At 71.0% G+C, this 55320-nt stretch carries 56 protein-coding genes and 1 riboswitch (1 of these 57 only partly in view); of the genes, 20 read left to right on the forward strand and 36 right to left on the reverse strand.

Features of this window, described 5'->3' with window-relative positions:
- Positions 1–130: 130 nt before the first annotated feature.
- A complete protein-coding gene (locus tag ABT004_RS18860) occupies positions 131–721 on the reverse strand; it encodes a hypothetical protein (protein ID WP_351337997.1) in 591 nt (196 codons plus the stop codon).
- Positions 721–1815 carry a baeRF3 domain-containing protein gene (locus ABT004_RS18865; RefSeq protein WP_351337999.1) on the reverse strand — a complete coding sequence of 365 codons (1095 nt, stop codon included), beginning with the start codon at positions 1813–1815 and terminating at the stop codon, positions 721–723. The genes ABT004_RS18860 and ABT004_RS18865 overlap by 1 nt, the downstream gene beginning before the upstream one ends.
- Before the next feature lie 183 nt (positions 1816–1998).
- Between ABT004_RS18865 and ABT004_RS18870 the strand changes: the two genes are divergently transcribed.
- From ABT004_RS18870 to ABT004_RS18895, 6 genes are all read left to right on the forward strand, one after another.
- Positions 1999–3450, forward strand: a complete 1452-nt coding sequence (locus tag ABT004_RS18870) for a basic amino acid/polyamine antiporter (RefSeq protein WP_351338002.1) — start codon at positions 1999–2001, stop codon at positions 3448–3450.
- 35 nt (positions 3451–3485) lie between these two features.
- Positions 3486–4748, forward strand: a complete 1263-nt coding sequence (locus tag ABT004_RS18875) for an arginine deiminase (RefSeq protein WP_351338005.1) — start codon at positions 3486–3488, stop codon at positions 4746–4748.
- Positions 4749–4778: 30 nt separating this feature from the next.
- Complete coding sequence (locus tag ABT004_RS18880; protein WP_351338007.1) at positions 4779–6965, forward strand: phosphoinositide-specific phospholipase C-related protein; 2187 nt, start codon at positions 4779–4781, stop codon at positions 6963–6965.
- Between the two features lie 53 nt (positions 6966–7018).
- Positions 7019–7208, forward strand: a riboswitch (cobalamin riboswitch).
- A gap of 36 nt (positions 7209–7244) precedes the next feature.
- On the forward strand, positions 7245–8297 hold the full coding sequence (locus ABT004_RS18885; RefSeq protein WP_351338010.1) for an ABC transporter substrate-binding protein: 1053 nt from the start codon (positions 7245–7247) through the stop codon (positions 8295–8297).
- Between the two features lie 59 nt (positions 8298–8356).
- Positions 8357–9370 (forward strand): FecCD family ABC transporter permease, encoded by a 1014-nt coding sequence (locus tag ABT004_RS18890; RefSeq protein WP_351338117.1) that lies wholly within the window; start codon positions 8357–8359, stop codon positions 9368–9370.
- On the forward strand, positions 9367–10152 hold the full coding sequence (locus ABT004_RS18895) for an ABC transporter ATP-binding protein (protein WP_351338013.1): 786 nt from the start codon (positions 9367–9369) through the stop codon (positions 10150–10152). The genes ABT004_RS18890 and ABT004_RS18895 overlap by 4 nt, the downstream gene beginning before the upstream one ends.
- A 1-nt stretch (position 10153) precedes the next feature.
- Here the strand turns inward: ABT004_RS18895 and ABT004_RS18900 are convergent, their stop codons facing one another.
- Complete coding sequence (locus ABT004_RS18900; RefSeq protein WP_351338015.1) at positions 10154–10774, reverse strand: L-threonylcarbamoyladenylate synthase; 621 nt, start codon at positions 10772–10774, stop codon at positions 10154–10156.
- Between the two features lie 158 nt (positions 10775–10932).
- Between ABT004_RS18900 and ABT004_RS18905 the strand changes: the two genes are divergently transcribed.
- Entirely contained in the window at positions 10933–12081 is a 1149-nt protein-coding gene (locus ABT004_RS18905; protein WP_351338018.1) for a hypothetical protein, read from the forward strand.
- An 80-nt stretch (positions 12082–12161) separates the two neighbouring features.
- Here the strand turns inward: ABT004_RS18905 and ABT004_RS18910 are convergent, their stop codons facing one another.
- Positions 12162–12527 (reverse strand): hypothetical protein, encoded by a 366-nt coding sequence (locus tag ABT004_RS18910; protein ID WP_351338021.1) that lies wholly within the window; start codon positions 12525–12527, stop codon positions 12162–12164.
- Between the two features lie 74 nt (positions 12528–12601).
- On the opposite strand from ABT004_RS18910, the gene ABT004_RS18915 reads away from it, so the two are divergent.
- A complete protein-coding gene (locus ABT004_RS18915) occupies positions 12602–12958 on the forward strand; it encodes a DUF779 domain-containing protein (protein ID WP_351338024.1) in 357 nt (118 codons plus the stop codon).
- Here the strand turns inward: ABT004_RS18915 and ABT004_RS18920 are convergent.
- Positions 12955–13386, reverse strand: a complete 432-nt coding sequence (locus tag ABT004_RS18920) for a MarR family winged helix-turn-helix transcriptional regulator (RefSeq protein ID WP_351338027.1) — start codon at positions 13384–13386, stop codon at positions 12955–12957. The genes ABT004_RS18915 and ABT004_RS18920 overlap by 4 nt on opposite strands.
- A gap of 96 nt (positions 13387–13482) precedes the next feature.
- Between ABT004_RS18920 and ABT004_RS18925 the strand changes: the two genes are divergently transcribed.
- Together ABT004_RS18925 and ABT004_RS18930 are read left to right on the forward strand one after the other, a co-directional pair.
- Positions 13483–14304 (forward strand): SDR family NAD(P)-dependent oxidoreductase, encoded by an 822-nt coding sequence (locus ABT004_RS18925; RefSeq protein WP_351338030.1) that lies wholly within the window; start codon positions 13483–13485, stop codon positions 14302–14304.
- Positions 14305–14348: 44 nt separating this feature from the next.
- Complete coding sequence (locus ABT004_RS18930; RefSeq protein ID WP_451187237.1) at positions 14349–15581, forward strand: phosphodiester glycosidase family protein; 1233 nt, start codon at positions 14349–14351, stop codon at positions 15579–15581.
- An 89-nt stretch (positions 15582–15670) separates the two neighbouring features.
- Here ABT004_RS18930 and ABT004_RS18935 read toward each other — a convergent pair whose 3' ends face one another.
- Together ABT004_RS18935 and ABT004_RS18940 are read right to left on the reverse strand one after the other, a co-directional pair.
- Positions 15671–15865 (reverse strand): hypothetical protein, encoded by a 195-nt coding sequence (locus ABT004_RS18935; RefSeq protein ID WP_351338033.1) that lies wholly within the window; start codon positions 15863–15865, stop codon positions 15671–15673.
- Between the two features lie 111 nt (positions 15866–15976).
- A complete protein-coding gene (locus ABT004_RS18940) occupies positions 15977–16858 on the reverse strand; it encodes a phosphatidylinositol-specific phospholipase C/glycerophosphodiester phosphodiesterase family protein (protein WP_351338036.1) in 882 nt (293 codons plus the stop codon).
- 277 nt (positions 16859–17135) lie between these two features.
- Here ABT004_RS18940 and ABT004_RS18945 point away from each other — a divergent pair, with 277 nt between their 5' ends.
- Positions 17136–18059 (forward strand): Vgb family protein, encoded by a 924-nt coding sequence (locus ABT004_RS18945; RefSeq protein WP_351338038.1) that lies wholly within the window; start codon positions 17136–17138, stop codon positions 18057–18059.
- Between the two features lie 16 nt (positions 18060–18075).
- Here the strand turns inward: ABT004_RS18945 and ABT004_RS18950 are convergent, their stop codons facing one another.
- From ABT004_RS18950 to ABT004_RS18990, 9 genes are all read right to left on the reverse strand, one after another.
- Positions 18076–18729 (reverse strand): ABC transporter ATP-binding protein, encoded by a 654-nt coding sequence (locus tag ABT004_RS18950; protein WP_351338039.1) that lies wholly within the window; start codon positions 18727–18729, stop codon positions 18076–18078.
- Positions 18722–19639 carry an ABC transporter ATP-binding protein gene (locus tag ABT004_RS18955; protein WP_351338122.1) on the reverse strand — a complete coding sequence of 306 codons (918 nt, stop codon included), beginning with the start codon at positions 19637–19639 and terminating at the stop codon, positions 18722–18724. The genes ABT004_RS18950 and ABT004_RS18955 overlap by 8 nt, the downstream gene beginning before the upstream one ends.
- A gap of 41 nt (positions 19640–19680) precedes the next feature.
- Entirely contained in the window at positions 19681–20577 is an 897-nt protein-coding gene (locus tag ABT004_RS18960; protein ID WP_351338041.1) for an ABC transporter permease, read from the reverse strand.
- Positions 20570–21562, reverse strand: coding sequence for an ABC transporter permease (locus ABT004_RS18965; RefSeq protein ID WP_351338043.1), 993 nt, complete (start codon positions 21560–21562; stop codon positions 20570–20572). The genes ABT004_RS18960 and ABT004_RS18965 overlap by 8 nt, the downstream gene beginning before the upstream one ends.
- Entirely contained in the window at positions 21559–23142 is a 1584-nt protein-coding gene (locus tag ABT004_RS18970) for an ABC transporter substrate-binding protein (RefSeq protein WP_351338045.1), read from the reverse strand. The genes ABT004_RS18965 and ABT004_RS18970 overlap by 4 nt, the downstream gene beginning before the upstream one ends.
- A 122-nt stretch (positions 23143–23264) precedes the next feature.
- Entirely contained in the window at positions 23265–24374 is a 1110-nt protein-coding gene (locus tag ABT004_RS18975; protein WP_351338048.1) for an acyl-CoA dehydrogenase family protein, read from the reverse strand.
- Positions 24371–25555 (reverse strand): acyl-CoA dehydrogenase family protein, encoded by a 1185-nt coding sequence (locus ABT004_RS18980; RefSeq protein WP_351338050.1) that lies wholly within the window; start codon positions 25553–25555, stop codon positions 24371–24373. Before ABT004_RS18980 ends, ABT004_RS18975 begins: the two co-directional genes overlap by 4 nt.
- Positions 25552–26541, reverse strand: coding sequence for an NADPH:quinone oxidoreductase family protein (locus tag ABT004_RS18985; RefSeq protein ID WP_351338053.1), 990 nt, complete (start codon positions 26539–26541; stop codon positions 25552–25554). Before ABT004_RS18985 ends, ABT004_RS18980 begins: the two co-directional genes overlap by 4 nt.
- A gap of 108 nt (positions 26542–26649) precedes the next feature.
- Positions 26650–27234: a helix-turn-helix domain-containing protein gene (locus tag ABT004_RS18990; protein ID WP_351338124.1), complete on the reverse strand. Its 585-nt coding sequence runs from the start codon at positions 27232–27234 to the stop codon at positions 26650–26652.
- A 152-nt stretch (positions 27235–27386) separates the two neighbouring features.
- Between ABT004_RS18990 and ABT004_RS18995 the strand changes: the two genes are divergently transcribed.
- Positions 27387–28421, forward strand: coding sequence for an NAD(P)/FAD-dependent oxidoreductase (locus tag ABT004_RS18995; protein ID WP_351338055.1), 1035 nt, complete (start codon positions 27387–27389; stop codon positions 28419–28421).
- Positions 28422–28441: 20 nt separating this feature from the next.
- Here the strand turns inward: ABT004_RS18995 and ABT004_RS19000 are convergent, their stop codons facing one another.
- On the reverse strand, positions 28442–28663 hold the full coding sequence (locus ABT004_RS19000; protein WP_351338056.1) for a helix-turn-helix domain-containing protein: 222 nt from the start codon (positions 28661–28663) through the stop codon (positions 28442–28444).
- Complete coding sequence (locus ABT004_RS19005) at positions 28663–29154, reverse strand: DUF2975 domain-containing protein (protein WP_351338059.1); 492 nt, start codon at positions 29152–29154, stop codon at positions 28663–28665. Before ABT004_RS19005 ends, ABT004_RS19000 begins: the two co-directional genes overlap by 1 nt.
- 153 nt (positions 29155–29307) lie before the next feature.
- Between ABT004_RS19005 and ABT004_RS19010 the strand changes: the two genes are divergently transcribed.
- On the forward strand, positions 29308–30219 hold the full coding sequence (locus ABT004_RS19010) for an SDR family oxidoreductase (protein WP_351338062.1): 912 nt from the start codon (positions 29308–29310) through the stop codon (positions 30217–30219).
- Positions 30220–30276: 57 nt separating this feature from the next.
- Here ABT004_RS19010 and ABT004_RS19015 read toward each other — a convergent pair whose 3' ends face one another.
- The 3 genes from ABT004_RS19015 to ABT004_RS19025 all read right to left on the reverse strand — a co-directional run bounded on the left by ABT004_RS19015 (position 30277) and on the right by ABT004_RS19025 (position 32671).
- Complete coding sequence (locus ABT004_RS19015) at positions 30277–30708, reverse strand: PPOX class F420-dependent oxidoreductase (RefSeq protein ID WP_351338065.1); 432 nt, start codon at positions 30706–30708, stop codon at positions 30277–30279.
- A gap of 68 nt (positions 30709–30776) precedes the next feature.
- Positions 30777–31616, reverse strand: coding sequence for an enoyl-CoA hydratase/isomerase family protein (locus ABT004_RS19020; RefSeq protein ID WP_351338068.1), 840 nt, complete (start codon positions 31614–31616; stop codon positions 30777–30779).
- Positions 31617–31684: 68 nt separating this feature from the next.
- Positions 31685–32671, reverse strand: coding sequence for an SDR family NAD(P)-dependent oxidoreductase (locus tag ABT004_RS19025; protein WP_351338071.1), 987 nt, complete (start codon positions 32669–32671; stop codon positions 31685–31687).
- Between the two features lie 64 nt (positions 32672–32735).
- On the opposite strand from ABT004_RS19025, the gene ABT004_RS19030 reads away from it, so the two are divergent.
- From ABT004_RS19030 to ABT004_RS19040, 3 genes are all read left to right on the forward strand, one after another.
- A complete protein-coding gene (locus ABT004_RS19030) occupies positions 32736–33278 on the forward strand; it encodes a TetR/AcrR family transcriptional regulator (RefSeq protein WP_351338072.1) in 543 nt (180 codons plus the stop codon).
- A gap of 71 nt (positions 33279–33349) precedes the next feature.
- Complete coding sequence (locus ABT004_RS19035; protein WP_351338073.1) at positions 33350–33937, forward strand: TetR/AcrR family transcriptional regulator; 588 nt, start codon at positions 33350–33352, stop codon at positions 33935–33937.
- The gene (locus ABT004_RS19040; RefSeq protein ID WP_351338075.1) at positions 33934–35319 is read left to right on the forward strand and encodes an MFS transporter; all 1386 of its coding nucleotides are present in this window, start codon (positions 33934–33936) and stop codon (positions 35317–35319) included. The genes ABT004_RS19035 and ABT004_RS19040 overlap by 4 nt, the downstream gene beginning before the upstream one ends.
- A 44-nt stretch (positions 35320–35363) precedes the next feature.
- Here ABT004_RS19040 and ABT004_RS19045 read toward each other — a convergent pair whose 3' ends face one another.
- Entirely contained in the window at positions 35364–35894 is a 531-nt protein-coding gene (locus ABT004_RS19045) for a MarR family winged helix-turn-helix transcriptional regulator (protein ID WP_351338076.1), read from the reverse strand.
- Positions 35895–35952: 58 nt separating this feature from the next.
- On the opposite strand from ABT004_RS19045, the gene ABT004_RS19050 reads away from it, so the two are divergent.
- Positions 35953–36897, forward strand: coding sequence for an amidohydrolase family protein (locus ABT004_RS19050; RefSeq protein ID WP_351338079.1), 945 nt, complete (start codon positions 35953–35955; stop codon positions 36895–36897).
- Between the two features lie 24 nt (positions 36898–36921).
- Here ABT004_RS19050 and ABT004_RS19055 read toward each other — a convergent pair whose 3' ends face one another.
- The 3 genes from ABT004_RS19055 to ABT004_RS19065 all read right to left on the reverse strand — a co-directional run bounded on the left by ABT004_RS19055 (position 36922) and on the right by ABT004_RS19065 (position 39315).
- A complete protein-coding gene (locus tag ABT004_RS19055) occupies positions 36922–37566 on the reverse strand; it encodes a LysE family translocator (protein WP_351338081.1) in 645 nt (214 codons plus the stop codon).
- Positions 37567–37709: 143 nt separating this feature from the next.
- Positions 37710–38642: a hydroxymethylbilane synthase gene (gene hemC, locus ABT004_RS19060; protein ID WP_351338084.1), complete on the reverse strand. Its 933-nt coding sequence runs from the start codon at positions 38640–38642 to the stop codon at positions 37710–37712.
- Positions 38643–38736: 94 nt separating this feature from the next.
- Positions 38737–39315, reverse strand: a complete 579-nt coding sequence (locus tag ABT004_RS19065) for a TetR/AcrR family transcriptional regulator (protein WP_351338086.1) — start codon at positions 39313–39315, stop codon at positions 38737–38739.
- 192 nt (positions 39316–39507) lie between these two features.
- On the opposite strand from ABT004_RS19065, the gene ABT004_RS19070 reads away from it, so the two are divergent.
- Entirely contained in the window at positions 39508–40059 is a 552-nt protein-coding gene (locus ABT004_RS19070) for a hypothetical protein (protein WP_351338089.1), read from the forward strand.
- Positions 40060–40134: 75 nt separating this feature from the next.
- Here the strand turns inward: ABT004_RS19070 and ABT004_RS19075 are convergent, their stop codons facing one another.
- From ABT004_RS19075 to ABT004_RS19085, 3 genes are all read right to left on the reverse strand, one after another.
- The gene (locus ABT004_RS19075) at positions 40135–41328 is read right to left on the reverse strand and encodes a GDSL-type esterase/lipase family protein (protein ID WP_451187229.1); all 1194 of its coding nucleotides are present in this window, start codon (positions 41326–41328) and stop codon (positions 40135–40137) included.
- Positions 41329–41375: 47 nt separating this feature from the next.
- Positions 41376–42128 (reverse strand): PIG-L deacetylase family protein, encoded by a 753-nt coding sequence (locus ABT004_RS19080; protein WP_351338091.1) that lies wholly within the window; start codon positions 42126–42128, stop codon positions 41376–41378.
- Between the two features lie 85 nt (positions 42129–42213).
- On the reverse strand, positions 42214–43521 hold the full coding sequence (locus ABT004_RS19085; protein ID WP_351338093.1) for an alpha/beta fold hydrolase: 1308 nt from the start codon (positions 43519–43521) through the stop codon (positions 42214–42216).
- Positions 43522–43676: 155 nt separating this feature from the next.
- On the opposite strand from ABT004_RS19085, the gene ABT004_RS19090 reads away from it, so the two are divergent.
- Positions 43677–44153, forward strand: coding sequence for a flavodoxin family protein (locus ABT004_RS19090; protein WP_351338129.1), 477 nt, complete (start codon positions 43677–43679; stop codon positions 44151–44153).
- Here ABT004_RS19090 and ABT004_RS19095 read toward each other — a convergent pair.
- Both ABT004_RS19095 and ABT004_RS19100 read right to left on the reverse strand, forming a co-directional pair.
- Positions 44124–44615 carry a nitroreductase/quinone reductase family protein gene (locus ABT004_RS19095; protein ID WP_351338096.1) on the reverse strand — a complete coding sequence of 164 codons (492 nt, stop codon included), beginning with the start codon at positions 44613–44615 and terminating at the stop codon, positions 44124–44126. The two genes, ABT004_RS19090 and ABT004_RS19095, sit on opposite strands and share 30 nt — an antisense overlap.
- A 218-nt stretch (positions 44616–44833) precedes the next feature.
- The gene (locus ABT004_RS19100) at positions 44834–45862 is read right to left on the reverse strand and encodes a LacI family DNA-binding transcriptional regulator (protein WP_351338099.1); all 1029 of its coding nucleotides are present in this window, start codon (positions 45860–45862) and stop codon (positions 44834–44836) included.
- Between the two features lie 288 nt (positions 45863–46150).
- Between ABT004_RS19100 and ABT004_RS19105 the strand changes: the two genes are divergently transcribed.
- Positions 46151–49270: a family 78 glycoside hydrolase catalytic domain gene (locus ABT004_RS19105; protein ID WP_351338101.1), complete on the forward strand. Its 3120-nt coding sequence runs from the start codon at positions 46151–46153 to the stop codon at positions 49268–49270.
- A 3-nt stretch (positions 49271–49273) separates the two neighbouring features.
- On the opposite strand, the gene ABT004_RS19110 is transcribed toward ABT004_RS19105, so the two are convergent.
- The 6 genes in view from ABT004_RS19110 to ABT004_RS19135 are tightly spaced (at most 43 nt apart) and all read right to left on the reverse strand, a layout consistent with a single transcriptional unit that may run on beyond the window.
- Positions 49274–50299: a LacI family DNA-binding transcriptional regulator gene (locus ABT004_RS19110; protein ID WP_351338104.1), complete on the reverse strand. Its 1026-nt coding sequence runs from the start codon at positions 50297–50299 to the stop codon at positions 49274–49276.
- The gene (locus ABT004_RS19115; RefSeq protein ID WP_351338131.1) at positions 50292–50612 is read right to left on the reverse strand and encodes an L-rhamnose mutarotase; all 321 of its coding nucleotides are present in this window, start codon (positions 50610–50612) and stop codon (positions 50292–50294) included. Before ABT004_RS19115 ends, ABT004_RS19110 begins: the two co-directional genes overlap by 8 nt.
- A gap of 23 nt (positions 50613–50635) precedes the next feature.
- Positions 50636–51715 carry a rhamnose ABC transporter substrate-binding protein gene (rhaS, locus tag ABT004_RS19120; RefSeq protein WP_351338107.1) on the reverse strand — a complete coding sequence of 360 codons (1080 nt, stop codon included), beginning with the start codon at positions 51713–51715 and terminating at the stop codon, positions 50636–50638.
- 31 nt (positions 51716–51746) lie between these two features.
- On the reverse strand, positions 51747–52763 hold the full coding sequence (locus tag ABT004_RS19125; protein WP_351338109.1) for an ABC transporter permease: 1017 nt from the start codon (positions 52761–52763) through the stop codon (positions 51747–51749).
- Positions 52756–53811: an ABC transporter permease gene (locus ABT004_RS19130; protein WP_351338112.1), complete on the reverse strand. Its 1056-nt coding sequence runs from the start codon at positions 53809–53811 to the stop codon at positions 52756–52758. Before ABT004_RS19130 ends, ABT004_RS19125 begins: the two co-directional genes overlap by 8 nt.
- A 43-nt stretch (positions 53812–53854) precedes the next feature.
- Positions 53855–55320: the 3' portion of a sugar ABC transporter ATP-binding protein gene (locus ABT004_RS19135; RefSeq protein WP_351338114.1), read on the reverse strand. 46 nt of this gene lie beyond the right edge of the window; the window shows 1466 of its 1512 coding nt (coding positions 47–1512); its start codon lies off the right edge, out of view; its stop codon occupies positions 53855–53857.

Raw genomic sequence — 55320 nt, forward strand, 5'->3', positions numbered from 1 at the left:
GCACGCTCGCGGCGTTGCCGAAACGCCCGAATAGCTCCGCTATTAGGGCGCTCCGGCGCCATGCGATCGCACGCACCAGACGCCGCGTGGCCCGCCCTTCGGGCGGACGACGGGACTTTCGATACACGCCCTAGTAGCGCTGCGCCTTCGCCACGCTCGCCTTGAGGTGCGGCTCGGGGGGCTTGGTGCTGATTGCCAGTGGCTGCGCCCTGTCCCCCGACTTCAGGTCCTTGGCGCCGACGACCTTGGTCTCGACCACCTTGCCGTCGGAGTCGCTGAAGTCGACCTGCACCGCGTACGAGGCGGTCTTGTCGGTGGTGTTGGTGATGTGGACGACGACGGCGCGCACGCCCTTCGTTTCCGAGAGGCGCTTGCCGGTCAGCTCGACGTCGCGCACCGCGTTGCCCTGCCCGTCGGCCTTGTCCAGCTGCTTGGTGAACTCCTGCCGCTTGCGCTCCACGTCGGCCGAGACGGACGCCTCGAACTGGCTGGCCCGCGCCGAGGCCGACTTGGCGGCCGCGGACGTGGAGGCCTTGATCGACGCCTTCTTCGACGCCAGCGCCGAGGGCGGCGTACCGGAGAACCTCGACGCGTCCGGTGAGCTGGCGGAGGCGCTGGCACTCGCACCCGTGTCCTCGTCGTTTCCCGAGCCGCATGCCGCGAGCGCCAGCACACCCGCGAGGGCGCAGGCGATCGGCGCGACCGTCGTCCGCCCGCGCATCAGAACCTCAACACCGCGGCGACGCGCCCGGCGTCCGCGAGGGTGTCGTCGGGGACGAACACCACCTCCGCGCCGGTCTCCAGGGCGGATTCGACGACCTCGTCGACGATGTCGTGCACGGCGTCGAGATCGTCATCGGCGGCCGGTTCCAGGTGGCCGTCGCCGGCCCGCACGGTGATCCGGTAGTTCTCCTCGACGACGAGCCGGCGGATCCGCCCGTCCTGGGCCTCCTGCCACACCTCGTCCACGCCCGCCGCGTACTTCTTCTCGCCGCGCGCCTGCTCCAGCTGGTCCAGCGCCTCGGCGACGGCCAGCCGCGCCGCTTCGTCCCGGGCCGGGGCCACCGCCTGCGCGACCTCCTCCGGGGTGCCCTGCGCGAGCCCGCCGACCGCCACCTCGATCGCCCCCTTCGCGGCGCTGCCGACCTCCGTCAGAAGGGTCAGCGCGGCCGACTCCCCGGTGACGTAGAGCGGCCTCGGTTCCTCGCCGAGGACGTCGCTCAGCTCGGTGTCCGCGTCCCGGAAGAACTGCCGGGTCTGCTCGTCCCGGAAGGTGCTGGGCACGTCGCCGATGCGCTCCTTGCGTTCGGCGTCCGGGTCCTCGAGGCTGCGGGTCAGCGGGAAGCCGTGCTCCGTGTTCTCGGTGACGCGGTCGCCGCGGCCGTCCCACAGCGTGATCCGGTCGGCGGCCAGGGCCAGCACCCAGTAGGGGCGCCGCGCGGCGTCGGCGGCGACCAGGTTCCGGGTCAGGAAGGTGTCGGCGACCACGACCCGCTCGGGGACGCCGCGGTCGACGGCCCATGTCTGATGCTCACCGGGCGCCGCGAAGACGATGAGGCCGTCGCGCGCCTGGGCGGGGTCGACCTCCTCGACCGCGGCCCGCAGCTGCGCGACGACATCCTCCTGGCGTTCCTTCGTCACCGCGGGATCCGCCGACAGCTGGCGCTCCGCCTCGCTGACGAGGTTGCCGAGCCGGACCGGGTCCTGACTGTTCTCCGGTCGTCGCCGATGAGTGGGCATCGCCAGGGACACGGCGGGATAGGAGCGCGGCTCGCGCAGCTCCCGAAGGATCACCGGGGTCAATGAGGAATGCATGGGTGCTTGTCCTTCTCCTGAGACGGCTCGCACCATGCTGCCCACAACTCGCACAATCGGCCATTTGGGATGGACATGTTGTGACACTCGAACCGTACGAAAAGGTGCAGTTCTCAACGTATTCGTAGAAAACTGTTCTCCGAGCGTCCCGGCTCCCACGCACCGCGAACCGAAGGGGATGTGATGGAGCAGCAGGCCTCTACGGAGTCCCAGGCCTCCCCACCACCCGCGAAACTCGCCCTGTTCACCCTCACCACCATGGTCATCGGCTCCATGGTCGGCGCCGGGGTGTTCTCCCTGCCGGCGCGCTTCGCCGAGCAGACCGGGGTGGCGGGAGCGCTCATCTCCTGGGCGATCGCCGGTACGGGCATGCTCATGCTCGCCTTCGTCTTCCAGTCCCTCGCCGTACGCAGGCCCGATCTGGACGCGGGCGTCTACGCCTATGCCAAGGCGGGCTTCGGCGAATACGTGGGCTTCTTCTCCGCCTTCGGCTACTGGGCCAGCTCGTGCGTCGGCAACGTGACGTACTGGGTGCTGATCATGTCGACGATCGGCACGATCTGGTCGGGGCTCGGCGAGGGTGACACCGCGCTCGCGGTGATCCTCTCCTCCGTGGGCCTGTGGGCGTTCTTCCTGATGATCCGCCGGGGCGTGAAGGAAGCCGCGGCCATCAACAGGATCGTGACCGTGGCGAAGGTCGTCCCGATCGTCATCTTCGTGATCCTGGCGCTCGTCTTCTTCGATCCCAGCGTCTTCGCCGAGAACTGGGGCGGCGCCGACTACGCGGGATCCTTGTTCAGCCAGGTCAAGGGCACGATGCTGGCCACCGTCTTCGTCTTCCTCGGCGTGGAGGGCGCCAGCGTCTACTCGCGGCATGCCAAGCGCCGCGAGGACGTCGGCAGGGCCACGATCCTCGGCTTCCTCAGCGTCTTCGCGATCTTCGCCTCCGTCGTGATCGTCTCCTACGGGATCATGCCGATGAGCGAGATCGCCGAGCTGCGTCAGCCGTCCATGGCCGGTGTCCTGGAGGACGCGGTCGGCACCTGGGGCAAGGTCTTCATCAGCGTCGGCCTCATCGTGTCCGTGCTCGGCGCCTATTTGGCGTGGACGCTGATGGCCGCCGAGGTGCTGTTCGTCGCCGCGAAGGACGACGACATGCCGCGCTTCCTGCGCCGAGCCAACCCCGCGGACGTGCCGGTGCCCGCCCTGCTGATGACCACGATCCTGACCCAGGTCGTGCTCGTGGTCACCGCGTTCTCCGACGACGCCTTCAACTTCGCGCTCGATCTGACCAGCGCCCTCTCCCTGATCCCGTATCTGCTCGCGGCCGCGTTCGCCGCGAAGATCGGCATGCGAGCCGATCCGCTCACCGCGGGCGGCCGCACCTCGAGCCGTGAACTGACCATCGCGTGGGTGGCCGTGCTCTACACGGCGTTCCTGCTGTACGCGGCGGGGCTGAAGTTCGTCCTCGTCTCGCTGATCTTCTACGCGCCGGCCACCATCCTGTTCGTGATGGCCCGCCGCGAGCAGCGCCGCCGCCTGTTCTCGCCGCGTGAACTCGTCATCCTCGCCGTCTCCGTGATCGGCGCGGTGGTCGGCATCGTCGCCCTGGCCGCCGGCTGGATCAGCCTGTGACCGCCCCGTCCCATCCTCTTCCCGGGAGGCACCCCGTGACCGACCCCGTCAGCTCCGCTCCCGCCGCCTACGGCGTCCACTCCGAGGTGGGCCGGTTGCGCAAGGTCCTCGTCTGCGCGCCGGGGCTCGCGCACCGCAGGCTGACCCCGACCAACGCGGACGACCTGCTGTTCGACGACGTGATGTGGGTGGAGAACGCCCAGCGCGACCACGCCGACTTCGTCAACAAGCTGCGCGGGCGCGGCGTCGAGGTCGTCGAGCTGCACGAGCTGCTCGCGGAGACGATGGCGATCCCGGAGGCGAAGTCCTGGCTCCTGGACCGGAAGATCGTGGCGAATCAGGTCGGGCTCGGCCTGATCGACGACACTCGCGCGTTCCTGGAGGGCCTCGATCACCGGCAGCTCGCCGAGTACCTCATCGGCGGGCTCGCCACCACCGACCTGCCCGACGACTACCGCTCCCCGTACGTGAACCTGGCGCGCGAAACCACGGGCGTGCGCGAGTACTTGATGCCGCCGCTACCCAACACCCTCTACACCCGAGACACCACCTGCTGGCTGTACGGCGGCCTCACCCTCAATCCGCTGTACTGGCCCGCGCGGCACGACGAGACGCTGCTGATGAAAGCGGTCTACCAGTTCCACCCGGACTTCGCGGGCTCGACCGTGTGGTGGGGTGATCCCGAACGGGACTGGGGGCAGGCGAGCTTCGAGGGCGGCGACATCATGCCCGTCGGCAAGGGCGTCGTCCTGATGGGCATGAGCGAGCGCACCTCCCGGCAGGCCATCACACAGGTCGCGGCCTCCCTCTTCGAGCGCGGCGCCGCCGAGCACGTCATCGTCGCCGGGATGCCGAAGCTGCGCTCCGCGATGCACCTGGACACCGTCTTCACCTTCGCCGACCGCGACATCGTCACCCTCTACCCGAAGATCATGGACGCGGTGCACACGTTCTCGCTGCGCCCCAGCGACAAGGCACCCGGCCTGGAGATCACCGACGAGCGCTCGGCCGCGTTCACCGACGTCGTCGCGAAGGCCCTCGGCATCGGCGACCTCCAGGTCATCGAGACGGGCGGCGACGTGTACGCGTCCGAGCGCCAGCAGTGGGACAGCGGCAACAACGCGGTGGCCCTCGAACCCGGCGTGGTCTTCACCTACGACCGCAACACCCAGACGAACACGCTGCTGCGCAAGGCGGGTGTCGAGGTCATCACCATCGTCGGCGCCGAACTCGGCCGGGGGCGCGGCGGCGGCCACTGCATGACCTGCCCCATCATCCGGGACCCGCTCCACTATTGAGGCGGCCCCCGGACAGGTACCTTCGAGGGCATGGAGAAGGTCACGCTCCATCCGCTGCTCCGCGTGGTGGCCCTCGTCGTGGCCACTCTCGCCACACTGACCGTGTGCGTCACGGCCACCGTCCGCGGCACGCTGCTCGACCCCGGCTTCCACGCCGCCGTCCTCGACGAGCAGCACGCCTACGACCGGCTCTACAACGAGGTCCTGGTCGACCCGAAGGCGTCCCCGGTCACCCGCGATCTGCTGGCCCGGCTCGCGGTGCCGGAGGCCCAGATCACCTCCAACCTGAAGCTGGTGCTGCCGCCCGACACGCTGCGCGACCTGACCCGGCAGCAGGTCGACGCGGTGGTCGGCTATCTGAACGGCGACCGTGAGGACCTGCGCCTCGTCGTCGACCTGCGCCCGGTCCTCGCCAACCTCGGCGACCTGGCGCACACCTATTTCGGGGATCTTGTCGCGGGCGTCCAGAACCGCTCCGAGCCCGACTTCGAGCGGTTCCGGTCGACGCTCGCCGACGAGGCGCGCGAGCTCGCCGCCGGGCGTGCGCCCGACGACCTGCCGCGGCTGCCGCTGACACCGGACCAGGCGAGCCGCGTCACCGACGCCCTGCTCGCCCTCGTACCGGCCGGGGAGCGCAAGGACCTGCGCCCGGAGGTCGAGACGGCGCTCGCGGAGGGAGACGTCGGCACCGCGCTCGCCGCAGTCGCCCCGGCCACCGTCACGGACCGCGTCCAGAGCGCGACGGCCCAGCTCCGCACGCTCGTCGACGGCGGCACCTGGGACCTGACGGACACCCTCGAGGCCTCCGGCAACGACCTGTCCGGTCTGCACGACGCGCGCCCGTACACGGCGGTCGGCCTCGGAGTGCTCGAAATCGTGGCGGCGGCGCTCCTGTTGGTGTCCCTTGCGGCGCTGTGGCTGCTCGCTCCGCGGCAGCCGGGGCGCCGACTGGTCCTGCTCGGGATTCCGCTCCTGGCCGGCGGGGTGCTCGCCGGGCTGGCCGCCTGGGTGACGCGCCTGGTCACCGACGGGCGGATCGTCGCGCCTCCCGACTCGTGGCCGCCGAGCCTGACCCGCCTCGTCGACGACGTGCAGCGCGCCGCGGTCGGTCACCTCACCGGCACCGCGCTGTGGGCCGCGCTCGTGCCCGTGCTCGCCGGGGCGCTTCTCGCCGGTGTCGGCCTGCTCATGCGGACCGGGCTCGCCGGCCGGGTTCCGCGGGTGGCGCGGGAGCGGCTCGGGTCGCCGCGGCGGACGGTCGGCCTGGGGTTCGGGGCGGCGTGCGTGGCGGTCGCGGGGATGGTCCTGATGCCGCTGGCCGCGTCACCCGCGGCGGCCCGCGAGTGCGAGGGCAGCACCGAACTGTGCGACCGCCCCTACGACGAGGCCACGTACCTGACCGCGCACAACGCGATGTCGACGACCGCCGACCACTTCATCGGGCCGCTCCAGGACCCGCGTATCAGCACGCAGTTGGACCACGGGGCGCGCGCCCTGCAGCTGGACACCTACCGCTGGGAACGGCCCGAGGAGATCGCCGAGCGTCTCGACGAATCCGACTTCACGGCCGAGCAGCGGGCGCTGGTGAGGTCCGCGGTCAACCGGATCAATCCACCGCGCAAGGGGCTGTGGCTGTGCCATTCGGTGTGCCGGGCCGGGGCGATCTCCCTGGTGCCGGTGTTGCGCGAGATCGGCGACTGGATGAAGGACCACCCGAATGAGGTGGTCAGCCTGATCATCCAGGACGCCATCTCCGCAGAGGACACCCAAAAGGCCTTCCACCAGGCCGGTTTGGACGAGCTGGTCCGCCGGCCGGACGCCGATCCGGCGAAGCCGTGGCCGACGCTCGGCGAGATGATCGACAGCGGCCGGCGTCTGGTCGTGTTCGCCGAGAAGGCGGACGGCCCGGCCCCCTGGTACCGCAACTTCTACCGCTACGGCATGGAGACCCCGTTCACTTTCCGCTCCCCTGACCAGATGAGCTGCGTCCCGCACCGCGGCGGCGACGACAAGCGGCTGTTCCTCCTCAACCACTTCATCACCAACAACGGCGGCAGCCGCATCGACGCGGGCGAGGTCAACGCCCGCCGCTACGTCCTCGACCGGGCACACCGCTGCGAACGCGCACGCGGCAGGCCGGTCAACTTCGTGGCGGTCGACTACGCGACGATCGGGGACGCGCAGGGGGCGGTGGACGCGCTCAACGAGGGCCGCTGAGCGACGACTACCGGGCCTCCTGGCGAGGGGGACCGCCCCGCGTGATAGTTTCGCCGAGCCAGTCGTACCTTTGTGTGTTTTTCTACGCACACGGGTCAGGGAATCCGGTGGGAAGCCGGAACTGACGCGCAGCGGTGAGGGTGACGGGCGGAGCCACTGCCACTGGGCCGGCACATCGGTCTGGGAAGGCGCTTCGCGCGGACGACCCCGAGTCCGAAGACCTGCTGGCGGCCTCCAGTGCCGCGTGGCGTGGAGGCGGACCATAGGCCGGCTCCGCGTATGAGCCCTGGACGCGAAGGAACCTCCGTGCTGTTCGCACGTCAACTCCGCCGATGTGCCCCGCTGTTGGCGGGCGCTCTGCTGCTCTCCGGGTGCGGCACGACCGCCGCCGTCGAGGACGGTGCCGCCGGTGGCGGCGGTGTCACGCTCGACAATTGCGGCCAGAAGGTGCGGGTCACGCATGCCCCGCGCCGCGCCGTCGCCCTCGATCAGGGGTCCGCCGAGATCATGCTCTCGCTCGGCCTCGAGGACCGGATGGTCGGCACCGGCACCTGGACCGACCCGGTACCCAAGGAGCTGGCGAAGGCCAATGCGAAGGTGCCGCGCCTCGCCGACCGCTACCCGTCGCTCGAGAAGGTCCTCGGCACCGAACCGGACTTCGCCGCGGCCTCGTTCACGTACACCCTCGGCAAGGGCGGTGTGGCGCCGCGCGCGGAGTTCGAGAAGCTCGGCGTGCCCACGTACCTTTCCCCCAGCGACTGCGTGGGCAAGGACAACGGCGACGGGGACGGGGTACGGACCAAGACTCTGGGGCTCGACGTCGTGTACGGGGAGATTCGCGATCTGGCGCGCGTCTTCGATGTCGAGGAGCGCGGCGAGAAGCTCATCGGCACGCTCAAGTCCCGGGTGCGGAAGGCCACTTCCGGGATCGACGCGCATGGAGTGGACGTCCTGTACTGGTTCGCCAACTCCGACTCGCCCTATATGGCGGGCTGTTGCGGCGCCCCCGGCGTCGTCACCAAGGAGCTCGGGGCGCGCAACGTCTTCGACGACACGCACGCGGAGTGGCCACAGGTCAACTGGGAGACGGTCGCGGACCGCGATCCGGACGTGCTGGTCATCGGCGATCTGACGCGCCGCTCGCAGTCGGCCGAGTCGGCCGCGCAGAAGATCAAGTTCCTGGAGTCCGACCCCGTCACCAAGCACATGACCGCCGTGAAGAAGAAGCGGTACGTGCGGCTGAGCGGGCAGGCGATGAACCCGACCATCCGGACGGTCGACGGCGTGGAGCGGGTGGCCGCGGGGCTGCGCGAGTTCGGCCTCACGCGGTGACGGCTCGCACGGTCGCGGCCCCCGCGGTCACGGCGGCGCAGCCGAAGGCCTCGCCCCGGATCACCCTTCGCGCCACGCTCGCCTGGGCGGCCGGCATCGCCGCGCTGTGCGCCTCGGTCGCCTTCGCCATCACCCTCGGGCCCGCGCGGATTCAGGTCGGCGACGTGTGGGCGGCGGTGGGCGACCGGATGGGCCTCGCGACCTCGGACCTCTCGCCGATCCGGGACGGCATCGTATGGAATCTACGGCTGCCGCGGACGCTGCTCGCGGCGGTGTGCGGGGCGGGGCTCGCGGTGTGCGGGACGGTGCTTCAGGCGCTGCTGCGCAATCCGCTGGCCGATCCGTTCGTACTCGGTGTCTCCTCGGGCGCGTCGACCGGAGCCGTACTCGTCGTCGTGCTCGGCCTTGGCGGGGGTGCCATCTCGGTGTCGGGCGGCGCGTTCGTCGGCGCCGTCTGCTCGTTCGCGCTGGTGCTGGTGTTGAGTCACACGCTGGGCGGCAGCACCGACCGTGTGGTGCTGTGCGGGGTCGCGGCGATGCAGCTGTTCTCGGCGCTGACCTCGTTCGTGGTACTGACGTCGGCGGACGCGGAGACGACGCGCGGCGTGCTGTTCTGGCTGCTCGGCTCGCTCAGCGGGGTCGGCTGGACCGAGGTGTGGATGTGCCTGGCCGTGCTCGCCGTGACGCTCGTGGTGTGTCTGGCGTACGGGCGCACCCTCGACGCGTTCGCCTTCGGCGCGGAGGCGGCTGCCACCCTCGGTGTCCGGGTGGCCCGCACCCGGATCGTGCTGCTGTGCGTGACGGCGCTGCTGACGGCGGCCCTGGTCAGCGCGGCGGGGGCGATCGGCTTCGTCGGCCTGGTGCTGCCGCACGCGGCGCGCGCCCTGGTGGGTCCGGGGCACACCCGGCTGCTGCCGGTGACGGCGCTCGCCGGGGCGGTGTTCCTGGTGTGGGTGGACACGGTGGCGCGGACGGTGCTCGAACCGCAGGAGGTTCCGGTGGGTGTGGTGACATCGCTGATCGGTGTACCGGCGTTCGTGCTGGTGCTGTACCGCGGGCGGGGTGTGCGGTGAGCCTTTCCCAGCAGGGGTTGCGTGCGGAGCGTGTGTCATGGTCGCCGGGCGGCCCGCTGGTACTCGACGGGGTGTCCGTGACGCCGGAGCCCGGCACCGTCACCGGCGTCCTCGGCCCCAACGGATCGGGCAAGTCGACGCTGCTCCGCCTGCTGTCCGGGGTGCTCGCCCCGGCCAGCGGCATCGTCACCCTCGACGGCGATCCGCTCGCCTCCGTGGGCCGCAGGCAGGCCGCGCGGCGCATCGCCATGGTGCAGCAACAGTCCGACGCCCAGGTCGAGTTGACCGTCGCCGACGTCGTGCGGCTCGGCCGGGTCCCGCACCGCCGCGCCTGGCAGCCCGCGTCGGCGGCGGACGAGGCGGCGGTCCGCGACGCCCTCGACCGCAGTGGCCTCGCCGACCGGGCGCACCGCTTGTGGCACACGCTGTCGGGGGGCGAACGCCAGCGGGTACAGATCGCCCGCGCCCTGGCGCAGGAACCGCGCGAGCTGCTGCTGGACGAGCCGACGAACCACCTCGACATCCAGCACCAGCTCGAACTCCTCGACCTCATCGGCACGCTGGGTATCACGTCCGTCGTCGCTCTGCACGACCTGAACCTCGCCGCCACCTACTGCGCGCGCGTCGTCGTGCTGTGCGAGGGCCGGGTCGTGGCGGCCGGTGAACCCGGCGACGTACTCACCGAGGGACTCATCGCCGACGTGTACGGGGTGCGCGCCGAGGTCACCCGCCCCGGCGCCCGCCCGCACATCCGCTATCTGGGCACCACTGCGACCGGCTGAGTCACTCGAAGCGCTCCGTGTCCCCCGCGCCGGCCCGTACGATCTCGGCCTCCCCGTCGGAGAAGTCGATGACCGTGGTGGGCACGGTGCCGCAGTCGCCGGAGTCCACGACGGCGTCCACCTGGTGGTCGAGGAGCTCCTTGATCTCCCAGCCCTGGGTGAGCGGCTCCTCCTCGCCGGGCAGCAGCAGTGTGCTGGACAGCAGCGGCTCGCCGAGCTCGGTCAGCAGGGCCTGCGTCACCACGTGGTCGGGGATGCGCACGCCGACGGTCTTCTTCTTCGGGTGCTGCAGCTGCCGCGGCACCTCACGCGTCGCGGGCAGGATGAAGGTGTAACTGCCGGGCGTGGCCGCCTTGATGGCACGGAACACGTCATTGTCGATGTGGACGAACTTCCCCAATTGGGCGAAATCCTGGCAGACCAGTGTGAAGTGGTGCCGGTCGTCGAGCTGCCGGATGGTGCGGATCCGGTCGACGCCCGCCCGATTGCCGAGCCGGCAGCCGAGCGCGTAGCAGGAGTCCGTGGGGTAGGCGACGAGCGCGCTGTCGCGGATACTGTCGGCGATCGCGGAGATGAGGCGCGCTTGCGGGTTTGCTGGATGCACGTCGTAGTACCTGGCCATTCGGCGAGCGTACGGGATCGGACGCGCCACGCCGGGGTACACGAAGGGCGAATCGGGCGCGTACGCGCGACAATCCCGACACCGGACCACCCTGCCCTGGCCCCCGCGCGCCCACGGACCCATACTGGTCGCGCCCCGATCACTCACAGAACGACTCCATGGCGAAGAAGAACTCAACTCCGACACCCGTCCCCGACACCGTGTGGCTCGCACGCGGACGCCACCTCGGGCCCGATCCCGAGCGCGACGTCCGGCGCAACCTCATCGCCCTCAAGGCGGCGGGCGTGCTCGACGACTTCCTCGACCTCGACTCCGAGGACGCGGCGCGCTCCACGGTGCTGCACCCGCGCGCGGAGGAGGCCGGGCCGGGACCCGGCGCCCGCCGGGTGTTCGAGGCGCGCTGGCGCGTGGCCGACAACGTCACCGTGCGCGGCCGGCTGACGACGTACGACCCCGACACCCGCACCAAGGACTCCGAAGGCGTCAGCTGGATCCTCGCCGCGGAGGCGGAGCGGCCCTGGGAGCTGGCCTGGCCGTCGCCCGCGCCGATGTTCTGGCCGGACAGCGAGCGGGTGCCGTGGGATCACGACACAGTGGCGGGGCTGCGCCTGCGGGCGCCGAACCACCTCCCCAAGGACGACGACGCCCTGCGCCGTCTCCTCAAGGACTGCTCGCGCTCCAGTTGGTACGTGCATGTCGTCATCCACGAGGCGATGACACCGGACGCCCAGGGGCAGCGGTCCATCACGCGGTTTCTGCCGCCGAGCCTGCAGCACCGGGTGATCGAGCACCGGGCGACGCCCGACCAGGCCCAGGTCGTGGACTTCGGGCTGCGCAAGGACTTCAAGGCCGGGATGCCCCGCGGCGGCGGCATCGTACTGCCGACCACACCGGCGCACCCGGACTATGCGGCGGACCGTTTCACCGTGCGCAGCGTGTTCCTCGACGGCAGCGAGCCGACCGAACTTGTCGACCGGATCCGGGAGTTCACCGCGTTCCCCCGACCGCTGACCGACGAGGCGGCGCAAGCCATCACGCGGCTGCGCGACGGCTGGCATCTGCTGACGCCCGACGAGGAGCTGACGCACGCGCAGGACATGGTCACGAAGTACGCCGAGGCGCTCGACGCGATGACCAAGTCCCGGGACAGCTACCGAGAGGCGGCCGAAGCGGCGCGGGCCGCGCTCGCGGAGGCGCCGCGCGGCGACGTCCCGACGCAGGCGCCGACGGACCCGGAGGCCAAGGACGCCTCCCCCTTCGGCACGCTCGGCAAGGCGTTCGGACGCTTCCGGGGGCCGAACAAGTAAGCACGGGCCCAACTGGCATTCAGGACCTGTGAGTCACGGAGACACGGCGCCCGCGCACGAGCGGGCGCCGGCCCGTCCCCTCACTCCTCCTCCGCCTCCTCCTCGGCGCCCGGGTCGGACATCCGCAGCGCGATCTCCTGCAGCAGTTCGCTGGATTGGACGTCGATCCGCCCCTCGTCGTGGACCTTGGCGAGCTGCGTGAAGAGGAACGCGAACGCCTCCACGAGCGACACGCTCGCCGGCATCAGCGCGGCGATGGCCAGTTCGGCCGCCTCCTCCGCGCTCGCCCCCGATGGGATCTCGACGGTCGGGAACACTTCCGACACGAGCCGCCCCAGTTGCGTCAGGTCGGTGTCGAGTGCCTCGCCGTCGCTGAGCCTGCGCACCATCTCGTGCGTCTCGGTGAGCACGCCGATGGCCCGCAGAATGATCTCCCTCTGTTCCATGTGCGGAGCTTATGCCGGGGCCCGCGTCGCGCGTGCAACGTGGTCGCAACGTCCCACCCCTTTGACTGGGTGTCATGACCGACGTCCCCCGCGTGGAGCTGACGGACGCGGCCGCCGAGCTGGTGCGGCGGCTGCGCGAGGCCCACGGCCCGCTGATGTTCCACCAGTCCGGCGGCTGCTGCGACGGCAGCGCGCCGATGTGCTTCCCGGCGGGCGAGTTCCGCACGGGAGCCTCCGACGTGCTGCTCGCCGATCTCGCGGTGCAGGGGGTGGCGGAGCCGGTCCCGTTCTGGATGTCCAAGAGCCAGTACGAGGTGTGGAGTCACACGCGGCTCATCGTCGACGTCGTCGAGGGACGCGGCAGCGGCTTCTCCCTCGAGGCACCGGAGGGCGTACGTTTCCTGATCCGCTCCCGGCTGGTCGGCGCCTAGGACCCTTCTGACGACGGTTCGCGCGCACGCCCCAGGAGACCGATCAGCTCGGTGAGCTGTCGATCGGTCAATCGAGCCAAAGGGCTCGCGGCGAGCGCGGCGTCGATGACCGCGCCCCGCACGCGGAGTCCCTCGGGCGTGAGAGCGACGAGTCGGGATCTCCGGTCATCGGGGTCGACGACGCGTTCGACGAAGCCGCGGTCGACGAGTTGCGTGGTGACGAAGCTCAGGTTCGGCGCGTTGCAGAACAACCGTTGAGCCATCGTCTTCATCGACGGCGCCTTCTCGTCGGGGTCGATGGCCCACAACGCCTGGGCCGTGGCCCCCGTGAGCCGGTACTCGGAGAGCGTGGCGTCGAGTCGGTCGTTCGTCTGTCCGACGAGCGACTGCATGGCCACCACCGCGGCCTCGAGAAGGCGTTGCTGCATGGGTTCACTCTAGCGGACTTGTTTCGAAACTCGAAGGACTATATGTTTCGAGTCTCGAAGCATCTTCGTTGCCGCCCAACCTCGGAGAGAGTCCACATGCACTCCTACTCAGGCACCACCGCCTTGATCACCGGAGCCTCGAAGGGCATCGGCAAGGCATACGCGAAGCAACTCGCCTCTCGCGGCGCCAACCTGGTTCTCGTCGCTCGCTCGACCGCCACCCTCGAGGCGCTCGCGTCCGAGTTGCGCGCCGACCACGGCACGCACGTCACCGTGCTGGCCGCGGACCTCTTCGACCGCGAGGCTCCGCAGACCATCGCGGACGCGCTCACCGAACGTCACCTCGACATCGACCTGCTGATCAACAATGCGGGCATGGGCGCCGTCGGCCCCTTCCTCACGCGCCCATACGGCCCGAACGTCGATTCGGTCGACCTCAACATCACCGCGCTGATGGGCCTCGCCCACGTCTTCGGGGCACGCATGCTGGAGCGCGGGCGCGGCGGGATCATCAACGTCGCCTCGATCGCCGGTTTTCAGCCGATGCCCTACCAGGCGAGCTACGCCGCGACCAAGGCGTTCGTCCTGTCGTTCACGGAGGCCCTCGCCGAAGAACTGCGCGGCAGCACCGTGCGTGTGATGGCCGTCCATCCCGGTCCTGTCGAAACCGGCTTCTTCGACGGCACCACCGCGACGCTGAACGCGAGGTCCGTGTCACCGGATCGCATCGCCGCCAGGTCGCTCGACGACTTCGCGCGCGGGCGGACGATCTCGTTCCCGGGCGAAGTGTCCGATCGTGCCATCGCCTTCGTCTCGCGACTGCTGAGCCGCAAACGCGTCGCACGTCTCACCGGCAACTTCAATCGCAGATTCGGCCACCACAAGGTCGCCGACCTCACCGCGCCGGCCGAGGCCTGACGCACGCCCTCGACGCGCGCCTCCGCGTCTGCTGAACTCCCCGCATGCAGACGAGAGTTGGCAAGCGAGGCAGAAGAGTCCTTGCGGTCCTCGGGGTCGCGTCGATGCTGGCCGGTGCCGCCCTGACGGGTGCGGCGCCGGCCGGCGCCACGTCGGGCGAGCGGGTCGCTCCCGGCGTCACGTACACGGAGTTCGACGTCCCCGCCGCGAAGGGCACCGCACACGCCCATGTCCTCACCGTCGATCTGACCGACCCGCGCGTGCGGGTCGACCTCCTGCACCCCGGCGCGGTCGGGGCCCGTGCCACCGTCTCCTCGATGTCCGACGCGGCCGGCGCCGTGGGCGGGGTCAACGGGGACTTCTTCAACATCACGGAGAGCCAGCACCCGGGCGTCGAGGTCACCGGCGCCTCCGTCGGACCGGCGACAGCGAGCGGGCACACTCTCAAGGCCGCCGTGCCGAACGGGCAGCGCTTCGGCCCGGCCCTGCCGCCGGGCACCTCCACCCGCGACGTCCTCGGTGTCGGCGTCGACCGGCGGGCCCGCCTCGACACCCTGGACCTCGACGGCTCGGTACGCACCCCCGACGACCGGCTGCCGCTGGGCGGGCTGAACCAGTACGCGCTGCCGGTCGGTTCGGTGGGGGCGTTCACGTCCGACTGGGGCAGCGTGTCGCAGGTGCGGGCCACCTGCGGCACGGACACCCAGCGGGCGGCTCCGTGCAGCACGGACACGTACGAGGTGACCGTGCGGCGCGGACGGGTCGTGTCGTCGGCGGACACGCCGGGCAGCGGGCCGATAGCGGCCGGTTCCACGGTCCTGGTGGGCAGGGAGGCCGGTGCGCAGTGGCTGCGCAAGCTGTCGCAGGGTGACCCGGTCGCGGTCCACCACCGGCTCGTCGCCGCGCGCTCGCACATCCCGTACCGCTTCGCGATCGGCGGCTATCCCGTGCTGCGCGACGGCGCGCCGCTGCCCGGCCTGGACGCGACGACGTCGGCGGTGCGCACTGCGGCGGGTATCGGGGACGGCGGCCATGAGCTGATCCTGCTGGCCCTGGACGGCGCCCCCGCCTACCGCACCGGCATGTCGATGACCGAAGTGGCCGAAGCGATGCGGTCCTTGGGCTCGGACGACGCGTTCAGCCTGGACGGCGGCGGTTCCTCGACCCTCGTGGCCCGCGCACCCGGCGCGCCCTCGGTGTCGGTCCGCAACCACCCCAGCGACCCGCCGGAGCGGGCGGTCGCGAACGGGATAGGGGTGTTCTCGGCCACGAAGTAGCGCCGCAGGAGAGTCACCACAGCGAGTCGCCCGGACGACGGAACCGAATCGTCCGGGCGACCGAGCGAGTTGACTGGTCGACTGGCTGGCTACGGGTTGAGGTTGCTGACCAGGGTGGCGGTGGAGTTGATGCCGTCGTGGATGGTCGGCGCGGCGTCCGTGCCCGCGAGCAGGAAGCCGAGCAGCAGGCAGACCAGCGCGTGCGAGAACTTCATGGCTCCGTTGCGCAGGAAGATCACCGCGACGATGAGCAGCAACACCACGACGGAAATGGACAGGGACATCGCCGAACCTCCTCCGCCACGTCAACGCCGTGGCTATCGGCCGCAAGTGTGACGCAGCGGAGGGCGCCGACCGGGGCATGACCTGTCCCCCGAACGGGTGTTAACCCGGGGTCACCGACCGGAAGGCTTGTCGTGGGTCACGTCGTGGGCCTCCAGGAACGCCCGCAGCCCCGCGAGGTCATCCGTGTTGAGGTGGTCGACATCCGCGGCGATCAATTCGGCCCAGACCGCATCCCGTTCGGGCCCGGCGACGTCGGGTGTCGCCCAGAAGCGGACGCGCTGGCCGCGCGCGTGGGCGGCGTCGACGATGCCGTGCAGCTTGTCGCGCTCGGCGGCCGGCATGGGCCCGCTCCCCAGCCACGTGAAGTTGTTGGCCCAGTTGTCGCTGATGAGCGGGACGAACGAGGCGGGCGCCGCGCTGCCGAGGTCGGTGAGGCGACCGTCGTAGAAGGCGCTGCGCCTGGCCTGCGCCTCCATCGGCGGGCGCGCGGCCCGGTCGCCGGAGATGACGACGGTGACGGCACCCTTGTGCACACGCCACCGGTCGTACCTGGTGAAGAGGCGGCCGTAGCGGCGCAGTTGGCGGTCGAGTTCCTGGTACGTCGCCGCGCCGTCGGTCTTGATGTCGACGAGGAGCTGCAGCGGGGTGCGCCATCCCCGGTACACCGAACCGCGGTTGGCCTTCACGCGGGCGGCGAGCGGGTCGAGGTAGAGGGAGGCCAGGGTGCGCGTGGGGTCGAGGTCGACGGGGTCGTGGGCGACGAGCAGGTCGCCGTTCACGAGGTAGATGTCGGCCTCTACGCTGTTGAACCGCTGGTCGAGCGCGTCGAACAGGGGCCGCGGGTGCTCGTAGTCGTTGTGGGCGTGAGCGCGCCGCAGGGGTGCGGGGCCGCGCTTGGGCTCGGATGCCTGCGCCAGGTTGGGCGTGGTGACACCGACGGCGAGCGCTGCGGCGAGGGTGCCGAGGGCTCTGCGGCGGGTGGTCGGGGCCATGTGTGCCTCCTGTGGTGGGCCGGTGGGACACGGCGAGTATGCGGGGCGCGGGTCATCAACCGGCAGAGGTGGGACGGGAGTTGGCGAGACCGGCACCCCCGGTTCACCGCGGGGCCATCACAACTCACTGGTCACGGGCCTGCGTGGCCTGCTCCAGGGACACCCACGACGGAAATCCGGCTAACTTTACGTCCGTCGTAAGTTTGCTACGAGGCCACAGCGGCCTCACAGAGGTGACCTGCCTTGCGGATCACCGCGTCCTCCGAGGGAGCGCACGATGTCGCCCGAGCCCACCAGCGTTCGCCCACTGCCCGCACACGACCGGGTGGTGGAACACGCGGTGTCCGACAGCGCGGCCGGCCCTTACGCGCTCACCACGGGCCCGGACGGCGCGTTGTGGTTCACCCTCGTCCACAGCGGCGAGATCGGCCGGCTCGTCCCCGGCGCCGAACCGACGCGTCACCGCCTCGACGACCCCGACTGCGGCCCGACCGTGATCACCCCGGGCCCCGACGGTGCCCTGTGGTTCACGGAGTACCGGGCGGACCGGATCGGGCGGATCACGGTGACCGGCGACGTCGCCGAATTCGAGGTACCCACGCCGAGCTGCGGGCCGTTCGGCATCGCGGCGGGCCCCGACGGGGCGCTGTGGTTCACCGAGACGGCGTCGGACCGTATCGGCCGCATCACGGTGGACGGTGACATCACCGAGTTCCCGCTCCCCCTGACCGGCGGCTTCGCCTCGGCGATCACGGCCGGGACCGACGGCGCGATGTGGTTCACCCTCAACCAGGCGAACGCCATCGGCCGGATCACCATGGACGGCACGGTCACGAACCATCCGCTGCCGACGGAGGCGGCGGCGCCCGTCGGCATCGCCGCGGGTGGCGACGGGGCGCTGTGGTTCGTCGAGATCGCCGCCGGTCAGATCGGCCGGATCACTCCGGACGGCGAGATCACCGAGTTCCCGCTGCCCGATCGCACGGCCCGCCCGCACGCCGTCACGGTCGACGCCGAGGGCACCGTGTGGTTCACCGAATGGGGCGCCAACCGCATCGGCACGCTCACCCCCGACGGCACCCTCACCGCCCACGCCCTCCCTACCCCGAACTCCGAACCCCACGGCATCGCGGTCGGCCCGGACGGCGCGGTGTGGACGGCGTTGGAGATCGGCGCGCTGGCCCGGATCGCCACCTCGTAGTGCGACCGGCGTCCGCCTACGCCCCCGCCAACTCCCCCCACTCGACCGTCCGGCCGCACCACCGCTCGAGGAGCACGCGGTCGTGTCCCACCGCCAGGAGGCCCGCTCCGGTGTCCCGGCGGTAGGCCTCCACCGCGGCCACCAGTGCGGCCGTGGTCGACGCGTCGAGCATGGCGGTCATCTCGTCGCAGATCAGCCAGCGGGGGCGCAGGGTGAGGGCGCGGGCGAGGCAGGCGCGTTGGAGTTGGCCGTCGCTGACCTCGTGGGGGCGGCGGGTCAGCAGGTCGGTGGACAGGCCCACAGTGTCGGCCAACTCCCGTACGCGGGCGGCGTGGTCGGCGCCGTTCGCGCGCAGGGGTTCGGCGATGAGGTCGGCGAGGCGCAGGCGCGGGTCGGCGGACAGGCGGGGTTGTTGGAAGACGACGCCGAACGCGGTGCGTTGGGCGCGTGGGGCGCGGTGGCGCCAGCCGTGGGCCGGTTCCCCGTCGATGACCACGCGGCCGGAGTCCGGGGCGTGCAGCAGCGCCGCGACGCGGGCGAGGGTCGACTTTCCGCAGCCGCTGGGGCCGAGGAGGCCGACGCTCTCGCCGGGCGACACGAACAGGGTCACGTCCCGGATCACCGGAGCGCGGCGGTCGTAGCCCGCCGTGATGGAGTGCAGTTCAAGCACGGGTGGCCTCCTGCTGGGCCGGTACCGGGTGGTGGCAGGCCACGCCGTCCGTCACCAACGGCAGCGTTGTGCACCGGTCGTCGGCGCCTGTGCAGCGCGGGGCGAACGCGCAGCCCTCACCCAGAGCGCCCAGTTCCGGCGGCATCCCGGGGATCGGCGTGAATTCGCGGTCGGGCAGCGCGTTGAGGAGGCCTCGGGCGTACGGGTGGCGGGGGCCGCGCGCCCCGAAGAAGGCGTCCGCGTCGGCCAGTTCGACGATGCGGCTCGCGTACATCACCGCCACCCGGTCCGCGATCCGTTCCGCCGCCGCGAGGTCGTGCGTGATCAGCAGCAGCGCCCGGTCGGTGCCGATGTGGCGGCGCAGCTCGTCGACGGTGCGCTCGACGAGGTCGCGGTCGAGGCCGGTGGTCGGTTCGTCGGCGAGCAGCAGGGGCGCTTCGCCGACCAACGCCAGCGCGGTCGCGGCGCGTTGCGCGAGTCCACCGGAGAGTTCGTGGGGGTAGCGGTCGAGGTGGTCGAGCGGGAAGGCGGCGCGTTCGGCGACCTGCCGGACGGCTTCCTCCAACCGAGGGCCGCGGCGCGGCGCACCCGTCAACTTCCGGAGTGTCTCGGCCAGTTGTGAGCGCACCGTGCGGACCGGGGTGAGGTGTGCGGCCGGGCTCTGCGGCACCAGTCCGATCCGGCGGCCGCGTACCGTGCGCGCGAGCGTCGGCTCGTCGGCCGTCATCAGGTCCAGGTCGCCGAGGCGCGCCGAGCCCGCCGTCTCGGCGTTCTGCGGCAGCAGGCCAAGGAGCGCGGACGCCAGGACCGATTTTCCGCAGCCGCTCTCGCCCACGAGGGCCAGGCACTCCCCCGCCCGGAGGCCGAAGGAGGCGTCGCTGACGGCCCGTACGTACGCGCCGTCGCGCATCCGGAACCGTACGGACAGCTCGTCCACCGAAAGCACCGTGGTCACAGGGTCAGCTCCGATCGGCGGCGCGGGTTCAGGCGTTCGCGCCAGGCGCCCGCGAGGCCGGCGATGGCCAATGTCGGGACGATGATGAACAGGCCGGGGAAGAGGGTCGGCCACCAGTCACCCGCGAGCAGCGAGCCGCGCGCCGTCTGCACGAGCGTGCCGAGGCTGGCCTGGTGGGTGGGCAGGCCGAGGCCAAGGAAGGACAGGGCGGATTCGTGCCAGATGGCGTGCGGCACCATGAGGACCGCGGCGAGCGCCGCCTGTGGCAGGACGCCGGGCAGGAGGTGTCTGACCGTCACGCGCCACCGTGAGGCTCCGCCGGAGATCGCCGCGTCCACGTAGGGGCGCGAGCGCAGTGAGAGGACTTCGGCGCGCACGATGCGGGCCGTCGACAGCCAGTGCGTCAGGCCCACCGAGATCACGACCGGCCACACGCCCGGCCGGAACATCGCCACGATGAAGATGCCGAGCAGCAGGTGCGGCACCGACGAGAAGGTGTCCACGACGCGCATCACGCCCCGGTCCACCCAGCCGCCGAGCGCGCCCGCGAGCGCCCCGACGGCGGTGCCGATGACGGTCGCGACGACGGCGGCCACCACGCCGACGAGCAGCGAGACCCGCAGCCCGTACACGCTGCGCAACAGCAGGTCCCGGCCGACGTCGTCGGTGCCGAACGGGTGCGCCCAGGACGGCGGTTGGAGCTTCGCGGCGAGGTCGACGGCCTGCTGGTCGAGTTGCGTCAGGGGCGGCACCAGGAGCACGGCGAGAACCACCACGGACACGAGCACCGCGGACGAACGTATTCGCCACGCGCGCGTGGAGCGGCGCCGCATCCCGCGCGTGCGCCATTCCAGGGCCGGCGCAACGGTCTGGTCAGCGGTTTGGTCAGCCATCGAAGCCCACCCTTGGATCGGCGATGCCGTACAGGAGGTCGGCGGCCCAGTTCCCGGCGAGCACGGCGAGCGTCGCGAGGACGGTGACGGCGGCGAGCAGCGGGAAGTCGACGGAGGTGGCCGCCTGCACGGTCGCGGCGGCGATGCCCGGCCAGCTGAACACGGTCTCCACGAGCAGTGCCCCGGTGATGAGTTCGGGCACCCGTGAACCGATGAGCGTGAGCACGGGCAGCGTGCCGGAGCGCAGCGCGTGCCCGAACAGCACGGTGCGCGGGGCGAGTCCGCGTGCGCGGGCCCCGCGCACGGGGTCCTCGCCGAGCGCGTCGCCGACGCCCTGACGGACGTAGAGGACGAACCACGGAAGCTGCGAGATCGCCAACACGCCTGCGGGCAGCGCGAGATGGGACAGCACCTGTCCGGCGGTGACCGTGGAGGAGCCGGTGTCGGTGAGGCCGCCCGCGGGCAGCACGCCGAGTTTCAGCGCGAACAGCCACACGGCGAGCAGACCGAGCCAGAACGGGGGCGCGGCCTCCAGCGTGTACGCGAGCGAGGTGACGGCACGGTCGAGCCAGCCGCCCTGGCGGCGTGCGGCCAGCACGCCGAGGAGGGTGCCGAGCACGATCGCGACGAGGAACGCGGTGGCGGCCAACAGGACGGACCAGCCGAGCCGTTCACCGATCACCTGCGCGACCGGCTGCCGCATGACGGCCGAGTCGCCGAGGTCGCCGGCGAACGCGGACGTCAGCCAGTCCCACCAGCGGGCGAACAGGGGCTGGTCGACGCCGAGGTTGACGCGCAGCTGGTCGAGGTTCTCCTGTGACGCGGTGAGCCCGGCCGTGCCCGCGTACGCCTTGACCGGGTCGAAGGGGGAGGCCGCGGCGATCGCGAAGACGCCGAAGGTGACGGCGGCGAGGACGGGCACGGCGAACACGATCCGCCGGCCCGTCAGGCGTGCCATCGGCCCCCACGGGAGCCGTCTGCTCATGCCTTCCAGTCCTCCACGTTCCACCACGGCCCGGAGGCGAGCCCGTGGTCGTGCGGCTCGATCTGGGTGGAGAGGCCGCCGAACTTCTTGTCGACCACGTAGAGGTGGTCGATGTGGGTGAGGAAGGTGTAGCCGGGGTCCTTCACGAGCTCGCGCTGGACGGTGTCGTACGCGGCCTGCCGCTTCGCCTTGTCGTCGGTGCGGCGGGCGGCCTCCAGGGCGGCGTCGACCTTCTTGTTGTCGTAGTGCGCCATGTTGTTGAAGCCGTCGCCCGCGAGGGAGGACTTGAGCAGCGAGTACTGGTCGAAGTCGGGGTCGGCGGGCGCGCCGCCACCGGCGAGGACGGCGTCCTTGGGCATGCGGGGCATGATGACTTCCCAGGTGCCGCTCTCGACCTTGACGTCGATGCCGAGCTTCTTGGCGTCGGAGGCGTAGGCGAGGGCGTGGTCCTGGCGGAGCTTGTCGCCGGTGAGGTACCAGAGCGGGAAAGCGGCGCGGACGCCGTCCTTCTCGCGGATGCCGTCGGCGCCGGCCTTCCAACCCGCCTGGTCCAGGAGCTTCTTGGCCTTGGCGATGTCGTGCGTACGCTCCGTGCCCTTGGTGAACCAGGGGCTGTCGGTGGGCACGGGGCCGTAGGCCTCCTTGCCCGCGCCCTCCAGGATCTGGTCGACCATGGCCTTGCGGTCCACGCCGATGTCGAGGGCGCGACGGACGGCGTTGTCGCCCGCGACCTTGTTGCCGGTGGGCAGGGTGACGACGCGGTAGTCGAAGGTCTTCGCCGCGTACGTCTTCATGTCGGGGTCCGACGTGTACGTCTTGGCGAGGTTGGGCGGCAGGATGGCGCCGTCGAGGTCGCCGGAGCGCAGCCGGGTGGCGCGCACGTCGTCGTCCTTGATGATCGCCATGGTGAAGTTCTTGATCTTCGGTGCGCCGCCCCAGTAGTCGGGGTTGGCCTTGAAGACGAGCTTCTCGCCCTTGGACCACTTCACCAGCTTGTACGGCCCGGTACCGATCGGCTTGGTGGTGAACTTCCCGTTGTTCACGTCGCCCTTGCCCGCGACGTGCTCGGGCGCGATGGGCAGGACGGTGCGCTCGGCGAACGGTGCGTAGGGGTACTTGAGGTGGAAGACGACGGCGTCGTCGCCCTTCGCCTCTACGTCCTTGACGGCGTCCAGTTCGGCCTTGGAGGCGTTGTTGGTCTTCTTGTCGAGGATGGACTCGTACGTGAAGACGACGTCCTTGGAGGTGAACGGCTTGCCGTCACTGAACTTCACGCCGTCGCGCAGCTCGTACGTGTAGGTGCGGCCGCCGTCGGTGACCTTGGGCAGCTCGGCCGCGAGGGCGGGCTTGAGCTTCATGTCGGCGTCGTGAGTGAGCAGCCCGTCGAAGATCTTCGAGTTGCCGTCCTTGCCGTAGCCGAGGAGCGGGCTGAGGCTGTCGGGCTCGTAGGCGATGCCGACGACGGCGCTGTCGGCGCCGCTGCCCTTGGCGTCGTCGTTCGGCGCCGCGCACGCCGCAGCGGTCACCGCCAATGCGGCGACCGCTGCCCCTGCTGTCGCGCTCCGTGCCGGCCTGGCCACGCCACCCACCCCTATTCAAGATCTGATGTTATTGCGAATGAGTCGCAATAATGTCATCTCGTCAAGGAGAGGTAAAACCCGGCTGTGCCCTGCCTGTGAAGTTGTGTGCGCGGCGCCTGCCGTCAGGGAGCCCGCAGATCGACCAGTTCGGCCAACTCCTCCCGGTGCCGCCCCGCCGTGCCGAGCGCGATCGAGTCCGCCTTGGCGCGCTTGAGGTACAGGTGGATCGGGTGCTCCCACGTCATGCCGATGCCGCCGTGCAGCTGGAGCGCCTCCTCGGCGGCGTGCACCGCGACGGGCGCCGCGTACGCCTGAGCCACGGCGACCGCGATGTCCGCGTCCTCGCTGCCGGTCGCGAGCGCGTCGGCCGCGTTGCGGGCGGCGGCCCGTGTGTTGACCGTCTCCAGCCACAGCTGGGCGAGGCGGTGCTTGAGCGCCTGGAAGGAACCGACGGGCCGGTTGAACTGGTTGCGCTCCTTCGTGTAGCGCACGGTCTCCGTCAACAGCCAGTCGGCGAGCCCCAGTTGCTCGGACACCAGCAGCCCGGCGCCGGCCCGCAGCGCGCGCCGCACCGCCGTCGCCGCACTGTCGGTCAGCTTCCGTCCGGCGGCCCCCGCGAACGTCACGGCGGCCAGCGGGCGCGTACGGTCCAGCGGGGTCTGCGGCTCGACGGTGACCCCCTCGGCGCCCGCGTCGACGGCGAACAGGCCGCTCGCGGTGGGCACCAGGAACACATCGGCGGCGGCCGCGTCCGCGACGCCGGTGATGCGCCCGGTCAGCGCCCCGCCCTCCTCTCGTACGTCCTTGAAGTCCTGCCCGGACGTGGCCGACAGCGGCACGGTGAGCACACCAATGGAACGGCCGGAGGCAAGCGCGGCAAGGACGGTTGCCGCCTCGTCGCCCTCGCAGGCGAGCAGCGCCTCCGTGGCGATGACGGCGCTGGTCAGGTACGGCACGGGGGCGACGGCGCGCCCCAACTCCTCCAGGACGACGGCCGCTTCGCGGTGCGAGGCGCCCTGGCCGCCCTTGTCCTCCGGGACGAGGAGGCCGGCCAGGCCCATCGTCTCGGCGAGGTTCTTCCATAGTGCGCGGTCGTGCGGCGCGTCCGTGTCGACGCGGGCGAGGACCTCGGTTGCGTCGCAGTGGTCGGTGAGCAGGTCGCGGACCGCCGAGCGGAGCGCTTCCTCCTCCTCGGAGTAGAGGAGGTCCGGTTCGGTGCTGTGGGTGCTCACTTGGCGAGATCCTTCCAGGCGACGTCCTTGTCGGTGCGCGGCTCGGACGGCAGGCCCAGGACGCGCTCGGCGACGATGTTCAGCAGGATCTCGCTCGTCCCGCCCTCGATGCTGTTCCCCTTGGCGCGCAGGTACCGGTAACCGGCCTCGCGGCCCGCGAAGTCGACGATCTCGGGGCGCCGCAGGGTCCAGTCGTCGTACAACAGCCCCTCTTCGCCGAGGAGTTCGACCTCCAGGCCGCTGATCTCCTGGTTGAGGCGGGCGAAGCCGAGCTTCATGCCCGCGCCCTCGGGGCCGGGGTGCCCGGCGACGAGCTGCTGGCGCAGGCGTTCCGACGCGAGGCGCGCGACCTCGGACTCGACCCACAGCTTCACGAGGCGCTGGTGCAGGTCGTGGGTGCGCAGTTCGGGGCGCTCGCGCCAGGTCTTGGCGACGAGGCCCACAAGGCCGCCCTCGCGCGGGACGCGCATGCCGCCGATGGAGACGCGCTCGTTGTTGAGGGTGGTCTGGGCGACCCGCCAGCCGTCGCCGACCTCGCCGAGCCGGTGGGCGTCGGGGATCCGGACGTCGGAGAGGAACACCTCGTTGAACTCGGCCTCGCCGGTGATCTGGCGCAGCGGCCTGACCTCGACGCCGGGATCGGTCATGTCGCACACGAAGTACGTCATGCCCTTGTGCTTGGGCACGTCCGGGTCGGTGCGGGTGACGAGGATCGCGAAGCGGGCGTTGTGGGCGCCGGACGTCCACACCTTCTGGCCGTTGACGACCCAGGTGTCGCCGTCACGGACGGCGCGGGTACCGAGCGCGGCGAGGTCGGATCCCGCGCCGGGCTCGCTGAACAGCTGGCACCAGATCTCCTCGCCGACCCAGAGCGGCTTGAGGAAGCGCCGCTTCTGGTCTTCGGTGCCGTAGCGCAGGATGGTGGGGGCGGCCATGCCGAGCCCGATGCCGTTGCGCCGCGGATGATTGTCGGGCGCGTCCGCGGCCGTCATCTCGGCCTCGACGACGGCTTGCAGGGCGCGCGGCGCGTCGAGCCCGCCGAGGCCCTCGGGGTAGTGCACCCAGGCGAGCCCGGCGTCGAAGCGGGCGCTGAGGAAGTCCTCGCGCGGCGTGGTCGCGGGCGGGTGTGCGGCCAGGAACTCCCGTGTGTTCTGCCGGAGTTGGGTGGCGTCGACGCTCATGCGGCGGCTCCTTCCTGCTGACGGGCGTTCAGGCCCGGCACCACCACGACGCGGCCCGTCGTGATGCCGTCGGCGACGCGCTGCACGGCGGACGCGGCGTCGCTCAGGTCGACGCGCTCGCTGACGAGGGGCTTGATGGCGCCGCTCGCGGCCAGCTCGGTGAGCTTCTGGTGGCAGTGCGGGATGAGCCCCGGGTTCTTGGTGGCGTACAGGCCCCAGTGCAGCCCGACGATGGAGTAGTTCTTCACCAGCGCGTGGTTGAGCGCCGCGGTCGGGATGACGCCGGACGCGAAGCCGATGACCAGGATGCGGCCCTCGAAGGCGACGACCTTCGTGGACTGCTTGTAGGCGTCGCCGCCGACCGGGTCGTAGATCACGTCGGCGCCGCGGCCTCCGGTGACCTCCTTCACGGCGGCGATGACGTCCTCGGAGCGCCGATCGATCACGACGTCGCAGCCCAGTTCGGCCGCGACCTTCGCCTTCGCAGGGCCGCCGACGACGCCGATGACCCGGGCGCCCGCCGCCTTGCCGAGCTGTACGGCGGCGCTGCCGACCCCGCCCGCGGCGGCGTGCACGAGCAGCGTCTCGCCGGCCTGGAGGTGGGCGCGCTGGTGCAGGCCGAACCAGCCGGTCTGGTAGCCGACGTGCAGGGCGGCGACCTCGGCGTCGTCGAGCGAATCGGGCGCGGGCAGCAGGGACTTCGCGTCGGCGACCGTGTACTCGGCGAGGCCGCCGCGCGGCAGCACGGGGTTGGCGATGACGCGGCGCCCGTCCTCGGTCTCGCCGCAGATCTCGACGCCCGGCGTGAACGGCAGCGGCGGCGTGACCTGGTACTGCCCCTTGCAGAGCAGGGCGTCCGGGAAGTTGATGTTGGCGGCGCGCACCTTGAGCAGAACCTGCCCCGCACCGGGCTCGGGACGCTCCACCTCTTCGAGGCGCATCACCTCGCTCGGCTCGCCGTTCTCGTGCACTTGCCATGCCTGCATGCGGAGCCTCCACGGGACTGCTTCGTCAAACCGGGTTCGGCCGCATACTAAGCGGTCGCTTGCCGATCTGTGAATGCCCCGTGGGGGTCAGTCTTCGCCCGCGCGGCTTCAGTCTTCGTCGGCCGGTCTGCGCGCGGGCCGCGCCCGTACGTGCATGCGCTCGCCCTGCGGCCCGAACAGGATCAGGAACTCGGCGGGCCCCTCCCCCGTCGACCCGAACCAGTGCGGCACGCGGGTGTCGAACTCGACGGCCTCCCCCGGCTCCAGGATCACGTCGTGCTCGCCGAGCAGCAGCCGCAGCTTCCCGGAGAGCATGTACATCCACTCGTAGCCCTCGTGCGACTTCTGTTCCGGGTTCTCCATCCGACGCTTCGGCTCGATCACCTTGTACGCCTGGAGGCCGCCCGGCTTGCGCGTCAGCGGGATGAGCGTGCGCCCGCCGCGGACGATCGGCTTGGCCTGCACCCTCGGATCCTCCACGGGCGGCGCGCCGACCAGCTCGTCGAGGGGGACCTTGTGCGCGCGGGCGATGGGCAGCAGCAGCTCGAGGCTGGGCTTGCGCAGGCCCGACTCCAGGCGGGAGAGCGTGCTCACGGAGATTCCGGTGGTCTCGGAGAGCCCGGACAGGGTGGCGCCACGGTCCTTGCGCAGCGCGCGCAGCCTGGGCCCGACGCCGGACAGGACGGCCTCCATGCCCGCGTCGGACTGCTCGCCCTCATGTTCATGGTTCTGGTGACCTTGCCGATTCATGAATCCATTGCAGTTTCAGCAAGCTTGTTTGTCAATACGGCAGGAGTGGATGCACCTTCGGGAACACAGCAGTTTTCGAGTGCGAGGTGGTCACGATGCAGGTTCAGACTCCGGCAGGGATCAAGCGACACGCGTACGACGTCGTGGTCGTCGGCGGCGGGACGGCGGGCCTGACGGCCGCGCTGATCCTGGGCCGCTCGCGCCGCTCGGTCCTCGTGGTCGACGCGGGCGACCCGCGCAACGCGCCGGCCGCGCACATGCACGGCTTCCCGTCGCGGGACGGCATGCCGCCGGCCGAGTTCCTGGCCGAGGTGCGGCGGGAGATCGCCGAGTACGGCGTCGAGCTGGTACGGGACCGGGTGACGGCGGCCGAGGCCGACGGTTCGGGTGAGTTCGAGGTGACCCTCGCGGACGGCGGCCAGGTGCACGCGCGACGCCTCGTCATCGCCACCGGCCTGGTGGACGAGCTCCCGGACATCCCCGGCCTCGCCGAACGCTGGGGCGACGACGTGATCCACTGCCCGTTCTGCCACGGCTACGAGGTGCGGGACCAGCCCATCGCCGTCCTCTACCGCAAGGCGACGGGCATCCACCAGGCCGTCCTGTTCAGCGGCCTCTCCCCGGACGTGACGCTGTTCCTGAACGGCACGGACGAGGACGACCTCCCGGACGAGCACTGGCAGACCCTCGCGGCGGCCGGGGTGAGCGTGGTGAGCGGCAGGGTCGAGGGCATCGAGGTGACGGACGACCGGCTGACCGGGGTGCGCCTCGAAGGCGGTCGGGTGTTCCCGCGGTCGGTGGTGGTCGTCCCGACGGTGATGGTGCCGCGCGACTCCCTACTGAGCGCGCTCGGGGCCCGGACCAAGGAGACCCCGATGGGCCCGTTCGTCGAGGTGGATCCGACAGGCCTGACCAGCGTGCCGGGCGCATGGGCCGTGGGGAACGCGACCGGCCCCGCGGAACAGGTCGTCAACGCGGCGAGCGCGGGCTACCGGGCGGGTGTCACGCTCCACGCGCAACTGCTCCAGGCGGACCTGGAGCAGGAGGTGGCGCGGCGCAGGGCCGGGGTGTTCTCACCGGAAGGCGAGCGGGCGGTGGCACGCGCGCGGCGGGAGACCGTGGGGGCGTGACGGGCGGGTGCCGGGGCGCCTCATGCGCCCGCGGCGCCCTCCGCCTCCCACCGCAGCAGGTCACCGGGCTGACATTCGAGTACGTCGCAGAGCGCGGCGAGGGTCGTGAAGCGGACCGCCTTGGCGCGGCCGTTCTTCAGAACCGCGAGATTGGCTGGGGTGATCCCCACGCGTTCGGCCAGCTCGCCGACGGACATCTTCCGCTTGGCGAGCATCACGTCGACGTCGACGACGATCGGCATCAGATCACCTCGTCCAGCTCGGCCCGCAGCTCCGTCGCCTCGACGTCGCGCGCGACCGCCTGGGCGAGCAGCATCCGCAGCACGAGCACGATGAGCGCGACACCGAGGATGGCCAGGCCGATCCCGCCCATGATGAGGGTGACGCCCGGATCGTCCGACTGGCCGGGCGCGTTGACACCCGTGACGACGAACCACAGCACGCCGACCGCCACGATCGCGCCGATCACCCCGTCCACGTACCGGAAGGCGGCGTGGGAGAACACGGTTCCGCGCCGCACCATCGACACGAGCCGCCATACGCAGACCAGGGCGACCTGAGCCGCGACCATTCCCAGGATCGCGATCACGCGCAGCGCGGTCAGCGGCATCGTGCCGTCCTCCGGATCGCTCCCGCTGACCAACACCCACACCATCAGCACCTGGACGAACACGGTGCCCGCGAGAACCACCGCGAGCACGGCGCGCAGCGCACGCACAGTCCACTTCCCCATGACCCACCCTGACCTTTCCATTGAATCGCGATGGAAATCTATCGAAAAACGATAGGCGCGGCAAATACGGGGTTCGTGCGGGCCGGGATTCCCGGGCCCGCCTGCACCCAACAGCCGCCAAGCCATGGAAGGTTGAGCGTTCAGGAGGTATCCATGTGCGCCATGACGCACTCCTCGCCCGCCCCGCGCGGCCTCCCCGCCCCTCCCCCACTCGGCGCGTCCGCGCTGCCCCCGGACACGTACGACGGCCGGGTCGTGCTGGTGTCCGGAGGTGGGACCGGGCTCGGGCGGGCCGTGGCGGCGGAGTTCGTGCGGCTCGGGGCCGACGTGATGATCGTCAGCCGGAAGGCGGAGCATCTGGCGCCCGCGCGCGAGGAGTTGCAGGCGATCGAGGGAGCGGGGTTGATCACGGCGGCGACCTGTGACATCCGGGACGCGGCCCGGATCACGGAGGTCTTCGACGCGGCCCTCGCGGCGCACGGCAGGATCCCGGACGTCCTGGTGAACAACGCGGCCGCCAACTTCCCCGCCCCGGCAGAGGAGTTGTCACCGAACGGCTGGCGCACGGTCGTCGACATCACGCTCAACGGCACGTACTTCATGACCCGCGAGTTCGGGCGCCGTCACCTGGCCGCGGGCACGCCGGGCTCGATGATCGCCGTCGGCGCGTCGTACGCGTGGACGGGCGGGCCCGGCTACGCGCACAGTTCGGCGGCGAAGGCAGGCGTGAAGAACCTGGTGGAAACCCTCTCCGTGGAGTGGGGGCCGTACGGCATCCAGGTCAACGGCCTGGTGCCGGGCCTCATGCCGCACGAGGACATGACACCCGACATCCGCGACAACCTCGACCGCGCCGAGGACCCCGCCGCCCGCCAGCCCGCTCTCCGGGTGGGCGCGCCACGGGAGTTGGGCTGGGCGGCGACGTTCCTCGCCTCCCCTTACGCCCGTTTCATCAGCGGCCACACGCTTGTGGTGGACGGCGCGAACTGGCAGCGGCGCGCTCTGGTCAACGAACCGGTGACGCCGGTGCGTGAGCAGTTGGGGCGCGGCCCGTTCGCACCGTGAGCCCGAACATCAACCGATCCTTGAACCAGGACATCAGCCGATCCGTGAACCGGGACATCAGCCGATCCGCTGCCCGTACACGTGGTCCACGTCCATCACCATGAGCACCCGGCGGTCGGACACCATCACCGACCGGTACTCGTCCCAGTCCGGGTGCTCGCCCGCGGCCTTGCGGTAGTACTCGACGAGCGCCTCGACCTCCGGCCCCTTGGGGTCGGTGCCCGGTCCGACGAGCTTCACGGTGCCTTCGGCGGTGGCCCAGGCCCGGCCGTCCGGGGCTGTCACCTCCAGTGCGGCGCGGGGGTCGCGGCGCAGATTGGCGGTCTTGGCGCGGCCCTCGGTCATCGACACGTACAACGTCTCGGTGCCGGGGTCGTAGAACGGCTGCACCGGCGAGAGCTGCGGCCGGCCGTCGGCCTTGAGTGTGGCGAGGACGCCGAGCCGGCTCTCGGTGAGGAGGGTGCGCGGGGCGAAGGGTGCGGTGGTCATGGTCACCTTTCGGTCGGGGGACGGACGCTACGGCGTCGACGTGGTCCGCCGACACCGTTGCGAACGTCTCACGCGCCCCGGTATTCCGGCGGCCTGCGCCGCGCCTTCGCCGTGAACCCCTCGGTCGCGTCCTCGGAGGTGAGCGTCAGCGCCGCGCTCATGGCGACCCGGTCGAGCGCGGCGTCGAGCCCCGCGTCGGCGTACGCGTCGATGTCGCGCTTGACGGACTGCACGGCGAGCGGCGCGTTGCCGGCGATCTCGGCGGCCACGTCGCGTGAGGCACGCTCCAACTCGACGACAGGTACCACCTGTTGGAGCAGGTTGAGCCGGTGGGCGGTCTCCGCGTCGATCCGCCGCCCGGTGAGCGCGAGGAACTTCGCCCACCCGGCCCCCGCCTCACGCGCGATCCGCAGGTCCCCGCCCGCGTCGACGGCGACCCCCAACTGCGCCTCCGGCAGGGCGAACACGGCGTCGTCGGCCGCGATCCGCACATCCGCCATGAGCGCCAGCTCGAACCCGAAACCGAGGCAGTACCCCTGCACGGCGGCGACCACGGGCTGCGGCAGCCGCGCGAACGCGGCGAACCGCTCGTGCACCCACCGGATGCCCTCGTAGTACGCCCGATGCCGCGCGGAACCGCTCTCCCCCTCGATGCCGCCGCCGGGCGCGGTCACATCGATCCCCGCACAGAAGGCCCGCCCCTCGGCGCGCAGCAGCACCGCACGTATCCGCTCGTCGAACCGGATCCGGTCGGCCATGATGCCCAGCTGCCGACTGGACTCCCAGCTCCAGGCGTTGAGCTTGGCCGGACGGCACAGCGTGAGCACACCGACGCCGCCCTTCTCGACGTCGAGGCGCATCCGCCGCTCGTCCCCTTCGGGGATCCGGGTGTCGGTCGTGTCGATCATCCGCGCAGGGTAGCGGCGGGAAGCAGCATCCTGAAGACACCTGCACGCTCAACTCACGGACGCCTACGTCATCGACGAGACACGCCCCGGCGGAGCAGACCGGTCGAGACGGCCCAAAGCCGCTCGGCGGTCGCGGGATCGAGCGCCCACTCCTTGACGCCGTGCGGGTGCCGCACGAGTTCGGCGTCGTTCGGCACGGTGTACGCCTCTTGCCCGTCGTCGAGGTAGTGGCCTCCCGTGCGGGCGAACTGCGGGGCGACGGCCGCGACGACGCTGGTGGCGGCCCCCTGCTCGACGGTCTTGTACGTGAAGGTACCGGCGGCCTCGGCCGCGTCGAGCGACGCCTTCTGTTGGGGTGTGAAGTTCCGCTGGAGCCCCGTCGCGACACCCCCTGGGTTCACCGCGTTGGCCACGATGCCGTCCGCTGCCCAGAGGCGGGTCGCCTCGACGGCGAAGAGCGCGTTCGCCGTCTTGGACTGGGCGTAGGCGAGCTGCGGGTCGTACGCACGACGCTCGAAGTGAAGGTCGTCGAAGTCGACACCGGCACGCATGTGGGCCGTGGAACTGACCGCGACGATCCGTGCTCCGTCGCGGTCGGCCGCGCCCCGCGCCAATGCGCCGTGCAGCCCGGTGGCGAGCGCGAAGTGGCCGAGGTGGTTCGTCGCGAACTGCAACTCCCAGCCCTCACGGGTGCGTTCGAGGCCGCCAGTGACGACGCCTGCGTTGTTGATCAGCAGATGGAGCGGGCCGTCCCAGGTGTCGGCGAAGCGTGCGACGGAGGCCCCGTCGGCGAGGTCGAGCCGGACGACCCGCGGCCGAGTCCCGGCGGTCGACTTCTCGACTTTCTCAGCGACGGCCTCACCCGCGGCCGTGTCGCGGACGGCGAGCGTCACGTCCGCGCCGGCGGCTGCCAGCGCCCGCGCCGTCTCGGCCCCGAGCCCGGAGGACGCCCCCGTCACGACTGCACGGAGACCGTCGAGGTCGACACCGCGAAGCACCTCGTCCGCGGTGCTGGAGGCGGTGAAGGGCGTGGTGATGAGGGCGTGGGCATCCATGCGGCCGACTATACGCACTGAACATTATTTGTATAGTACGTAATCCGTCGCCTACGCTCGCCCCATGAGCAGCCCCGACGCCGACCGGCGCACCCTGGTCCTGGACTCCGCCATGGCCACGTTCGCGCGATTCGGATACCGGAAGACCTCGATGGAGGAGGTGGCACGGGCCGCGCACATCTCCCGGCCCGGCCTCTACTTCCTCTTCTCCTCGAAGGAGACCCTGTTCCGCGCCGCGGTCACCCAGACGCTCGATCAGGACATCAGCGCGATCGAACACATCCTGGCGGACGCCGGCCGCCCCCTCGCCGCGCGCCTCGTGGACGCGTTGGACCGGTGGGCCGGTCGGTACATCGGCCCGCTGTCGGGCGACATCACGGTGGTCATCGAGGACAACCCCGGCCTCCTCGGCGAGATCGTCGACACCGCGCCACGGCGCTTCGAGGTCCTGATCACCAACGCGATCGCCCTCGAATCGGCACGGAAGACCGCCACCCCCATCGCCCGGACACTGATCAGCGCCTCCATCGGCCTCAAGCACCAGGCCGCGACACGGGACTTCTACGTGGACCGGATGAGGACCGCGGTCGCACTGCTGATGCGCTGAAGACATGACGGACGCCGGTAACGTCGACAACACCGTAGACACTGTCTACCTCCATCGGGTAGACAGTGTCCATGCAGACGAACGGCACCACGGGCGGCAGCCTCAGCGAGCACCTCATCGACACCGGCGTGGCACTCGTCGACGCGGAGGGCGCGGCCGCGTTGTCACTGCGCGAGATCGCGCGGCGGGCGGGAGTCTCGCACGGCGCGCCCCGCCGCTACTTCCCCACCCACCTGGAGCTGCTGTCGGCGATCGCCCGACGCGGCTTCGCGGACCTCGGCGAACACGCAACGCGGGCACTCGCCGACGCCGGGCAGGACCCACGCACCCAGGTCGCCGCCCTGGCGCGCACCTATCTCGACTTCGCGGCGCGACACCGCGGCATGTACGAGCTGATGTTCCGCCACGACCTCTTGGAGAGTGGCGAGTTGGGGCTGCGCGAGACGAGCCTTCCGCTGTTCAAGGTGCTCGCCGACCGAGTCTCGGCAGCGCGCCCGGACGCGGAACCCGCCCTCGTGGCAGGCGCGTTGTGGGCGAACCTGCACGGGGTCGCCCAACTGTGGGGCTGGGGCAGCCTCCAACTGGCCGTCACCGCAGAGGACATCGAGCCTCTACTGACCTCGGTGCTCGACGCCCACTTGGGCCCGGCGCCCCGATGAACGACCTCACGCGTCGGCGCATCACACTCGCGGGCAGCGTCGTCGGCGCGGTCCTCGTCGCGCTCGACGGCACGGTCCTGACCGTCGCCCAGCCCGCGCTCCAGGACGACCTCGACGCCTCCCTCACGCAGGTCCAGTGGACCAGCACCGGCTATCTGATCGCGGTGGCGAGCCTGCTGGTGTTCGCCGGACGGCTCGGCGACCGCTACGGGCACACGCGGCTCTTCGGATACGGGATGCTCGGGTTCGCGGCGGCCTCCGCCGGGATCGGTGTCGCGCCGGACATCCGGTGGGTGATCGCCCTGCGCGTCCTCCAGGGAGTGTGCGGCGCGTTGCTTCAGCCGGCGACGCTCGGCATGCTGCGGGCCGCCTACGCCGCCGATTCGCTCGGTACGCCGATCGCGTTGCGCACCAGCGCGATCGGTGTCGCCGCTGCCGCGGGCCCGCTGGTCGGCGGGGTACTCACGGCGCATCTGGGCTGGCGTTCGGTGTTCTTCCTGGGCGTGCTGCCCGCGGTGGCGATCGCGGTGCTCGTCCTGGCAGTACGGGACCGGGCGCCGGTGACCGGAACGCGCGCCGTCGGGCTCGATCCGGGCGGTGCGCTGCTGCTCGCGGCGGCGCTCGGCTGCCTGGTGGCGGCGCTGGCCGCGCTCCCGGGAGCGGGGTGGTCGGCGGGCACGGTGCTGCTCGCGGCCGGAGCGGGGACGGTGGCGGTCGCCTTCGTCGTACACGAACGCCGCGTGCCGGACCCACTGTTGTCCCCCGCGCTGCTCGCGTCCCCGGCGGTCGCGCCCGCGCTCGGCATCCTGTTGACGGCTTCGGCGGCGCTGTTCGGCACGCTGTTCGTGGCCACGTACTTCCTTCAGGATGTACTCGGCCTCGACCCGCTCGGCACGGCGCTGCACATGCTGCCCGCCGCGCTGTGCATGGTGCTCGCGGCGCCGCTCACCCCGGTACTGCTGCGCCGCTTCGGGAGCCGGGCGACGACGTCGGCCGGGATGCTGCTCCTGGCGGCGGGGGTGTTCGGCTTCGGTCGCCTCGACACGTCGGCGACCCAACTGGCCATCGGGGCCTGCGCGTTCGCGATGGGCACGGGTTTCGGCACGGTGATGGTCGCGGCGACGGAGTCCCTCGTCCGCCGGGCCGCCCTCGGCACGGCCGGCGTGGCGGGCGGCCTCCAGCAGACGGCGATGAACGTGGGCCCGACACTCGGCGTGGCGACGGCGACGACGCTGCTCGCGGGCGGCGCCGACTTCGTGGCGTCGATGGGCGTGACACTGACGGCGCTTGCGATCCTCTTGCTCATCGCCTGCGCGGCCGCCGTCCGGCTTCCCGCCGAGGCAAAGCAGGGAACGACCCGAGCCCGTACGCAAACGCCCTAGGAACAGCGGCCGGAGTGGTGACGGGGATCGATACGCCCCACCCGTCACCCCTGCGCAGCCTTACCTCCGGCCGAACGCGATGCGGTGTCGCTGATGACGCCGGCAAGCCGCTGGAGCTGCGCGGCGAGCGCGTGGCGCTCTTCTGGCGTGAAGTGTGCCAGGACCTGGGACTGACGCGCCCTCAGCTCGGCGCGCATGGCGGCAAGCCGGTCGGCGCCATCCTCGGTGAGACGGATCAGCACCTGCCGCTCGTCGTGTTCGGAACGCCTCCGCGTGACCACCCCGTCAGCCTCGAGCTGTTTGAGCATTCGAGTGGCGGTGGGGACGCTGACCTCGGCCCCGGCGGCGAGCCCCCCGACCGACGCCCCTTCCCCTCGAACGTCTTCCACCAGCGGTTCCAGCATCGCCACCTGCGCCAGGGACAGCCCGGCCTCGGACCGGCCGACAGAAGCGGCCCGCGATCGGCGCATGGCGTAGAAGAGCTGATCAGCGGCGCGCGCCAGCTCCTCCACACCACCCTCGTCGCCGTCGGCGCCCCGCCGCTCCTCACCTGCGCGTTTGCTCACGTCAGCCATGACCGTTAGCTTACTAAATGCATTCGTTAGCACGCTAACCAATAGGGAGCTAAGTGCCATGGACCTTCCTGCCCGCATCGACGTCCACCAGCACATCGTCCCGCCCGTCTGGGCCCGGGCCCTCGACTCACGCGGCCTGGACTCGGGCGGCTGGGCCATCCCGTCCTGGAGCCCGGAAAGCGCCATCGCGATGATGGACCAGCAGGGAATCGCCACTGGCGTGCTGTCGGTCACCGCACCCGGCGTGCACCTCGACAGCGACGCGGCCGCCCGTGACCTCGCGCGCGCCGTCAACGAATACGGCGCCGAGGTCGTCAAGGACCACCCCGACCGCTTCGGCCACTTCGCGAGCGTCCCGCTGCCCGACGTCGACGCCGCCGTGACGGAGGCCGTCCACGCACTCGACACCCTGCATGCCGACGGCGTGGTACTGATGTCCAACACCCACGGCCGCTACCTCGGCGACCCGGACTTCGAGCCGCTGTGGGCTGAACTCGACCGCCGCGCGGCCAGCGTCTTCATCCACCCCGCCCAGCCGCCGATGCCACTGCTGCCGGGCACCCCCGCCCCCCTCGCGGATTACGTCTTCGACACCACCCGCACCGCCCTCAACCTGGTGCTCAACGGCGTCATGAGCCGTTACCCGAACATGCGCGTGATCCTCTCCCACGGCGGCGGCTTCCTCCCCTACGCCGCCTACCGGTTCACCGGGCTGGCCTCGGCCGTCGTCGACCCGGGCCGCACGGCAGAGGACGTCCTGCGCGACCTCAAGCGGTTCTACTTCGACACCGCACTGTCCGCGAGCCCCAGCGCCCTGCCCGCCTTGCTGGCCTTCGCCGAACGCGGCCACGTCCTCTACGGGAGCGACTGGCCCTTCGCTCCCCAGGACGCCGGCACGTACTACAACAGGTATCTGACCTCGTACCCCGACTTCACGCCCGGCCAGGCCGAGGCCATCGACCGCGACAACGCCGAAGCGCTCTTCCCCCGCCTCGCCCACTGACCGCGCGACATCGGCGGTCGTGGCTCAGCCCGATACAGGCGTACGGGACAGCGCGGTACGCACCGCGAAGATGCCGAGCAGGCCGCCCGCCGTGAAGCGTTGGACGGCCATGGCGCGGGGACGGGCGGCCAGGAACCCCGATACCCGGGCGGCGCCGAGCATGATCAGGGCGTTCACGGTGATCCCCACGAGGATCTGTACGCCGCCGAGTTGGAGCAACTGCCCCCAGGCAGGCCCCGCGTGCGGGTCGAGGAACTGGGGCAGCAGCGCGGCGTACATGAGCGCGATCTTGGGGTTGAGCAGGTTGGTCAACAGCCCCATGGAGAACAGCCGGGCATCGGAGACCGGCTGCAGGTCGCCGGCCGGGGCGAACGGCGAGCGGCCGCCGGGCTTGAGCATGCTCCAGGCGAGGTAGGCCAGGTAGACGGCCCCGGCCAGCTTGACCACCAGGAACGCCACCGGCACGGCGGCGAACAGTGCGGACAGGCCGGCGGCCGCTGCCAGCAGGTAGGCCACGAATCCCACGGCGGTCCCACTGAGGCTGACCAGGCCCGCCCTGCGCCCTTGGGTGATCGCGCGGGAGGCGAGGTGGATCATGTTCGGTCCCGGTGTGAGGGCCATGCCCAGCTCGATCAGGGCCACTCCCCCGACTGCGGTCGCACTGATCACCGGTCGTCCTCCTGATCGCTCGTCGGGCGCCCGATGCGGATGGGGCGCCCGGGTGCGACGGACGGCGACACGATGCCCGAACACCCGTGCCGAAGATTACGCGATCAAGGGGGCCCGCCGGTCAGGCGTCAGGCATGATGCCCTCAGTGCGGGATCCCGTCGATCAGTTCCCGTGCGCCCTGGCGCAGCAGCGCCACCGCCACCGACATTCCCAGCGTCGCCGGGTCCAACGGGCCCGCCCACTCCTGCGCGTTGAGCACCCGCTTGCCGTCGGGGGTGAACACACAGCCCCGCAGCGACAGGTCGCCGGAGCGTTCGGCGCGGGCGTAGCCGGCGATCGGCGAGTTGCAGTGACCCTGCAAGACATGCAGGAACATGCGCTCGGCGGTCGCCTCGCGCCAGGTGTCGCGGTCGCCGAGGCCGGTCACCGCCTCCAGCGTCGAGTCGTCGCCCTCGCGGCACTGCAACGCCAGGATCCCCGCGCCGATCGGCGGGCAGATCACCTCCGGCGAGAGGACCTCCGTGATGACGTCGGTGCGGTTGATCCGCTCGAGTCCCGACAGCGCGAGCAGGAGGACGTCCGCGTCGCCCGCCGCCATCTTCTCCATGCGGCGGTTGGCGTTGCCGCGCATCGGGACGCATTCCACGTGCGGGTGGGACGCGGCGAGTTGGGCGACGCGGCGGACGGATGACGTACCGACGCGGGTGCCCTCGGGCAGCTCGTCGAGGGTACGGCCCGCCGGGTCGATCAGCGCGTCCCGTACGTCGTCCCGCTTCAGGTACGCGCCGAAGGTGCAGCCCTCGGGCAGCGGCCGGTCGGCCGGGATGTCCTTGAGGCAGTGCACGGCGAGGTCGGCCTGCCCGTCGAGCAGCGCCCGGTCGACCTCCTTGGTGAAGGCACCCTTGCCGCCGAGCTTCGACAGGTCGCCCATCCACTTGTCGCCGCTGGTCGTGACGGGCACGACCTCGGTCCGGATCTCGGGGTGCAGCACGGCGAGTTCGGCGCGAACACGCTCCACCTGGGCCAGCGCCATCGGCGACGAACGGGAGACGATACGGATCAACTCGGCTGACATGCCGACACGATAGCCGCTCCGACCGCGAGGGAACCGACACCCCCACGCGGAGCGATCCGCACTCAGCGGGGCTCGGCACGCCTCGACCTCGAACTCATTCCGCGCGCAGGATGCCTTCCACCCCGTACAGGAACGTCTCGGAGATCAGCGCGGGGTCGAAGAGGCAGCCGGCGGCCATGGCGCCGTCCCGGAGCATCACGAAGTGCCGGCCCGCCTCGTCCGCGGGCGTGCAGCCGGCCTGACCGAGCAGCTCGACGGTGGTTTCCAGGAACCATTGCCGATGCGCCAGCACGGCCTGGTGGACCGGGTGGGTCGGGGCGGGGTATTCGGCCGCCGCGTTCAGGAAGGCGCAGCCGCGAAAGCCCGAGGACCGAATGCCGTCGGTGATCGTGCGGGCGACGGCGCGGACTGTATCGGCGGCCGGGAGCTCCTGCTCGCGGACGGCCTCGACCTGACCCCGGATGCCTTGATCGGCCTGCTGCAGGTAGGCGACGACGAGCTCTTCCTTGCCCTTGAAGTGCCGGTACAGCGTGGCCCGGGTGACCTGGGCCTCTTCGATGATCCGGTCCACACCGACGGAGTGGATCCCCTCGGTGTAGAAGATGCGGGTCGCCGTGGACAGCAGCCGCGCCCGCGCCTCGGACGTCCTGCCGCCTGCCGTGCTCGCACTCATGGCGCCAACGGTACCAGGCATGCGAGGGAGAACGTTCGGTCTTGACGGCGGGGCGCGGACGGCTTTAGATGGGAAACAGAAAGAGACCGAACGTTCTCCCTCGGTCGAGTGTCGGGCCTCAAAGCGCGTCGAGAACTCCGGCGCGGCACGCCTCCTCCTCCGCTCCTCCTCCGCCCTCCGAAAGGGATCCTCATGGAAACCGTCGTCTCCGCACCCGCCCCCGCGGCGAACCCCGTCGCGGCACTGCGACGTCTGTACCTTCTCCGCTTCGCGTTCGCCACCGTATGGGCCGGACTGCTGTTCACGAGCGCCGGCGCCCTGGGCCCGCTGGGCAAAACACTGCTGGTGCTCTATCCCTTGTTCGACGTGGCCTGCGCGATCGTCGACGTCCGCTCCGCCAGGGCCAACCGCGGGCCGGTGCGCGGCCTTTACGCGAACATCGCGCTCAGCGTCCTGACCACGGTGGGACTGATCCTGGCCGTCTCCTCAGGCATCCCGGCCGTGCTGCGCGTGTGGGGCGCCTGGGCCATCACCGCGGGGTTCGCCCAGCTGACCGTCGGTGTCCTGCGGCGCGGCATGGGTGGGCAGTGGCCGATGATCGTCAGCGGCGGCATCTCCGCGCTCGCCGGGGCCTCCTTCATCGCCCAGGCGGCGAAGGACGGGGCTTCGCTGACCAACCTGGCCGGATACGCCTTCCTCGGCGGCGTCTTCTTCCTCGTCTCCGCGCTCCGTCTGCGGCGCTGAAGCGACGCGTCCGGCGTTGAAGGCGCCTCGGCGTCGCTCATGTCGAGCGGCGCCCGACCGCCGGACCAGCCGCGGTCAGCCGAAGGGGCCGTCGTCCGCGAAGACGTGGGCGGCGAAGCGCTTGCCCATCCGGCGGTATGCGGAAGCTGTGGGGTGAAGGCCGTCGGCCAGGTCGGACACCTCGTCCGGGCCGAGCAGTTCACGGCCGTCGAGATAGTGGAGGTGGGGGTCGTGTGCCTTGCGGGCCGCCACGATCCGGGCCAGTTCGGCGCGGACCACGGTCAGTGTCAACGCCCCGGTGGCCACCTCTCCCGGGTCGCCCAGGGCCGTGATCTTCCCGTCCGGTCCCGTCGTGGTCGGGCCGGGGGACTCCTCGAGTGCGGGGCAGCTCACCGGGGACATCAGCAGGAGCGGGGTGTCCGGGTGCCCGTCACGGATCGTGTCCAGGAATCCGTGCACGGCCGGGCCGAACGTACGCGACCGGAAGGCGGTCAGGCTCACGATGTTGATGCCCGTCTTGAGGCTGATCAGGTCGGCGGGCATGTCGCGGATCGTCCGGGCGACGTACGGGTCGAGCAGCGCGTTGCCCGCCTGGCTGAGGTTGATCACCTCCACTCCTCCGAGCGCGGCCGCCACCACCGGCCAGGTGCCGGTCGGGCCGTCGGCCTCGATGCAGTGGCTGATGGAACTGCCGTGGTGCACCCACCGGCGGCGGCCATCAGGCAGTGGCGCCAGCACCTCTCCGTCGGCGCGCAGTGCCACCAGTTCCGTGGGGGTCTGCTGCGGCAGCCACAGTTCGACGTTCTTCATGCCGCCCGGCAGCCCGGTGAACCGTACGGTCCCCGGCTCGCCCGGGATCAGCCTCTGCGTGGCCCCCGGGCCCGCCATCCGCAGCACGTTGCCCACCGGCGCCTTCCGACGTCCGGCCAGGACGCCGTCCACCACCAGCTCCAGCATCCCGGTCGGGCGGGGATAGAGGTCGGATTCGAGCTGCCCTGTGGAGGTGAGCACCTCGAACTCCAGCTCACGCGCGTCCGTGCGGAACACCAGCCGCACGCCCGAAGGCATCAGGGTCGCCCCGTACACCGAGGGGTCCTGGTACTGCTCCATGGTCCAAGCGGGCAACCGGCGCGGCATCACGCCCACCCGCGTGGTCTCCAAGTCCAGCGCACCCCGGAATTCCACCGGCCCGCACACCAGTGGAACCGCCCGCACCGCCACCGTCACCGCTCCTGCCTCGGGTCGAACATCCCGTGTCCGGATTCGCATACGTGCCCACAAGCCCACAGCCCACGTGCCCTCGGAGAACGCGGGGCCTACCGCCCGAACACCTCGAACGGCACCGCCGGCTTTCCGCCGAACCGCTCCGCCGCCGCTTGCACGTTCCCGGTGAGGAAGGTCCGGCAATACGTCTCCGGGTCCTCGCTCGTCAACACCTCGATGTACGTGCGGTGTTCGAGGAGGGAGCTGATGGAACGCTCGAGCCCGGCCGTCGCGTCGACGGCGTGGGTGGGCTGTGCGGAACCGGCGACGGCCACCCACCGCACCCCGCCCCACGGCTCCAGCCCGTCGTCCGCCAGCTCGGGGAAGATCCACCGGTTGCCCGCGTCGCCGGCCGCGTCGAGCGTGGCCCGGCCGACGGCGACGTGGTCGGGCGTGTTCCAGGCGACGCCGCCCCACGTGTCACGGTGGTTGAGGGTGATGACGAGTTCCGGCCGGTGCCGGCGGATCGCGGCGGCGATGTCGCGGCGCAGCGCCGTGCCGTACTCGATGACGCCGTCGCGGTGATCGAGGAACTCGACCGTCTCCACCCCGACGACGGCCGCACTGGCCCGCTGCTCCTGCTCGCGCAGCGGGCCGCACTTGGCGGGTTCGAGGGTGTCGATGCCGGCCTCGCCCCGGCTGGCGAGTACGTAGGTGACCTCGCGGCCCGCGTCCGTCCAGGCCGCGATGGCGGCGGAGCAGCCGTACTCCAGGTCGTCCGGGTGGGCGACGACGGCCAGGGCGCGCTGCCAGTCCTCCGGCATGGGCTGCAGCGGGGCTTGGGTGTTCGGTTCGGGCAGGGTCATGCCGGTAAGCCTATGGCGCTGCCCGAACCGAGGGCACGCTCTTACGCCATGCCCCGCGCCATCACAAAGAGCCGCAGGGCGGTTCTTATGCCATGCCCCGCGCCATCGCAAGCAGCCGGTCGAGCACGCGCGGGCCGCCCGCGCGCAGTCCGTCGTGCTCGAACTCGTTCGTCACCCAGGGGCGAAGGCCGCGGATGCTCCGGGCCGTGCGCAGCGCGTGCTCCGTGTCGACGTACATGTCGTCGTGGTAGACGGCGGCGACCGCCGGGACCTCGTTGGCGGCGAGCCGCGTCGGGTCGTACAGCGGCGCCCAGTCGGTGCGGGCCGCGAGCCGCTCCGCGACCTCGCGCAGTGGACGCAGCGCCGGGTCGCAGTCGAACTGCCACGGGTGGATCGTCTCGCCGGTGAACAGCAGCGGTCCGCCGCCCGCGAGGGCCTTCTCCCCGTCGAACTGCGGGAATTCACCGCGTACGCGCTCCGCGGACCAGTCGGTGGCCCGGCTGCCGCCCTGCGCGTAGATCGCCTCGTGCAGCACGGCGTACAGCGGGTGGGGGCGGTAGGACAGCGCGCCCGCGACCTGTTCGCAGAACGCGTCCGACAGCTCACGCCCGCCCGGTGTCCGCACGAACGCGTCCTCGAGGAGGTAGTGCAGCCGGTCGCTGCCGTCGCCCGCGCCGAGCCAGATGCCGAGGGACTGGAAGGCGGGGACGGTCAGGCGGTAGCCGTTCGGAAGGACCGGCTCGTGCTCCTGGACGTACGCGGCGATCTCCTTCGCCCGCTCGACGTCCATCGGGTAACGGGCGTAGTGCGCACGAACCTTGCGCTCGACGCGCGGGTACGCGGCCCGGTAGACGTCGTCCGCGTGGCCGTCGAGCGTCGGCAGCCCTCCCGTGATGATCGCGGTCTCCAGGCCCTCCGGCGCGGACGACAGGTAGCGGACGGCGCAGAAGCCGCCGAAGCTCTGCCCGAGGATCGTCCAGGGCGCGCCGCCGGTGACCTCCCGGCGGATGAACTCGCAGTCACGCACGATCGAGTCGGAGCGGAAGTGCCCTACGTACGCCGCCTGTTGCTCGGCGTCGCCGCGCAGCGGAAGCGTCTGGCGGTTGACGGTGGCGGAGGCGCCGGTGCCGCGCTGGTCGAGGAGGAGGACCCGGTAGTCCTTCAGTGCGCGGCCGAGCCAGGCCGCCGGGCCGGAGAAGCGGTTGGCGCCGAAGCCGGGGCCGCCCTGGAGGTAGAGCAGCCACGGCAGCTTCTCGTGGGCGCGCCCCGGAGCGACGGCCTCGCGCGCGTAGAGCTCGATGCGCTCCCCGTCGGGAAGGTCATGATCCAGGGGTACGGAGAACCGACGGTCGGTCAGGACGACCCCGGCCTGTCGGTAGCTGGCGGCGCTCAATGCGACTCCTGTGCGGCGGTGCGGATGGTACGTCCGCCCAGTTTCCCACCTCGGTGTTCGACCGGTGTCACATCCGGCACTCCTGAACTGTCCTACCTGTGTAAGCCATCGATGGAGGCCCTCCTCGGAGGCCGGAGAAAGGATCGATCGTGGAGATGAACGCCGTCCTCGTGTGTCACTCCGTATCGCACGGCAATACGCGTCGTGTCGCCGACACCATGGCCGAGGTCCTGGGCGCGAAGGTCGTGACCCCGGAGCAGGCCGACCCCGCGGAGCTCGCGGATGCCGACCTCGTGGGTTTCGGCTCCGGTGTCTTCTACGCCAAGCTGCACCCGCGCCTGACGGACTTCGCCCGGACCCTGCCCGCCGGGCGGGGGCAGGGCCGGGCCTTCGTCTTCGCCACCAGTGGGCTTCCCGAGACGCCCCTGACGCGATTCGCCCGTCCGCTGGTCCGCCTCCTCGAAGGCAAGGGATACGCGGTGGACGGGACCTTCTCGTGCAGGGCGTTCGACACCTGGGCGCCCTTCAAGCTCGTCGGCGGCATCCACAAGCAGCGGCCGGGCGACGGGGATCTGGTCGCGGCACGGGAGTTCGCCACGCGGCTACGGGGCGTCCGGGGACCGGTGTCCTGACAGGGGCTCCAGGACCACCACCGTGGTCTCGAACGACCGCTTCGCCTCGTACGCGTCGAGGTTCTTCTCGATCTCGCGCCAGCGGTCCCACAAGTGCGCCCGCTCGTCGCCCGTCGCGGCGCGCGCCCGCACCGTCCGGCGCCCGCTGACCAGCTGGACCATCGCCTCGGGGTGTGCCCGGAGGTTGAGCCACCAGGCGGGCTCGCCCTCGCCCCACCCGTTCATCGCCAGCGTGACGAGACGTGGACCGTCCTCTACGTAAGCGACGATGACGCCGCGCGGGCGGCCCGTACGGCGGCCCATGGTGGTCAGCCGCAAGGTGCCCCACTTGTCGGGGCGCGGCTTCCACAGTCCGATCCGGCCGCCGAAGGCGCGGTACGCACCCCGGTGCGTCGACCAGGCCAGGCGGATGAACCAGCGTGGCGGGAGCCACGGCGCCTTCGTACGGTCCCCGGTCGGCATGGCGACCTCCCCCACGCGCTGTTGGCTACGGTTCCGGGGCACGGTAGCGGCGGGAGCCCGCCCCGGGTAGGGCCGAACGGGACTGACCGGGGGCGGGTGCCTACGTCTCGGGGCGCTGCCCCGGACCCCGCGGGCTCTCGTCCAAAGTGCGGGCTGCCATGACCGGGGCTCAGCACGCACCCACGCCCGGACCGGACCGGACCGGAAGACCAGAACGCTCAGCGCGCGCCCAAGCTCGATCCCCGCACCACCAACTCCGGTTGCAGCACCACCCGTCGGTGCTCGTGCGCACGCTCCGGGTCGTCCGTCGCCTCGATCTCCTCCAGGAGGAGGTCCGCGGCGAGGGCGCCCATGTGGACCGCGGGTTGCCGCACTGAGGTGAGGGGGACCGCGGCGGCCGCCGCGAACTCGATGTCGTCGTAGCCGACGATCGCGATGTCGTCGGGCACCCGGACCCCGGCCGCGTAGAGGGACTGCAGGACGCCGAGGGCGAGGAGGTCGTTGGCGCAGAAGACGGCGGTGGGGCGCTCGGTGAGGCCGAGGAGGCGGGCGCCCGCGTCGCGGCCCGCTGCCACGTCGAGGCGGTCCGTGGGGAGTTCGCGCAGCACGGACGCGGGGAGGCCGGCTTCCTTCAGGGCACGCAGGGCGCCTTGGCGGCGGTCCTCCACCTGGTTGAGCGTGCGCGGGCCGCTGACGTAGGCGATGCTGCGGTGCCCCGCGTCGATGAGGTGGCGCACGGCGAGCGCGCCGCCGTTGACGTCGTCGACCGACACCGAGCATTCGGTGGCGCCCTCGGCGACCCGGTCCACCAGCACGAACGGGATGTCGTGCCGGCGGAACGCCTCCACGGTGGGGCCGGTCGCCTCGGCGGGTGTCAGGAGGACTCCGCGTACCCGCTGCTCGGCGAAGAGCGACAGGTAGTCGGCCTCTTCGGCCGGGCTCTGCGCGCTGTTGCAGACCATCACGCCGAGCCCGGTGTCCCGCGCGGCACGCTCGGCACCGCGCGCTACATCCACGAAGAACGGGTTGCCCATGTCGAGGACGAGCAGGCCGATGATGCGGCTGCGCCCGGCGCGCAGTTGGCGCGCCGACTCGCTGCGGACGTAGCCGAGCCGCTCGATGGCGGCCTGGACACGGGCCCGCGTCGCGTCGGCCACGGCCTCGGGCCGGTTGATCACGTTCGAGACCGTGCCCACGGACACCCCCGCCTCACGGGCGACGTCCTTGATCCCCACGGACTGTGCCATCGGGTGTGGTCCTCCTGGTGAGCTGGTGCGGCAGTCGGAGTGTACGTGGCTGTGCCCGGTTGGTGTTCGACGCACCGGACGACCGAGTGAATCGTTTCGGTATCCATGCTCGCCCAGCAGGCGGAACGCCACTCCCCTACACCCACCTCCGCTCGTCCTGTCGCACCAGTAGTGCGCCCACACCTCACGCACACCGAGGCCCTACCTCACGCACGCCTCTTGCCTCCTGGGCCGAGAACCTGAATCGTTTGAACCGGAACACCTTCACCGACGAAGGGACACCCCAAGATGCGCAGCGACATACGTCGCAGAACCGTCCTCGCCGCGAGCGCGGGCGCGGTGCCCGTCCTCGCCGCGACCGCGGCCCCGTCCGCCACCGCGGCGACCTCCACCGGGCCCGCCGCCCTCCCCGCTCCCCCGATCGGCGCGGTCACCGGACTCACCACCGAACACCGCGTCGACCCGCTCGGCACCGACGCCACCCGCCCCCGCTTCGGCTGGCGACTCGACTCGCGGCGGCGTGGCCTGACGCAGGGCGCGTACCGGATCCGAGTGGCGTCGAGCGCCGCGCGGCTCGCACGCCCCGACGTGTGGGACAGCGGCCGCGTGACGTCGTCCGACTCGGTGGCCGTGCCCTACGACGGGCCCGAACTGGAGCCGTCCACGGGGTACTTGTGGTCCGTCACGGTGTGGGACGCGGACGGCCGCGAGGTCGGCACCTCCTCCGCCGCCCGCTTCGAGACCGCCCTGCTCAGCACCGACGGCGTCACCCGCTGGGACGGCGCCCAGTGGATCGGCATGAAGGGCAAGAAGCCCAACTCTGCGGGCGCGCCCCTCGTGCGGAGCCAGAGCACACTGCGCAAGGGCCGGGTCAGCGAGGCCCGGTTGTACGTGACGGCGCTCGGGGTCTACGAGGCGTACGTCAACGGTGAGCGCGTCAAAGTCCCCGAGGGCGAAGGCCGCACGGCCGAACTGCTCACCCCGGGCTGGACCAACTACGACACGAGCGTGAACTACATGACGTACGACGTCACGGAGTTGGTCACACGCGGCGGCAGCCGTGACGTGACGCTCGCCGCCGTGCTCGGCAACGGCTGGTACAACGCGCGTGTCTCCGAGGGCAGCAAGTACTACTCCGAGGACGGCAATCCGCTCGCCCTCAAGGCCAAGCTCCTCGTCCGGTATGCCGACGGCAGCACGCAGAGCGTCGTCACCGAGCCTGGCGCAGGATGGAAGGCCACCGACACCGGCCCCTATCGCGCCGATGACATCTACGACGGCCAGACCTACGACGCCCGCAAGGAACTCACCGGCTGGACGGCGAACGGCTACGACGCGTCCACCTGGTCGGACGTCGAAGAGGTCGGCTACGCCGCGACGTACCCGGACGCCAAGCTGACCGCCTACCCCGGTGAGACGGCCCGCCTGATGGAGAAGTGGGACCGCGCGCCCGAGTCGGTGACGGTCTACTCCGAGGTCACGGGCGAGGAGTCGAGCGCCAACGGCAAGGGCCGCGTCGTCCCCGACCCCGCCCGCTCCACCAGCGGGAAGCCAGGACCCGTCACCCTGCGTCCCGGTGACACCGCCGTCTTCGACCTCGGCCAGAACATGGTCGGCGTCCCCCGCTACACGCTGCGCGGGCCCGCCGGAGCCGAAGTCGTCGTCAGGTTCGGCGAGATGCTCAACGACGACAGCAAGGGCGCGGACGGCCCGGTGGGCTCCCTCTACCGCGCGAACCTCCGCTCGGCGAAGGCCACGAGCACGTACATCCTCAAGGGGGCCGGCGGCGACAAGAGTTCCGGCGGCGAGGGCGAGACACACGAGGACACACTCACCTTCTACGGCTTCCGCTACGTGTCGGTGGCGGTGACCACCAAGGACGCCGAGGTCACCGTCTCGGACCTGACCGGCAGGGTCGCCACCTCCGCCCTCCGCGAGACCGGCAGCGTCACGACCAACGACGATGACATCAACCAGCTGATCAGCAACGTCCATTGGGGCCAGCGCGGCAACTACCTGTGGGTGCCGACCGACTGCCCGCAGCGCGACGAGCGTCTCGGCTGGACCGGCGACACGCAGGTGTTCTCGATGACCGGCCTCTACAACACGGACTCGGTCGCCTTCCTCAGCCACTTCGAGGACATCCTGATCGAGTCGCAGAAGACGTACGGCGTCGACGGCGCGCAGTTCACCGCGGTCGCGCCCGGCAACCGGTACAACGCAGCCGAGCCGTGCAGTGGTTGGGCGGACTGCGGGGTCGTCGTGCCGTGGACGGTGTGGCAGATGAGCGGCGACCGGACCATCATCGACCGCAGCTGGGACGCCATGGCCCACTACATCGACTGGATCAAGAAGAAGGGCGGCGACAGCTACGCGGGCCAGGGCGCGATCTTCGCCGACTGGCTCGCCTTCCAGAACACCGGCACCCAGCTGATGAGCGACGTCTACTACGCGTACAGCGTCCGCCTGATGGCACAGATGGCGCGCGCGACGGGCCGGACCTCGGAGTCGAAGGCGTACGAGGATCTCTTCGCCCGCATCCGCCGCGCCTTCATGGCGAAGTACATCGCGGTCGACGGCGCCAAGATAACCGTACGGTCGAGCCTCGGCGGCAAGCCGGTCATGGGCGGCGACCCGGAGGACAACAGCCAGTCGGCCCTCCTCTGGGTCCTCAAGCTCGGCCTCTACGACACGCAGGCCCAACGCCGCGCTCTGGTCGGCCTGTTGGCGGACAACATCGGCAACGACGCGGCGTACAAGGCCGCCCACCCCGACAGCGCCCGCGTCGACTACGCGGAGAACACCCTCTCGGTCGGCTTCCTCGGCTCGAACGTCCTCGCCCCGGTCCTCACCGACGAGGGCCGCCCCGACCTCGCGTACAAGCTGCTGCACCAGGACGCCATGCCGTCCTGGCTCTATTCGGTGAAGAACGGCGCGACGACGATCTGGGAGCGCTGGAACTCCTACTCCAAGGACGACGGTTTCGGCCCGGTGGAGATGAACTCCTTCAACCACTACTCGTACGGCGCGATCATGGAGTGGATGTACACGTACATGGCGGGCATCGCCGGCGACCCCGACCACCCCGGCTTCCAACGCTTCCGCCTCCAGCCGCACCTCGACCCGACCGGAAAGATCACACAGGTCGAGGCCCGCCACCTCTCCCCCTACGGCGACATCACCAGCTCCTGGTCCCTGTCGGCCGACGGCACCCTGTCCTACGAGGCCGCCGTCCCGGCCAACACCGAGGCGACACTGTCCCTGCCGGCCGTCGCGGCGGACGCGGTTCGCGAGGGCCGCACCCCACTGTCGAAGGCGGCCGGGGTGCGCTTCGAGGGTTTCGCGGACAAGGTGGCCACGTACCGGCTGTCGCCGGGGAGGTATCGGGTGACGAGTTCGGTGCGGTGACCGTCATCGCACTGCCCGGCTGGACCCCCGCACCACCAACTCCGGGCGCAGCACGATGTGTTCGTGGTGGTGTTCCGCCGCATGGGGGCCGGTTTCCTGGAGGAGGAGGTGGGCGGCGATGGCGCCGAGGGTTGTGGCCGGTTGGCGGACGGAGGTGAGGGGGACCGTCGCGGCCGAGGCGAATTCGATGTCGTCGTAGCCGACCAGCGACATGTCCTCGGGGACCCGGACCCCCGCCGCGTAGAGGGACTGGAGGACGCCGAGGGCGAGGAGGTCGTTGGCGCAGAAGACGGCCGTGGGGCGGTGCGACAGGCCGAGGAGGCGGGCGCCCGCGTCGCGGCCGGCCGCCACGTCGAGGCGGTCCGTGGGGAGTTCGTGGAGCGCGGTCACGGGGAGGCCCGCCTCGGCGAGTGCCTTGTGGGCACCCTCGCGGCGGTCCTGCACCTGTTTGAGGTGGGGTGGGCCGCTGACGTAGGCGACGGTGTGGTGGCCCGCGTCGACGAGGTGGCGGACGGCGAGCGTGCCGCCCGCCACGTCGTCGACCGCCACCGAGCAGCCCGGTTCGTCGCCGGCGACCCGGTCCACGACGACGTACGGGATGCCGTGGCGGCGGAAGGCGCGGAGCGTCGCGCCGCTGGGGTCGGCCGGGGTGATCAGGGCGCCGCGGACCCGCTGTTCGGCGAACATGGAGAGGTACTCGGCCTCGACCGACGGGCTCTGCGCGCTGTTGCACACCATCACGCCGAGCCCGGCCTCGCGCGCGGCGCGTTCAGCGCCGCGCGCGAGGTCCACGAAGAACGGGTTGCCCATGTCGAGGACGAGCAGCGACATGATCCGGCTCTGCCCGGCCCGGAGTTGGCGGGCGTACTCACTGCGTACGTAGCCGAGTCGGGCGATGACCTCCTGGACGTGTCGACGCGTGGGCCCGGAGACCCGGTCGGGCTGGTTGAGGACGTTGGAGACGGTGCCGACGGAGACACCGGCCTCCCGGGCGACGTCCTTGATGCCCACGGCGGGACGCTCACGCAAGGTGGAAGACCTCGGTGAGCGGGCACATCGCGGCGTCGGGCGCCTGCCCGTCCAACGCCTCGAAGAACTCGCCCATTTGGACCTGCCAGCGCGCGTTGACATCGGTGGCGTCCATGGCGGCGCGCGCCTTGTCGAAGTCCTCCGTCTCCAGGTAGCCGACGAGCAGTCCGTCCTCGCGCAGGAAGAGCGAGTAGTTGTGCCAGCCGGTGGCGGAGAGGGCATCCTGCATCTCCTGCCATACGTGCGCGTGGCGGGCCTTGTACTCGTCGATGCGCTCGGCCCTGACCTTGAGCAGGAAGCAGACGCGCTGCATGTCACTCATGTGTCGTTTCCCGCTCAGAACTTGTAGTCGTCGATGTTCGACTTGTTGAAGACGGTCGGCTTGCCGAGTGTCACGACGCCGTCCTTCTCGATCGTGTACTCGCCCATGTCACCGGCCGTGAACTTCTCCCCCGCCTTGCCGGTGATCTGCCCGGACTCCAGGGCGACGGCCGTGTGCGCGGCGAGCGCGCCGAGCTTCGCCGGGTCCCACAGCTCGAAGGCGTCGACGGTGCCGTTCTTGACGTAGGCGCGCATGTCGTTGGGGGTGCCGAGGCCGGTCAGCTTGACCTTGCCCTTGTACTTCGAGCCGGAGAGGTACTGGGCCGCCGCCTTGATGCCGACCGTGGTCGGGGAGATGATCCCCTTCAGCTTCGGGTGCTCCTGGAGCAGGCCCTGGGTCTGCTGGAACGACTTCTGCGCGTCGTCGTCCCCGTAGGCGGTCGTGACGAGCTTGATGTCCTTGTAGGCGGGCTTCTTCAGCTCGTCCTTCATGTACTTGATCCACGTGTTCTGATTGGTGGCCGTCTGGGCCGCCGAAAGGACCGCGATCTCGCCCTTGTTGCCGATCTGCTTGGCGATCTGCTGCACCTGGGTGCGGCCGAGGTCCTCGGCACTGGCCTGCGACACGAAGGCGTTGCGGCAGTCGACCTTGGTGTCGGAGTCGTACGTGACGATGCTGACGCCGTTCTTCATCGCCTGCTTGAGCGCGGTGCACAGGGCACCCGGGTCCTGCGCGGACACGGCTATGGCGTCGGCCTGCTGCTGGGTCAAGGTGTTGACGTAGGAGACCTGCCCGGAGGTGTCGGTGCCGGAGCTGGTGCCGACCTCCTTGTACTTCGAGCCGAGGGTGGTGAGCGCCTTCTTGCCGCCGGTGTCGGAGGTGGTGAAGTACGGGTTGTTGACCTGCTTGGGCAGGAAGGCGACCGTGAGGCCCTTCTTGGTCTTGGCGTTCGGGTCGGCCTTGCCCGCGGCCGCCGACTTGGCGTCCTCCTTGTTGGAGTCGGACTTGGTGGTGCCGCCGCAGGCGGTGGCGCCCACGACGAGGGCGGTGGTGACGGCGAGCGCGGCGGTCAGCCGGCGGGTGCGAGCGTTCATGGCGCTTCCTTAGGGAGTACGGGACGTAGGGCTATGGGGCGACAGGTGCGGGTTCGGCTGCCGCCGTCTTCTTGCGGGACCGTGCCTGCGCGATCTGGCGGCCGACGCGCGGCGCGAGCACGGAGATGACGAGCAGCACGCCGGTGACGACGATCTGGGACTGCGCGGAGACGTTGAGGAGGCTCATCACGTTCTGCAGCGAGCCGAGCAGGAACACACCGGCGATGGCGCCACCGAGGGTGCCCTTGCCGCCGTCGAAATCGATGCCGCCGAGCAACACGGCAGCGATGACGGAGAGTTCGAGCCCAGTGGCGTTGTCGTAGCGGGCGCTGGCGTAGTGCAGGGCCCAGAAGACACCGGTGAGCGCGGAGAGCACTCCGGTCGTGACGAACATCGACAGCTTGAGCCGCTTGACACGCACCCCGGCGAACCGGGCGGCCTCCTCGTTCGCGCCGATCGCGAAGAGGGAGCGACCCATGCGGGTGGCGTGCAGCACGACGATCGCGATGGCGAGGAGGACGACGAAGGGCAGGGCGGCGTACGGGATGAAGGTGTCACCGATCCGGTTCGCGCCGAAGTCCAGGTACTGGGAGGGGAAGTCGGTGACCGAGTCGGAGCCGAGGACGATCTGGGCGATGCCGCGGTAGGCGGCCATGGTGCCGATGGTGACGGCGAGCGAGGGCAGGCCGAGGCGGGTGACGAGCAGCCCGTTGATCAGTCCGCAGACGACGCCGAGGAGCAGGCACAGCGGGATGATCGTCTCGATGGCCATGCCGTTGTTCCACAGCGCGCCCATCACGGCGCCGGACAGGCCGACCGTGGAGCCGACCGACAAGTCGACCTCGCCGGAGATGACCAGCATCGTCATCGGCAGCGCGATGATCGCGATGGGCAGGGTGTTGCCGATCAGGAACGACAGGTTCAGCGCGTTGCCGAAGTTGTCGACGAACGCGAACGAGCAGAGCAGCAGCACGATGAGCAGGGCGCCGACGGCGGTGTCCCAACGAACCGCTCCTGTAAGCGAGTTCTTACGCATGGCGTCACGCATGGCGGGCGCTCCTCATCTGTGCGGCCTGCTTGCGCAGCACGGCGGCGACCCGCAGTGCGACGATCCGGTCGACGGCGATGGCGAGCAGCAGCAGGATTCCGTTGATGGCGGTGACCCAGACGGAGCTGACGCCGATGGCGGGCAGCACGCTGTTGATGGACGTCAGGAGGAGGGCGCCGAGGGCGGCGCCGTAGACGGTGCCCGCGCCGCCGGTGAAGGCGACGCCGCCGACGACGACGGCGCTGACGACGGTGAGTTCGTAGCCGTTGCCGGTGCCGGAGTCGACGTTGCCGAAGCGCGCCAGGTACAGGGCGCCGGCGAGTCCGGCGAGCGCCCCGCACAGCACGTACGCGGTCATGATCCGCTTGCGGACGGGGATGCCGGCGAGGTTCGCGGCCTCGGGGCTGGAGCCGAGCGCGTACATCTCGCGGCCGCTGCGGTAGCTGCGCAAGTAGTAACCGACGCAGAGCAGGACGGCGACGGCGAGCAGCGCCAGGTAGGGCACGATCCAGATGCCGTCGTGGCCGAAGTCGACGAAGGCGTCGGGCAGGTCGGCGGCCACGATCTGCTGCGAGCCGACCCAGATGGAGTCGATGCCGCGCACCACGTACAGCGTGCCGAGCGTGACGACGAGGGCGGGCACCTTGCCGAGGCTGACGAGGGCGCCGTTCAGGACGCCGAAGACGGTGCCGATGGCGACGGCGTACACGACGGCGATCAGTGAACTGCCGCCGCCCTGAAGGTAGTCACCGGCGGCGAAGGCGGAGATACCGAGCACCGAGCCGACGGACAGGTCGACGTTGCGGGTGATGACGACGATCGCCTGTCCGGTGGCGACGAGGACGAGGATGGTGGCGTTCAGGAGGAGGTCCTTGACTCCCTGCTGCGACAGGAACTCGGTGTTGGAGACCTGCGTGGCGAGCAGCATCACCACGAGCACGGCGGCGACGGCGAGTTCGCGCGCCTTGAACACCTTGTCGAGCAGCCGCCGCCCAGCCGTGGGAGGTGGCGCGGAGTCCTCGCGTACGGGTGGTGCGGTGATGGTCATGTCGTGCTCCTTGCGGTGCGGGCGGGCCGCACGGGGGTGGTGGTCACGCCACCCTCCCCGTCGCCGCCGCCATCACGGACTCCTCGGTCGCCTCGGCGCGGGGCAGTTCGGCGGAGAGCCGGCCCTCGTGCATCACGAGCACCCGGTCGGCCATGCCGAGGATCTCGGGCAGGTCGGAGGAGATCATCAGGACGGCGACGCCCTCGGCCGCGAGCGAGGAGAGCAGTCGGTGCACCTCGGCCTTGGTGCCGACGTCGATGCCGCGCGTGGGCTCGTCGACGATGAGCACCTGCGGGCCGGTGGCGAGCCACTTGGCGAGAACGACCTTCTGCTGGTTGCCGCCGGACAGCGTGCCGACGACATCGGCGAGCCGCGCGTACTTGACCTGCAGCTTCACCGACCAGTCGAGCGAACGGCTGCGCTCCGCCTTGCGGTTCATGAGGCCCGCGCGGGAGGTGTCGGCGAAGCCGGTGAGCCCGATGTTGCGCTCGATGGACATGTCCATCACGAGGCCCTGGGCCCGCCGGTCCTCGGGGACGAGCGCGAGGCCCGCGTGCATCGCGAGGCTGGGCGCGCCGGGCTTGAGCTTCTGCCCGAGGACCTCCACCTCGCCGCCGTCGAAGCGGTCGACGCCGAACACGGCGCGGGCCACCTCGCTGCGCCCCGCGCCGACGAGCCCGGCGAGGCCGACGATCTCGCCGCGCCGCACCTCGAAGGACACGTCGGTGAACACACCCTCGCGGGTCAACCGGCTTACGTTGAGGGCGACTTCACCGAGTTCGGTGACCTGCTTGGGGTACAGCTCGTCGAGGTCGCGGCCGACCATGCGGCGTACGAGTTCGTCCTCGGTGAGGCCGTCGACCGGCTCGCTCGCCACCCACGCGCCGTCGCGCAGCGTCGTCACCCGCTGGCACAGCTCGAAGATCTCCTCGAGGCGGTGCGAGATGAACAGCACGGCGGCGCCCTGCTCGCGCAGCGTCCGTACGACGCCGAACAGGCGGGCCACCTCGCTGCCGGTGAGCGCGGCGGTCGGCTCGTCCATGATCAGCACGCGGGCGTCGAAGGACAGCGCCTTGGCGATCTCGACGAGCTGCTGGTCGGCGATGGACAGGCCGCGGGCCGGCTGGTCCGGGTCGAGCTCCACGCCGAGCCGCTTGAACAGGGCCGCGGTGGACTCCTTGACCGTGGTGTGGTCGACGCGGCCGAAGGAGCGGCGCGGCTGGCGGCCCATGAAGATGTTCTCGGCGATGGACAGGTCGGGGAAGAGCGTCGGCTCCTGGTAGATGACGGCGACACCGGCGTCGCGGGCGTCGGCCGGGCCGTGGAACTCGACCGGGGAGCCGTCGAGCAGAACCGTCCCGGTGTCCGGGCGGTGCACCCCGGCGAGGGCCTTGATGAGCGTCGACTTTCCCGCGCCGTTCTCACCGGCGAGGGCGTGCGCCTCGCCCGCGTGCAGGCTCAGTGACACACCACGCAGGGCGCGCACGGCACCGAAGGACTTGCTCACCC

This window comes from Streptomyces sp. NPDC002790, from assembly GCF_040295505.1.
GTDB lineage: Bacteria > Actinomycetota > Actinomycetes > Streptomycetales > Streptomycetaceae > Streptomyces.

Bases quoted from the DNA above. Each gene is read 5' to 3' on its own strand.
- ABT004_RS18930 (WP_451187237.1), top strand. From the start codon at position 14,349: ATGCAGACGAGAGTTGGCAAGCGAGGCAGAAGAGTCCTTGCGGTCCTC.
- ABT004_RS18915 (WP_351338024.1), top strand. From the start codon at position 12,602: ATGACCGACGTCCCCCGCGTGGAGCTGACGGACGCGGCCGCCGAGCTG.
- ABT004_RS19080 (WP_351338091.1), bottom strand. From the start codon at position 42,128: ATGACCCTGCCCGAACCGAACACCCAAGCCCCGCTGCAGCCCATGCCG.
- ABT004_RS18985 (WP_351338053.1), bottom strand. From the start codon at position 26,541: ATGCAGGCATGGCAAGTGCACGAGAACGGCGAGCCGAGCGAGGTGATG.
- ABT004_RS19125 (WP_351338109.1), bottom strand. From the start codon at position 52,763: ATGCGTGACGCCATGCGTAAGAACTCGCTTACAGGAGCGGTTCGTTGG.
- ABT004_RS19130 (WP_351338112.1), bottom strand. From the start codon at position 53,811: ATGACCATCACCGCACCACCCGTACGCGAGGACTCCGCGCCACCTCCC.
- ABT004_RS18880 (WP_351338007.1), top strand. From the start codon at position 4,779: ATGGAGAAGGTCACGCTCCATCCGCTGCTCCGCGTGGTGGCCCTCGTC.
- ABT004_RS19000 (WP_351338056.1), bottom strand. From the start codon at position 28,663: ATGCCGATCGTCGTCGACGTCGACGTGATGCTCGCCAAGCGGAAGATG.
- ABT004_RS18995 (WP_351338055.1), top strand. From the start codon at position 27,387: ATGCAGGTTCAGACTCCGGCAGGGATCAAGCGACACGCGTACGACGTC.
- ABT004_RS18960 (WP_351338041.1), bottom strand. From the start codon at position 20,577: ATGGCTGACCAAACCGCTGACCAGACCGTTGCGCCGGCCCTGGAATGG.
- ABT004_RS19100 (WP_351338099.1), bottom strand. From the start codon at position 45,862: ATGGCACAGTCCGTGGGGATCAAGGACGTCGCCCGTGAGGCGGGGGTG.
- ABT004_RS19090 (WP_351338129.1), top strand. From the start codon at position 43,677: ATGAACGCCGTCCTCGTGTGTCACTCCGTATCGCACGGCAATACGCGT.
- rhaS (WP_351338107.1), bottom strand. From the start codon at position 51,715: ATGAACGCTCGCACCCGCCGGCTGACCGCCGCGCTCGCCGTCACCACC.
- ABT004_RS18940 (WP_351338036.1), bottom strand. From the start codon at position 16,858: ATGGCCCCGACCACCCGCCGCAGAGCCCTCGGCACCCTCGCCGCAGCG.
- ABT004_RS18965 (WP_351338043.1), bottom strand. From the start codon at position 21,562: ATGAGCAGACGGCTCCCGTGGGGGCCGATGGCACGCCTGACGGGCCGG.
- ABT004_RS18860 (WP_351337997.1), bottom strand. From the start codon at position 721: ATGCGCGGGCGGACGACGGTCGCGCCGATCGCCTGCGCCCTCGCGGGT.
- ABT004_RS18885 (WP_351338010.1), top strand. From the start codon at position 7,245: ATGAGCCCTGGACGCGAAGGAACCTCCGTGCTGTTCGCACGTCAACTC.
- ABT004_RS18865 (WP_351337999.1), bottom strand. From the start codon at position 1,815: ATGCATTCCTCATTGACCCCGGTGATCCTTCGGGAGCTGCGCGAGCCG.
- ABT004_RS19030 (WP_351338072.1), top strand. From the start codon at position 32,736: ATGAGCAGCCCCGACGCCGACCGGCGCACCCTGGTCCTGGACTCCGCC.
- ABT004_RS18870 (WP_351338002.1), top strand. From the start codon at position 1,999: ATGGAGCAGCAGGCCTCTACGGAGTCCCAGGCCTCCCCACCACCCGCG.
- ABT004_RS19070 (WP_351338089.1), top strand. From the start codon at position 39,508: ATGGAAACCGTCGTCTCCGCACCCGCCCCCGCGGCGAACCCCGTCGCG.
- ABT004_RS18920 (WP_351338027.1), bottom strand. From the start codon at position 13,386: ATGCAGCAACGCCTTCTCGAGGCCGCGGTGGTGGCCATGCAGTCGCTC.
- ABT004_RS18945 (WP_351338038.1), top strand. From the start codon at position 17,136: ATGTCGCCCGAGCCCACCAGCGTTCGCCCACTGCCCGCACACGACCGG.
- ABT004_RS18925 (WP_351338030.1), top strand. From the start codon at position 13,483: ATGCACTCCTACTCAGGCACCACCGCCTTGATCACCGGAGCCTCGAAG.
- ABT004_RS19050 (WP_351338079.1), top strand. From the start codon at position 35,953: ATGGACCTTCCTGCCCGCATCGACGTCCACCAGCACATCGTCCCGCCC.
- ABT004_RS19115 (WP_351338131.1), bottom strand. From the start codon at position 50,612: ATGCAGCGCGTCTGCTTCCTGCTCAAGGTCAGGGCCGAGCGCATCGAC.
- ABT004_RS19045 (WP_351338076.1), bottom strand. From the start codon at position 35,894: ATGGCTGACGTGAGCAAACGCGCAGGTGAGGAGCGGCGGGGCGCCGAC.
- ABT004_RS19105 (WP_351338101.1), top strand. From the start codon at position 46,151: ATGCGCAGCGACATACGTCGCAGAACCGTCCTCGCCGCGAGCGCGGGC.
- ABT004_RS18910 (WP_351338021.1), bottom strand. From the start codon at position 12,527: ATGGAACAGAGGGAGATCATTCTGCGGGCCATCGGCGTGCTCACCGAG.
- ABT004_RS19035 (WP_351338073.1), top strand. From the start codon at position 33,350: ATGCAGACGAACGGCACCACGGGCGGCAGCCTCAGCGAGCACCTCATC.
- ABT004_RS18900 (WP_351338015.1), bottom strand. From the start codon at position 10,774: ATGGCCAGGTACTACGACGTGCATCCAGCAAACCCGCAAGCGCGCCTC.
- ABT004_RS18980 (WP_351338050.1), bottom strand. From the start codon at position 25,555: ATGAGCGTCGACGCCACCCAACTCCGGCAGAACACACGGGAGTTCCTG.
- ABT004_RS19010 (WP_351338062.1), top strand. From the start codon at position 29,308: ATGTGCGCCATGACGCACTCCTCGCCCGCCCCGCGCGGCCTCCCCGCC.
- ABT004_RS18935 (WP_351338033.1), bottom strand. From the start codon at position 15,865: ATGTCCCTGTCCATTTCCGTCGTGGTGTTGCTGCTCATCGTCGCGGTG.
- ABT004_RS18990 (WP_351338124.1), bottom strand. From the start codon at position 27,234: ATGGAGGCCGTCCTGTCCGGCGTCGGGCCCAGGCTGCGCGCGCTGCGC.
- ABT004_RS18955 (WP_351338122.1), bottom strand. From the start codon at position 19,639: ATGCGCGACGGCGCGTACGTACGGGCCGTCAGCGACGCCTCCTTCGGC.
- ABT004_RS19025 (WP_351338071.1), bottom strand. From the start codon at position 32,671: ATGGATGCCCACGCCCTCATCACCACGCCCTTCACCGCCTCCAGCACC.
- ABT004_RS19020 (WP_351338068.1), bottom strand. From the start codon at position 31,616: ATGATCGACACGACCGACACCCGGATCCCCGAAGGGGACGAGCGGCGG.
- ABT004_RS18905 (WP_351338018.1), top strand. From the start codon at position 10,933: ATGGCGAAGAAGAACTCAACTCCGACACCCGTCCCCGACACCGTGTGG.
- hemC (WP_351338084.1), bottom strand. From the start codon at position 38,642: ATGTCAGCCGAGTTGATCCGTATCGTCTCCCGTTCGTCGCCGATGGCG.
- ABT004_RS19095 (WP_351338096.1), bottom strand. From the start codon at position 44,615: ATGCCGACCGGGGACCGTACGAAGGCGCCGTGGCTCCCGCCACGCTGG.
- ABT004_RS19065 (WP_351338086.1), bottom strand. From the start codon at position 39,315: ATGAGTGCGAGCACGGCAGGCGGCAGGACGTCCGAGGCGCGGGCGCGG.
- ABT004_RS19040 (WP_351338075.1), top strand. From the start codon at position 33,934: ATGAACGACCTCACGCGTCGGCGCATCACACTCGCGGGCAGCGTCGTC.
- ABT004_RS19005 (WP_351338059.1), bottom strand. From the start codon at position 29,154: ATGGGGAAGTGGACTGTGCGTGCGCTGCGCGCCGTGCTCGCGGTGGTT.
- ABT004_RS19015 (WP_351338065.1), bottom strand. From the start codon at position 30,708: ATGACCACCGCACCCTTCGCCCCGCGCACCCTCCTCACCGAGAGCCGG.
- ABT004_RS19075 (WP_451187229.1), bottom strand. From the start codon at position 41,328: ATGCGAATCCGGACACGGGATGTTCGACCCGAGGCAGGAGCGGTGACG.